Annotated in this window: 59 protein-coding genes (1 of these 59 running past the window's edge); 22 read left to right on the top strand and 37 right to left on the bottom strand. The window is 64.9% G+C overall.

Annotated features, from left to right (window positions below):
- The 13 genes from K940_RS0109580 to K940_RS0109515 all read right to left on the bottom strand — a co-directional run.
- Positions 1-40, bottom strand: partial view of a hypothetical protein gene (locus K940_RS0109580; protein WP_028477347.1) — the beginning only. It extends 410 nt beyond the left edge of the window; 40 of the gene's 450 nt are visible here — the first part of the coding sequence; its start codon is at positions 38-40; the stop codon falls past the left edge of the window.
- An 88-nt stretch (positions 41-128) separates the two neighbouring features.
- Positions 129-923 (bottom strand): DUF2637 domain-containing protein, encoded by a 795-nt coding sequence (locus tag K940_RS30710; RefSeq protein WP_051407049.1) that lies wholly within the window; start codon positions 921-923, stop codon positions 129-131.
- On the bottom strand, positions 920-1,327 hold the full coding sequence (locus tag K940_RS0109570; protein WP_196812153.1) for a hypothetical protein: 408 nt from the start codon (positions 1,325-1,327) through the stop codon (positions 920-922). The genes K940_RS30710 and K940_RS0109570 overlap by 4 nt, the downstream gene beginning before the upstream one ends.
- Before the next feature lie 11 nt (positions 1,328-1,338).
- Positions 1,339-2,127 (bottom strand): hypothetical protein, encoded by a 789-nt coding sequence (locus tag K940_RS0109565; RefSeq protein ID WP_028477345.1) that lies wholly within the window; start codon positions 2,125-2,127, stop codon positions 1,339-1,341.
- Positions 2,124-3,899 (bottom strand): hypothetical protein, encoded by a 1,776-nt coding sequence (locus K940_RS0109560; RefSeq protein ID WP_028477344.1) that lies wholly within the window; start codon positions 3,897-3,899, stop codon positions 2,124-2,126. The genes K940_RS0109565 and K940_RS0109560 overlap by 4 nt, the downstream gene beginning before the upstream one ends.
- A 19-nt stretch (positions 3,900-3,918) precedes the next feature.
- On the bottom strand, positions 3,919-4,443 hold the full coding sequence (locus K940_RS0109555) for a hypothetical protein (RefSeq protein ID WP_028477343.1): 525 nt from the start codon (positions 4,441-4,443) through the stop codon (positions 3,919-3,921).
- Between the two features lie 6 nt (positions 4,444-4,449).
- Positions 4,450-4,968 (bottom strand): hypothetical protein, encoded by a 519-nt coding sequence (locus K940_RS0109550; protein WP_155980801.1) that lies wholly within the window; start codon positions 4,966-4,968, stop codon positions 4,450-4,452.
- A gap of 43 nt (positions 4,969-5,011) precedes the next feature.
- Positions 5,012-7,120, bottom strand: a complete 2,109-nt coding sequence (locus K940_RS0109545) for a hypothetical protein (protein ID WP_028477341.1) — start codon at positions 7,118-7,120, stop codon at positions 5,012-5,014.
- A gap of 2 nt (positions 7,121-7,122) precedes the next feature.
- Complete coding sequence (locus K940_RS0109540; RefSeq protein WP_155980800.1) at positions 7,123-7,887, bottom strand: hypothetical protein; 765 nt, start codon at positions 7,885-7,887, stop codon at positions 7,123-7,125.
- Positions 7,884-8,330: an RRQRL motif-containing zinc-binding protein gene (locus K940_RS30705; RefSeq protein WP_051407048.1), complete on the bottom strand. Its 447-nt coding sequence runs from the start codon at positions 8,328-8,330 to the stop codon at positions 7,884-7,886. Before K940_RS30705 ends, K940_RS0109540 begins: the two co-directional genes overlap by 4 nt.
- The gene (locus K940_RS32905; RefSeq protein ID WP_196812152.1) at positions 8,327-8,581 is read right to left on the bottom strand and encodes a hypothetical protein; all 255 of its coding nucleotides are present in this window, start codon (positions 8,579-8,581) and stop codon (positions 8,327-8,329) included. Before K940_RS32905 ends, K940_RS30705 begins: the two co-directional genes overlap by 4 nt.
- A gap of 80 nt (positions 8,582-8,661) precedes the next feature.
- Positions 8,662-9,021: a hypothetical protein gene (locus K940_RS0109525; protein WP_028477338.1), complete on the bottom strand. Its 360-nt coding sequence runs from the start codon at positions 9,019-9,021 to the stop codon at positions 8,662-8,664.
- A gap of 145 nt (positions 9,022-9,166) precedes the next feature.
- Positions 9,167-9,382 carry a helix-turn-helix domain-containing protein gene (locus tag K940_RS0109515; RefSeq protein WP_036528137.1) on the bottom strand — a complete coding sequence of 72 codons (216 nt, stop codon included), beginning with the start codon at positions 9,380-9,382 and terminating at the stop codon, positions 9,167-9,169.
- 202 nt (positions 9,383-9,584) lie between these two features.
- Here K940_RS0109515 and K940_RS0109510 point away from each other — a divergent pair, with 202 nt between their 5' ends.
- Complete coding sequence (locus tag K940_RS0109510) at positions 9,585-10,412, top strand: GntR family transcriptional regulator (RefSeq protein WP_231390303.1); 828 nt, start codon at positions 9,585-9,587, stop codon at positions 10,410-10,412.
- A gap of 2 nt (positions 10,413-10,414) precedes the next feature.
- Positions 10,415-11,653, top strand: a complete 1,239-nt coding sequence (locus tag K940_RS30700) for a hypothetical protein (RefSeq protein ID WP_051407047.1) — start codon at positions 10,415-10,417, stop codon at positions 11,651-11,653.
- A 94-nt stretch (positions 11,654-11,747) separates the two neighbouring features.
- Here the strand turns inward: K940_RS30700 and K940_RS0109500 are convergent, their stop codons facing one another.
- Entirely contained in the window at positions 11,748-12,845 is a 1,098-nt protein-coding gene (locus K940_RS0109500) for a tyrosine-type recombinase/integrase (protein ID WP_028477335.1), read from the bottom strand.
- Between the two features lie 601 nt (positions 12,846-13,446).
- A complete protein-coding gene (locus K940_RS0109490) occupies positions 13,447-13,662 on the bottom strand; it encodes a hypothetical protein (protein WP_028477334.1) in 216 nt (71 codons plus the stop codon).
- Between the two features lie 120 nt (positions 13,663-13,782).
- Here K940_RS0109490 and K940_RS0109485 point away from each other — a divergent pair, with 120 nt between their 5' ends.
- On the top strand, positions 13,783-14,934 hold the full coding sequence (locus K940_RS0109485) for a helix-turn-helix domain-containing protein (RefSeq protein ID WP_028477333.1): 1,152 nt from the start codon (positions 13,783-13,785) through the stop codon (positions 14,932-14,934).
- 439 nt (positions 14,935-15,373) lie between these two features.
- On the opposite strand, the gene K940_RS0109480 is transcribed toward K940_RS0109485, so the two are convergent.
- From K940_RS0109480 to K940_RS27645, 3 genes are all read right to left on the bottom strand, one after another.
- Complete coding sequence (locus tag K940_RS0109480) at positions 15,374-15,670, bottom strand: Txe/YoeB family addiction module toxin (RefSeq protein ID WP_051407045.1); 297 nt, start codon at positions 15,668-15,670, stop codon at positions 15,374-15,376.
- The gene (locus K940_RS27650) at positions 15,636-16,001 is read right to left on the bottom strand and encodes a type II toxin-antitoxin system Phd/YefM family antitoxin (RefSeq protein ID WP_081706252.1); all 366 of its coding nucleotides are present in this window, start codon (positions 15,999-16,001) and stop codon (positions 15,636-15,638) included. The genes K940_RS0109480 and K940_RS27650 overlap by 35 nt, the downstream gene beginning before the upstream one ends.
- 134 nt (positions 16,002-16,135) lie before the next feature.
- Positions 16,136-16,804: a TetR/AcrR family transcriptional regulator gene (locus K940_RS27645; protein ID WP_231390301.1), complete on the bottom strand. Its 669-nt coding sequence runs from the start codon at positions 16,802-16,804 to the stop codon at positions 16,136-16,138.
- Between the two features lie 92 nt (positions 16,805-16,896).
- On the opposite strand from K940_RS27645, the gene K940_RS0109465 reads away from it, so the two are divergent.
- Complete coding sequence (locus tag K940_RS0109465) at positions 16,897-17,772, top strand: TauD/TfdA family dioxygenase (RefSeq protein WP_028477331.1); 876 nt, start codon at positions 16,897-16,899, stop codon at positions 17,770-17,772.
- Positions 17,773-17,807: 35 nt separating this feature from the next.
- A complete protein-coding gene (locus K940_RS0109460; protein WP_051407042.1) occupies positions 17,808-18,674 on the top strand; it encodes a methyltransferase domain-containing protein in 867 nt (288 codons plus the stop codon).
- Between the two features lies 1 nt (position 18,675).
- On the opposite strand, the gene K940_RS0109455 is transcribed toward K940_RS0109460, so the two are convergent.
- The 3 genes from K940_RS0109455 to K940_RS0109445 all read right to left on the bottom strand — a co-directional run bounded on the left by K940_RS0109455 (position 18,676) and on the right by K940_RS0109445 (position 23,203).
- Entirely contained in the window at positions 18,676-21,570 is a 2,895-nt protein-coding gene (locus K940_RS0109455) for a P-loop NTPase fold protein (protein WP_196812151.1), read from the bottom strand.
- A 171-nt stretch (positions 21,571-21,741) separates the two neighbouring features.
- Positions 21,742-22,275: a DUF3145 domain-containing protein gene (locus K940_RS0109450; RefSeq protein ID WP_028477328.1), complete on the bottom strand. Its 534-nt coding sequence runs from the start codon at positions 22,273-22,275 to the stop codon at positions 21,742-21,744.
- A 94-nt stretch (positions 22,276-22,369) separates the two neighbouring features.
- Positions 22,370-23,203, bottom strand: coding sequence for a serine hydrolase (locus tag K940_RS0109445; protein WP_028477327.1), 834 nt, complete (start codon positions 23,201-23,203; stop codon positions 22,370-22,372).
- A gap of 60 nt (positions 23,204-23,263) precedes the next feature.
- Here K940_RS0109445 and K940_RS0109440 point away from each other — a divergent pair, with 60 nt between their 5' ends.
- On the top strand, positions 23,264-24,457 hold the full coding sequence (locus K940_RS0109440; protein WP_028477326.1) for a serine hydrolase domain-containing protein: 1,194 nt from the start codon (positions 23,264-23,266) through the stop codon (positions 24,455-24,457).
- A 49-nt stretch (positions 24,458-24,506) separates the two neighbouring features.
- Here the strand turns inward: K940_RS0109440 and K940_RS0109435 are convergent, their stop codons facing one another.
- The 3 genes from K940_RS0109435 to K940_RS0109425 form a co-directional block, all read right to left on the bottom strand.
- A complete protein-coding gene (locus tag K940_RS0109435; protein ID WP_028477325.1) occupies positions 24,507-25,637 on the bottom strand; it encodes an NDMA-dependent alcohol dehydrogenase in 1,131 nt (376 codons plus the stop codon).
- Between the two features lie 183 nt (positions 25,638-25,820).
- Positions 25,821-26,351, bottom strand: coding sequence for a DinB family protein (locus K940_RS0109430; protein WP_028477324.1), 531 nt, complete (start codon positions 26,349-26,351; stop codon positions 25,821-25,823).
- Positions 26,352-26,423: 72 nt separating this feature from the next.
- Positions 26,424-27,479, bottom strand: a complete 1,056-nt coding sequence (locus K940_RS0109425) for a phosphotransferase family protein (protein ID WP_028477323.1) — start codon at positions 27,477-27,479, stop codon at positions 26,424-26,426.
- 88 nt (positions 27,480-27,567) lie between these two features.
- On the opposite strand from K940_RS0109425, the gene pabB reads away from it, so the two are divergent.
- Positions 27,568-29,739: an aminodeoxychorismate synthase component I gene (gene pabB / locus K940_RS0109420; protein WP_028477322.1), complete on the top strand. Its 2,172-nt coding sequence runs from the start codon at positions 27,568-27,570 to the stop codon at positions 29,737-29,739.
- 87 nt (positions 29,740-29,826) lie between these two features.
- Positions 29,827-31,614: a TerD family protein gene (locus tag K940_RS0109415; RefSeq protein WP_028477321.1), complete on the top strand. Its 1,788-nt coding sequence runs from the start codon at positions 29,827-29,829 to the stop codon at positions 31,612-31,614.
- Positions 31,615-31,642: 28 nt separating this feature from the next.
- On the opposite strand, the gene K940_RS0109410 is transcribed toward K940_RS0109415, so the two are convergent.
- The 3 genes from K940_RS0109410 to K940_RS0109395 all read right to left on the bottom strand — a co-directional run bounded on the left by K940_RS0109410 (position 31,643) and on the right by K940_RS0109395 (position 34,306).
- The gene (locus K940_RS0109410; protein ID WP_028477320.1) at positions 31,643-32,368 is read right to left on the bottom strand and encodes a TetR/AcrR family transcriptional regulator; all 726 of its coding nucleotides are present in this window, start codon (positions 32,366-32,368) and stop codon (positions 31,643-31,645) included.
- A gap of 8 nt (positions 32,369-32,376) precedes the next feature.
- Positions 32,377-33,612, bottom strand: coding sequence for a cytochrome P450 (locus K940_RS0109405; protein ID WP_028477319.1), 1,236 nt, complete (start codon positions 33,610-33,612; stop codon positions 32,377-32,379).
- Between the two features lie 400 nt (positions 33,613-34,012).
- The gene (locus K940_RS0109395) at positions 34,013-34,306 is read right to left on the bottom strand and encodes a hypothetical protein (RefSeq protein WP_028477317.1); all 294 of its coding nucleotides are present in this window, start codon (positions 34,304-34,306) and stop codon (positions 34,013-34,015) included.
- 378 nt (positions 34,307-34,684) lie between these two features.
- Here K940_RS0109395 and K940_RS0109390 point away from each other — a divergent pair, with 378 nt between their 5' ends.
- From K940_RS0109390 to K940_RS30695, 3 genes are all read left to right on the top strand, one after another.
- On the top strand, positions 34,685-34,960 hold the full coding sequence (locus tag K940_RS0109390) for a hypothetical protein (protein WP_028477316.1): 276 nt from the start codon (positions 34,685-34,687) through the stop codon (positions 34,958-34,960).
- 148 nt (positions 34,961-35,108) lie between these two features.
- Positions 35,109-36,227: an AI-2E family transporter gene (locus K940_RS27640; RefSeq protein WP_081706250.1), complete on the top strand. Its 1,119-nt coding sequence runs from the start codon at positions 35,109-35,111 to the stop codon at positions 36,225-36,227.
- A 333-nt stretch (positions 36,228-36,560) separates the two neighbouring features.
- The gene (locus K940_RS30695) at positions 36,561-37,343 is read left to right on the top strand and encodes a hypothetical protein (RefSeq protein WP_051407040.1); all 783 of its coding nucleotides are present in this window, start codon (positions 36,561-36,563) and stop codon (positions 37,341-37,343) included.
- A gap of 126 nt (positions 37,344-37,469) precedes the next feature.
- On the opposite strand, the gene K940_RS0109375 is transcribed toward K940_RS30695, so the two are convergent.
- Both K940_RS0109375 and K940_RS0109370 read right to left on the bottom strand, forming a co-directional pair.
- Complete coding sequence (locus tag K940_RS0109375; RefSeq protein ID WP_028477315.1) at positions 37,470-38,279, bottom strand: RNA polymerase sigma factor SigF; 810 nt, start codon at positions 38,277-38,279, stop codon at positions 37,470-37,472.
- Positions 38,272-38,703 carry an anti-sigma factor gene (locus K940_RS0109370; RefSeq protein WP_028477314.1) on the bottom strand — a complete coding sequence of 144 codons (432 nt, stop codon included), beginning with the start codon at positions 38,701-38,703 and terminating at the stop codon, positions 38,272-38,274. Before K940_RS0109370 ends, K940_RS0109375 begins: the two co-directional genes overlap by 8 nt.
- 328 nt (positions 38,704-39,031) lie before the next feature.
- On the opposite strand from K940_RS0109370, the gene K940_RS27630 reads away from it, so the two are divergent.
- Positions 39,032-40,105, top strand: a complete 1,074-nt coding sequence (locus tag K940_RS27630; protein WP_036528125.1) for a mechanosensitive ion channel family protein — start codon at positions 39,032-39,034, stop codon at positions 40,103-40,105.
- Between the two features lie 80 nt (positions 40,106-40,185).
- A complete protein-coding gene (locus K940_RS0109360; RefSeq protein ID WP_028477313.1) occupies positions 40,186-40,893 on the top strand; it encodes a DsbA family protein in 708 nt (235 codons plus the stop codon).
- 23 nt (positions 40,894-40,916) lie between these two features.
- Here the strand turns inward: K940_RS0109360 and K940_RS0109355 are convergent, their stop codons facing one another.
- Positions 40,917-41,285 (bottom strand): hypothetical protein, encoded by a 369-nt coding sequence (locus K940_RS0109355; RefSeq protein WP_028477312.1) that lies wholly within the window; start codon positions 41,283-41,285, stop codon positions 40,917-40,919.
- Positions 41,286-41,326: 41 nt separating this feature from the next.
- Between K940_RS0109355 and K940_RS27625 the strand changes: the two genes are divergently transcribed.
- Positions 41,327-42,109 (top strand): hypothetical protein, encoded by a 783-nt coding sequence (locus tag K940_RS27625; RefSeq protein WP_196812150.1) that lies wholly within the window; start codon positions 41,327-41,329, stop codon positions 42,107-42,109.
- Entirely contained in the window at positions 42,106-42,738 is a 633-nt protein-coding gene (locus K940_RS0109345; RefSeq protein WP_028477311.1) for a TetR/AcrR family transcriptional regulator, read from the top strand. Before K940_RS27625 ends, K940_RS0109345 begins: the two co-directional genes overlap by 4 nt.
- Here the strand turns inward: K940_RS0109345 and K940_RS0109340 are convergent.
- Positions 42,725-43,159, bottom strand: coding sequence for a nitroreductase family deazaflavin-dependent oxidoreductase (locus tag K940_RS0109340; RefSeq protein WP_028477310.1), 435 nt, complete (start codon positions 43,157-43,159; stop codon positions 42,725-42,727). The two genes, K940_RS0109345 and K940_RS0109340, sit on opposite strands and share 14 nt — an antisense overlap.
- Before the next feature lie 335 nt (positions 43,160-43,494).
- Between K940_RS0109340 and K940_RS34110 the strand changes: the two genes are divergently transcribed.
- A complete protein-coding gene (locus K940_RS34110; protein WP_036528099.1) occupies positions 43,495-44,436 on the top strand; it encodes a nitroreductase/quinone reductase family protein in 942 nt (313 codons plus the stop codon).
- A gap of 170 nt (positions 44,437-44,606) precedes the next feature.
- Here K940_RS34110 and K940_RS27620 read toward each other — a convergent pair whose 3' ends face one another.
- Positions 44,607-45,260 carry a TetR/AcrR family transcriptional regulator gene (locus K940_RS27620; protein WP_051407038.1) on the bottom strand — a complete coding sequence of 218 codons (654 nt, stop codon included), beginning with the start codon at positions 45,258-45,260 and terminating at the stop codon, positions 44,607-44,609.
- 114 nt (positions 45,261-45,374) lie between these two features.
- Between K940_RS27620 and K940_RS0109320 the strand changes: the two genes are divergently transcribed.
- Positions 45,375-46,988, top strand: coding sequence for an FAD-dependent monooxygenase (locus K940_RS0109320; RefSeq protein WP_028477308.1), 1,614 nt, complete (start codon positions 45,375-45,377; stop codon positions 46,986-46,988).
- Positions 46,985-47,665 (top strand): MBL fold metallo-hydrolase, encoded by a 681-nt coding sequence (locus K940_RS0109315; RefSeq protein WP_028477307.1) that lies wholly within the window; start codon positions 46,985-46,987, stop codon positions 47,663-47,665. The genes K940_RS0109320 and K940_RS0109315 overlap by 4 nt, the downstream gene beginning before the upstream one ends.
- A gap of 44 nt (positions 47,666-47,709) precedes the next feature.
- Here K940_RS0109315 and K940_RS0109310 read toward each other — a convergent pair whose 3' ends face one another.
- Positions 47,710-48,459, bottom strand: a complete 750-nt coding sequence (locus tag K940_RS0109310) for a 6-phosphogluconolactonase (protein ID WP_036528097.1) — start codon at positions 48,457-48,459, stop codon at positions 47,710-47,712.
- A gap of 482 nt (positions 48,460-48,941) precedes the next feature.
- Between K940_RS0109310 and K940_RS27615 the strand changes: the two genes are divergently transcribed.
- Together K940_RS27615 and K940_RS27610 are read left to right on the top strand one after the other, a co-directional pair.
- A complete protein-coding gene (locus tag K940_RS27615; protein ID WP_196812149.1) occupies positions 48,942-50,150 on the top strand; it encodes a serine hydrolase in 1,209 nt (402 codons plus the stop codon).
- Positions 50,151-50,373: 223 nt separating this feature from the next.
- Positions 50,374-51,564, top strand: a complete 1,191-nt coding sequence (locus K940_RS27610) for a serine hydrolase (RefSeq protein WP_051407037.1) — start codon at positions 50,374-50,376, stop codon at positions 51,562-51,564.
- A 26-nt stretch (positions 51,565-51,590) separates the two neighbouring features.
- On the opposite strand, the gene K940_RS0109290 is transcribed toward K940_RS27610, so the two are convergent.
- The 3 genes from K940_RS0109290 to K940_RS0109280 all read right to left on the bottom strand — a co-directional run bounded on the left by K940_RS0109290 (position 51,591) and on the right by K940_RS0109280 (position 53,928).
- Positions 51,591-53,087 (bottom strand): hypothetical protein, encoded by a 1,497-nt coding sequence (locus K940_RS0109290; RefSeq protein WP_028477304.1) that lies wholly within the window; start codon positions 53,085-53,087, stop codon positions 51,591-51,593.
- A 161-nt stretch (positions 53,088-53,248) separates the two neighbouring features.
- Positions 53,249-53,599, bottom strand: a complete 351-nt coding sequence (locus tag K940_RS0109285) for a hypothetical protein (RefSeq protein ID WP_028477303.1) — start codon at positions 53,597-53,599, stop codon at positions 53,249-53,251.
- Complete coding sequence (locus K940_RS0109280) at positions 53,596-53,928, bottom strand: hypothetical protein (protein ID WP_028477302.1); 333 nt, start codon at positions 53,926-53,928, stop codon at positions 53,596-53,598. Before K940_RS0109280 ends, K940_RS0109285 begins: the two co-directional genes overlap by 4 nt.
- Positions 53,929-54,199: 271 nt before the next feature.
- Here K940_RS0109280 and K940_RS0109275 point away from each other — a divergent pair, with 271 nt between their 5' ends.
- Together K940_RS0109275 and K940_RS0109270 are read left to right on the top strand one after the other, a co-directional pair.
- Positions 54,200-55,090, top strand: a complete 891-nt coding sequence (locus tag K940_RS0109275; protein WP_028477301.1) for a helix-turn-helix transcriptional regulator — start codon at positions 54,200-54,202, stop codon at positions 55,088-55,090.
- On the top strand, positions 55,080-55,283 hold the full coding sequence (locus K940_RS0109270) for a DUF397 domain-containing protein (protein ID WP_028477300.1): 204 nt from the start codon (positions 55,080-55,082) through the stop codon (positions 55,281-55,283). Before K940_RS0109275 ends, K940_RS0109270 begins: the two co-directional genes overlap by 11 nt.
- A gap of 533 nt (positions 55,284-55,816) precedes the next feature.
- Here the strand turns inward: K940_RS0109270 and K940_RS32900 are convergent.
- A partial coding sequence (locus tag K940_RS32900; protein WP_036528092.1) for a hypothetical protein occupies positions 55,817-56,306 on the bottom strand: 490 nt, incomplete at its 5' end.

The raw sequence follows: 56,306 nt of genomic DNA, 5'->3' as shown, positions 1-56,306 counted from the left end.
CGGCGTTGATCGCGTCCAGGTCGGTCAGTGTGGTGGTCATGATGCTGTCCTTCGTGTGATGGATGAATAGGTAGTTGAGAAGTGCGAGGGAAGGCGGGCAGGCTGGTTGCCTGCCCCGTAGTGAACGGTCAGCGAACCAGGCTCAACACCTCCCCCTGGTCGTCGCCGGACTTGGCAGCGTCGATGATCTGGGCGACACGGGCATGCGACAGGCCGACCGCGACACCGATCTTGCGGGTCGATTCCCCGGCCGCCGAGCGGCGCAGGATCTCCGCGTCGCGGTCGGCGAGCGGGTCGCTGTCCACCTCCTCACCGGCCCCTGTCAAGGAGGTGTCAAGCGCTGGACAGTCGCTGTCTACTCCTGGACGGGCGGTGTCAAGTCGTGTCGAGTCGGCGTAAACCGGCGTCAACTCCGACTCCACCGGTGTCAACTCCGGTTCCGGGGCCGGTTCGGGGTTACGGGGAACCTCGATCAGCGCGGTCAGACCATGCGTGGCAGCCAAACCGAACAGCGGCGCCGCCCCCGCGACGCACGCCGCGATCGTCGCTGGCAAGATCCGCTGCCCGGATTCCGCAGCGTGTAGGCCGTTTCCGATCACGGAAATCAGCTCAGCGGCGAACAACTCACCCCAGAAGAACCGGCGAGTAGCGGTCGGGATCGACACGTCCTGGCGGGCTCGGCGCTGCAACGACACCAGGGCGACAGCGGACTGGACGATCGCGCCGTCCACAAAAATCGGCCCGGCCCACGCTAGACGCGGAGTGATGCCGGCCATCACCGCCAGCTCGGTCAAGGCTGCGAACGACCACGCGAACGCGCCGGCGCCGATGACGATCGTCATCGCCAGCGCGGTCAGCTCCGCGAGGTCCAGACGCCCAGTTGACGCCCGGTTGACAGGGTTGACAGTGATTGTCTTGCTCATCGGTCGAGCCCTTCTCGATCACTGCACGCCGACCAGGGACTCCACACCGGGGTCCGGATCAGGCGTTCCTGTTCGGCGTGCAGGGCATGCCCGGCCAGTTGATCCAGGGCGTTGTCCAGATCGCTGGCTAGCTCCTGGTTACGGTGTTCCAGCTGGGCGGCGTGGTGCTCGGCGGCGTCGCGGGCCGCCACGACCGCGGCCAACTGCTCCTCCAATTCCGCGGCACGCTGATTCGCCGCGATCAACCGAGACTGAAGATCACTGCCGCCCACCCCTTCTGGCGACATCCATGCCGTGGTCTCGGAGACCGGTGCCGCAGTGCATACCGGCGCCCGTAGCGATAGCGGTCGCGTCACTGTTTGGCCGAGTTCGGCCAGGGCCTGGTTGGGCATGGTTGTTTGCATGGCCTGGGTATTCACCACTGAAACCCGTCGCGGTCGGTGCCGTGGTCAAGGGCGCTCCCTGGCTGGTAGTCGGCCAGCGGCGATGGTGCCGCCGAACCGACTGCACGCTCCTCAACGCGGGTCACATGGTGGGAGGTCAGCAGCCCAGAGGCGTCGCGGGCGATGCCGTGTTCGGCGATGTATCGGGCCTGATCCTCACCGCGACGCTGCATCGGCGACAATTCCTCGGTGGCGGACTCGTTCGACTCGGTGTCGTGTTCGGGGTGGGTAGTGTTGTTCATTGGTTCGGCTCCTTCTCGATTGGATGTTGTGGTGGTGTCGGGCCATCGGCCGTGGCCAGTCATGTCGCGTGCCTGCAACTGACTGCGCCGTGTGGTCGGGGCCATGCCGGGCGGTGCCTCGCTCGGCATGGTCGGCTCCCAGGCGCCGTGGCCAGCCATCTCCCGCGCTTGTTGCTGGCTGCGCCAGTTGATATCGGCGAGAGCGTGCACCCCCTGCGCCTTGTCGCAGAAACTGCGCATATAGCCCGGTTCGGACAACCAGTCGTGCAACGCGTGATCCAAGTAGCACCAGGCTTCACCGAGGTCGTCTTCTCGACCCGACCACCGTTCGTTGGTCTCTCGGGCCTGCCTCAACAGCAGATACCGTCGTTCCTCGTTGTGGTCCGCCCACGCGGTTCGCCGCAGCTGTTCGGCGCGGGCGAAGTCCGCGCGCATCAACACCTCCTGCGGGTCGGTGACCTTGGCGGCGTAGTGGACGATGAACGGATCATCCACGTCATCGGTGTTCGCGCTGGTCATCGCTCGACCTCGGTCCGATCAGCCCCGGTCTGGGCGAGGGCATCGGCCAGGCTGTTGCCCGGCTGGTAGTCCGCCAACGCGGACCGCCCAGCCATCGCCGCGGGTTTGGCTTGCTCGGCTTGACGTTCCGGGCTGCCGTAGCGGCGATGCGCTGGTGTGCGGGCGGCGAGCTTCTGTACCGCCTCATCCCGTTCACCACGGAATTTGTCGCGCTCGCCTGTCACCTGCTCCAACTGCCGGGTCAACTCCGTGATCGTCGTGTCCCGCTGGTCATGCCCTTCGACGACCTGCCGCGGCGTGGCGGTCACCGGCTGCTGGTCGCGGTCGATCTCGGCGAGCCGCCGATCCACGTCACCCGGATGGTCGGTGACCCATCGAACGTCATCCCAGTTCAAACCCGTCTTCCTCAGGTCATCACCCGCCGCGCGGCATGCCTCACCCAGCTGCATCCGACGATCAACAGAAGCTGTCAGTGCGTGCTCGTTCCACTGGCGCTGCGCCTCGCGCAGCACATGCGCGGCCGCGGCGCGCTCAGGTGTCAACTGCTCAACCCACGCGGGCCGCTGCTCTGTTTCGCCCCGATCACGCTGCACAGATCCCCGGTCGACACCTTCGCGCCACTGGGTCACCTCATCAGCGACCATCTGCGGGCCTCCCTCGGCACGGAACACCGGATCGTGGTCGCCATCAGCGGTGTGCTGGTAGGCGGCGACGTGCACGGTGGTGCCGGCCGCGGGCTGGATCACGCCCAGCTGTCGGGCGGTCCAGGCCGCGGACTCGGATTCGCTGGCGTGGCTTCCGGTCTCATACACGACCTGGTTGGCGTTATCCGGCAGGTAGGTGACGGTGGCGCCGAACCGCTGCTGATCGTGGTGGACCTGCCCACGCAGAGTGCGTTCACGCAGTATCGCTTCGCGCTGCGCGAGCTGACGGGCCACGATCTCCGGACGGCCCTGATCTGCGTGTTGCGTCGCACCGTTGATGGTGTCGATGGTGCGGACCTGCAGGCTCGTTCCGTCCGACCACATCGTGTGGTCGACATTGCGCTTCGCCCAGGCCGTCGCGGTGTGTTCGGTAGCGAAGGCACGTGTCTCGCTTAGCACACCGCCATCCGGGTCGGTCCATGTCATCTGTGCGGTGTAGCGGTGGCGGTGGGCCTGCGCCGCGTCGATACGGGCGAGTATCGATGCTTCGGCGTTGGCGCGGCGTGCGGCATCAAGCCCTTTCTCCCATTCCGCCTGCTCCCGTTCCGCGTGCTGACGGGCGCCGACCGTTTCACGAGCGACCCGTGCCCGGTAGTGCAGCGCCTCTATGCCTTTGACCTTGTGTGCGCGGGAGAACAGGTTGCCGGGACGGTATTCCGGGAACACGGTCGCGGCGTCCAACCCGTCCAGGGCTATACCCTGCTCGGTACGTGTCAAATGCTCATCCTCGATGAATTGCCCAGCCAGCGTGTCGCGATGCTCGGCCAAGGCGCGGGCATCGTGCGCCCGGCGGTAATGATCCACACTCGGATCGCCCGCTCGCGCCGCGACAGCTACCGCGTGCATGCGGTATCGGTCGACCGCCTGATTGGTCCAGGCCAGGTGGTTGGTACGGGCTCGGTCCTGCTCATGGCGTTCCTGGCGGATCAGACGCGAGATATCCTTCCGGGCTCGGCGGCGTTCCATCCAGCCCCTGGACTGGGCGTGCCGCTGTATTGCCGCCTGCATGGCAGCGCTGAACCGGCTTACCTCGCCGGTGATTTCGTCCACAGTGCTGTGTTCAGACATCGGTCGGTTCTCCTTCGTGTTACTCGCACGCCCGTGCGGCGCGGAGTGATCGGACGATGGTGGCGACAAGCTGGCGGGCGCGGCCTTCGACAGCCCACGCCCTCACGATCGGCACCGGGACGCCGAGGACTTCAGCCATCCGCGACCAGGACTCGCCTCCCTGCCGGAGGTCAGCGATATCGGCACCGAGCGTGGCCACAGCCTCGGTGGCGGTGAGCGAGCAACGACCCCACCGCAGCGCGGCCCTGGGTAGACGGGAAGCGAAAAGGTGCCCGCGTGCGGCCTGTGTGGCTTCGGCATGCCAGCGGGCGGCGTCTTCCTCCTCGGCGGCGTGGATGTCACCGGCGAAGTAGCTGCGGAAGTCGTCCCAGCCCTGCGGCCATGACCGCAGCGTGGCGTCGATGACTTGTTCGTCGGTCAAGGCATCGATGCGCCTGCTGTGGGAAGGTTCCCAGTTCGGGTTCCACTCGACACAAGCCCGCAGGTAGCCGCGAGCGGCATCTACCTCGGCTTTCGTCGCGAATGGTGAAGGGTTGGATTCCATGACTGTTCAGTTCTCCTTCTCGGTGGTGGTGCGACGGGTTTCGTAGCGGGCGCGACGGTGCGCCAACTGCTCGATCTGCCGGCGGGCGCGGGCGCCGGTGTCAGCGAGGGCGTAGCCACCCATGCGAACGGACTCGATGGGGCCGGGGCGGCCGGCGCAGTGCCACCACGCGAACGCGGCCAGCGCCAGCACGTACAGCGCTAGTGGGCCAGGCAACGGCAGAATTGATACCGCGACGAGCGCGCCGGTCGTGGTCGCGATCCCCGGACCCCAGATCAGCAGGTGGTCACGGGTTTTCGTGATCCGGGATACATGTGGGGTGATGCTGCGGCCGATCGTGCCGCCGTCCGGGGTATGCGGCACGAACAGCTGGGTAGCCAACTTTTCCGCGGTGCTGCCGTGCATATCGGCGGTGAGGGCGTCGAGTACCTGCTGCTCGTGTGCGTGCTCGGCGGCGCTGCGCCCACCGAGTTCCACGCCGTGATCTTCGGGTTCCACAGGTTCTATCGGGTTTGGAACAGACATCTGCTGTGCTCCTTTCTGGTTTCGTGGATTGGATGACCTGGGGTCAGGCGTGACGCCGGTTGGTCAGATCGATCACCGCAGCCAAGGTGTCGGCGTCATCGTCGACGTCGGCCTCGGGTGAGCGCGCGGGCTTGTTGAGCCCTGGTAGTGGGCGCAGGCGTTTGAGTTCGGTGTCATCCAGTGGTGAGACCCGGCCCCAGCGGGCGCGGCCGCCGGCCACGTGCACGATGTCGCCTTTGGCCATGGCGCGCAGCCGGTTCGGCGGCACCAGGAACTGGTCCGAGGACTGGACGTTGCCCTCGTCGCCGGTGGCGTTGCCGCTGATCAGCTTGCGTGACAGCTCGAATTTGGGGCGAGTGCCATACACCTTGGCCAGAGTCTCCGGGTCAGTGGAGCGCCCCAGCAACGAACCACCCGACGCTGCCGATACCAGAGCCGCGCGATTGTCGTCGTCGTGGCCCAAGCCCTGCCAGGACTGCGCGATCCACCACGAACCGATCCCGGCTTTGCGTAGCCGCTCGACCCATTTCACCGCACGGGTCTTGCCATCCGACACCGCGGAGAACTCGTCGACCACCATCAGGGAGGTGCGGCCGTGCTGCTTGTCAGCCAGCTGTTCGAACATCGTGCCCAACGCACCGAACTGAGCGCGGGCCCGATCCGGGGTCTTCACTCCTTCCAGCACGATGTAGATCAAGTCGAAGTCGGTCAGCTGCTTGTCACCATCGAATGCTTCGCCGAGTGACCGGTAGAGGTTGGCGAATTCGGCGCGGGCGGAGGGCAAAACCGGTTGTTTGCCGTTGATGGTGGAGGCGATCTCCATGTCCACGCCGATCACCCCTGCCCACGGCGTCACCCCAGCTTGGCCGCCCCATAGCCGCGACAGCTTCTCCACGTCGAACCGTGACAGGAACTCCATCCACGATCGTGGCGGGTTTTCCCCGATCGGGGTCGGTACGCCGTCGATTAGCTCGACTCGTGCCGGGGCGTCCACGATCAGGTGGATCAGGTTCTCGCGGATCTCGTGGAAGTACTTCTCGGTGTCGGTGGTCGGGGTGCTGCCACCGGACACCATCGCCGACAGGATCGAGCGAAGGTCATCCACCGCCGCGCCCCACATATCCAAAGACACATCGTGAGGGAAAACCCCGATCCGCTCGGGCCGAACACCCAACGCACCGAACCATGTCCGCATCCCGGCGGCGACCTTGCGGGATTCCGGACCACCATTGCAATCCACCACAATCGCCAGCGGGCGACCGGGCCGGTCGTAGCGCCACCACTGCCGATGCCGAGCCCAGGTCGTCACGAACCATGACACCAGCACCCGCCGCATCAGCGTGGTCTTGCCCGACCCGCTGGAGGCGGTCGAGGTCATGTGCTCGGCGACGTTGATCCACGGCAGGATCAACCGAGTCTCGGTACGACCCACCAACGCCCGCAGCATGCTCACTGGTGGGGCCTGGTCGGTCTCCAACGCCAGCCGCCCGAGCACCAGCTGCGGGTTCAGCCCACCAGTCGTGTACGGCAACCGGCGCCGCGACAAACGGGCCGCGGCGCGCTGCTCACGCTGCGCCTGCACCCACAATGCCCGCTCGGTACGCGCCGGGCTCTCCAAACCCACCGTCGCCACCCGCACCCGACGGCTGGTGTAGGCGATGGTCGCGGTCAACCACGCCAACGGCACCAACACCACCGTCATCCCCAGCAAACCCGGCATGTACTGGCCATCGATGAACCGACCGCCGGCGTCGGTGGCTATGCGGGCTGGTGCGAACACGTCCCACGCCCACAACGCGGTCGCACCCGGCATCACCAACACGCTGCCGATCAGCCAGTTGCGCAACCGAGTCGGCTTCCACGCCAACGCCGTCGCCGGAATCAGGATCATCACGACCATCACTAGGATCGCGACCACACACGCGGCGATCAGCAACCCACCATCGGCCACACCCTCCAGAGACCAGCCACTGAAATCGGGTAGCCACCCCAACGGGTCATGCTCCACACCAACCGGCGGCATCGTCGGCTCGACATCGATCCCCGGCGCCTCGACCACAGTCGGGGTCGGGATCGACTGGGTGGACACCACCGGCGCTGGCACGGACTCAGTGCAATCGGCCGGGGTGATCATCGGAGTGCACTCGGTCATGATCAGACCGCCCTTCCATCATTCGGGTCTGCGACCTGAGGGGTTTCGTTGCCCGCGGCGCCGCCCGCGATCACCCGCAACCCGGGACGCGAAGCGGGCGAGCGATTCTGGGTGTTCTTGGCAAGCAGCACATCCAGATCGGCCAGCCGAAGCTTCACCGAATCCGACAGATCCAAACCGGCCGCAGCCGCGTTCACGGTGTTCTTCACCGCTTCACCACGGCAGTAGTAGGTCAAGCCGGCACAATCAGCCCGCCGGGCGACCTGCAGTGCCGCTGCCACCGACGCCCGCGCCGCCGCGGCGCTTTTCGCGGTCAGCTCTACCTCGACCGCCCACACATCACCGGCGGTTGTGATGTAGCGGCCGTCGTGGATGTGCGGGCGAGGCTCCCCCGCTTTGACCACACCGACCTCGGCGCGCATGGACCGCTCGGAGATCCATCGGTCCAGATCCAGGCCGGTCAACGCCAACCGCAGCTCCAACACCGCACGGGTATGAGCGGCCATCTTCGGTGTGGGCACCCAGTAACGCACCGCCCGACCCAGCAAGGCCTCACACGCCGACCGAGTCGGATACACCCACACCGATCCAGGTACTGGCCGTACACGGTTGGCGCTGATCATGTGGGCCGCTTCCCACCGCGCCGTGATCCGGTACGTCCGTGACCGGCTGACGCCCAGCATGTACGCCACCACATCGCGCGGCGCACCATACATTTCGGCCAAAACTGTCAGCACGAGCATGTCTCGGGGTCCGAGATGCCTCACCGGTCCACCCCCTCCCAGTCGGCACCCCACGAGAAGGCGTCGGCCAGGCTGCTGTCTGGCCGGTAGTCCGCGAGAGCGCTGATCGGCGTGGTCCGCTGCGGCTCCTGGTCCTCGGTCTGCGACCGGTCGACCTCGAATTCGGACCGGTCGACACCATGACGCTCCGCAGCACGCATCTGCCGCTCACGCGTCGCCTTCGCCAACGCCGCCAACTGCGCGGGCGTCGCGGGCCGCTTCGGCGCAGCCAGGGCGATGTCATAGAGATACGCCGTCAACGGCTCACGCCCGCCCCGTCGCCGCCGCTGTACCTTGCCCGCGATGTCCTGGCCATTAGGGCGTAAACCCTCCTTCGCCAGCTGGCGCCGCGTCCGCAGATGCGATGGCGCGAAACGCCAGGCATACACCGGGATTCCGCCCTCGACGCGTGGCTCGTTCCTACTCATCGTTGCCACCCCGCCGATTGCTGTGGAACACACGAGCCCGACGGCTCCGCCGGCACCCCGGCATCGTGCGGGCGGCAGATGTTCGGCGACGGCGTGTACGACTGGTAGTCGACCCACGCCACTGTGCAGCCACCCACCGCAACCAGCAGCAACACCCCAACAGCCGCCAACCGCGCCATCGGCGGCAGCAACCCCAACGGGGCATACACCGCGGACGGGCTGGAAAACTCCGGACCAGCCATCGAATGCAACGGGTTATGCGAACCACGGCCGCGATCGAAATGCGTGACCGTGTAACCCCGAACCGGCGGACCCTGCCGCCACGGCGCGCTCACAGCGACCGCCCCCCACCCTCGTCACAGGCAGCCTGCTCCGGCTCCGGGCGAGGGTACTCGCGGATCTGTACCGCCAGCCCCCGCGCCGCCGCCAACCACTCGACCGAATACCGCATGTAGTCAACGGCCGCCCCCAACCTGTCGACCGTCGCCTCGACATTGAGGCTGCCGAACACATCACGCCACCCGTACTCGTCGAGCCGGTCGAACAACCCAGCCTCGGCGTGCGGCCCCAACGCCCGGTAGCAGGCCAGCAACGCAGACACACGCTGCCGCAACAACTCCTGCGCACGAACGATCGAGTCCAATTCATCCAACAACTCGACCGGATCATGGAATGGCTCATGGAGGCTCATCGCCGAACCCCCCACCGCCGCGATGCCAGCCAGAACGCGACCGCGCCCAGCAGCATCACCGTGAACCCAACAACCTCCGGTGCCGTCAACACCAGGTAACCGATCGCAACTGCAGCGACAGCCAACCCGAACGTCCGACCGCGCATCATGCAACACCGCTTTGGTTCAGTGGGCGGACCAAAGCAAGGACCTGATCCCGATCGACTTTGATCAGTCGCGGACCGACCTGGAACCCGTCCAAAAGACCGTCCTCGACCCAACGACGGACCGTCCGGGGATGGACCCCACCCGCCAATTCGGCTGCGTCACGGAGGCTGATCAACGTCTTCCGCACACCGACCGCACCGCTTCGTCTACTCATGAATGCCACTCCTTAACGACAATTCCAGACATCAGATTCTCTATCTGATGTCTCTGATATTAGTTCTGATGTCTTCTGATGTCTAGACATTGGCGCACTTTCGTCGCCGATGAGCAAGGAGTGCGGAGTCCTTCCACCCACACGGGGTTGTGTGGGTATCAACTGATAGGTTTGGTGAACCATGACGGGCGGAGGAGGCTGCGTGGACGCCACCACAGGAGAAGCGCGGCATCGTCAGATCGCGCGCGAGATCCGCAACGAGATCGAAGCTGGTCGACTCCGGCCAGGGCAGAAGCTGCCAAGCACGCGGACCCTTGCCAAGCAATTCGACGTCTCCGTCGCGCCTGTCAACGACGCGATGGCCATCCTCGAAGAGGAAGGCTTGGTTGTCAGTCGACCGCGTTCCGGGCGGATGGTGAGCGAAACAGCAACTCCAGGAGCGCCACGCCCGCGGCGAGGTCGACCCCAGGTGATCTATATCGGCGGCTACGCGGGTAGCGGAAAGACCGAGTTCGGGCGCATCCTGGCGAGACTGACCGGGTGGGCAATGCTCGACAAGGACACCATCACCAGAACAGTGGTCGACACCGCCCTTGTGCAGCTGGGTAGCAGCGTCGCGGACCGCGAATCCCCGATCTACCTGGATCTTGTGCGGCCTGCCGAATACGAGTGCCTTGCCGCGGCGGTTCGAGAGAACGTTAGCTGCGGAGTATCCGTGATTGCGACCGCACCATTCGTCAAAGAATTCGGGTCAGAAGCATGGTTTCGCCGAACAGCTGTCGAACTGGACACGATGGGCGCCGATATGGAGGTGGTATGGATCCAGTGTCAGCCGGATTCGATGCACTCGTACCTCACCCGGCGTGGCGCCGCTCGAGACTCCTGGAAGCTCGCCAACTGGGACGACTACGTAGACGGCATCGACACGACGTTCGAACCGCCCTGGCAGCACACCATCATCACGAATGATCTCGACTCGCCGCCACTGCGTGAGCAAGCACAAGCACTAATCAAATCGCTGATGGACTGAACATGGACACCGCGATCGTGATGTATGGACCTCCCGCAGCGGGCAAAGATACCGTGACGGCCGAGCTCGCCAAGCTCGGCAACGAGTTCCGCCACTACCAGCGCATGAAAGTTGGCGCCGGACGCACGACCGGGTACCGGATGGCCACCACCACCGACACCGAGCATCTGGCTGCCGCCGACCAAATCATCTACTCGAACAGCAAGTATGGCTCGACCTACATCATCGATCGACCTGAGCTGACCAGAATCATCGCCGCTGGCGAGATCCCGGTTCTACATGTCGGACAGCCAGAGGCGATAGACGCTTTACTCGCCGCGGCCCCGGCAATTCGATGGGTCATAGTCGAACTATGGTGTCCACGTAACGTCGCTGCGGCGCGCGCCGCCGCCCGAGGTACCGGCGACACCGCCGAGCGCCTGGCAGCGTGGGACACAACCCCCCGCCTCGCCACCGCCGACATCCGGATCGACACGGCGGCAGTTGATCCGTCTGGCGCTGCTCACCAGATCGTGGAAGCGGTCCACGCTGCTCGGTGCGCCATCGTCGTACCCACGATGCACCTCGTACATCCAGACGGCACACTCGACCTGGCCGCTACACGTCGCCACGTAACTGAGGCGGCTGCCGGATGGCCCGACTTCTTCCTGATCAATGGGTCAACCACGGCGGGCGACAAGCTGACTAGTGACGAGCGCGCTGCCATCTTCGATATCTGGTTGGAGGTCGTCGACGGCAGTCGGCTACTTGCTTGCGCTTGGTCCCCCGATGACCTTGTGACCGCGGCCGACCGTCACGTAACGCCGATGGCTGTACTACGGGCTGATACCCGAGGCGACGCCCAACAGTTTCTTCGAACTCTACCGAGCGGCGCCACGATCTATAGCCACCCGATGTTCGGCTACGCATTCAATGCCGAGTTGGCGGAATGGGCCAAAAGCGCTGGCCATCTCCCGGCCGGCGGTAAGCTCGCCAAGATTCAGTTGACCGATATCTCCGAGATCCGAAGTGCCGCACCCGAGTTCACTATATGGGACGGTTCGTCGCGACGAATGAGAGAGTCTATAGGTGCTGGTGCGGCTGGCGTCGTTGCCACCCCCCTCGCCGCGTTACTCACCCGCCTGCCACCGCGCAGCACTGCGCTGATTCAGTCGGCCATCGACGCTGTACAAGCCAAGCTCGATCTGCTCCCGGATCGGTCAGCGAAACGCGATTGGCTGCTCGATCAGATCAAGCACTGATCCTGTCGCATCTCTGGCAGGTGTCAACTCAACTCACTCGACTCGGTAGATGAAGCTGCTAGTTGTTCCAAACTCATGTCCTGAGACACCACAGCTAGCCGAGCACGCCGCGGACGCTTTCCCATTGGCTGTCTGCCAGGCTCGCGTAACGCTGGGTCGTCCGTAGAGATGCATGGCCGAGAAGCTTCTGGACTTGCTGGATAGGCACCCCCGCGCGAACGAGTCGGCCGGCATAGGTGTGCCGCAGATCGTGCGGTCGGACCTTTCCGAGTCGCCGACGCTCGTCACCCTCACCCACCCATGCCACGCGGGCTGCGGCCTGAAATCGCTTGCCGAAGTTGTCGGCATCGAATGGCCGGCCGTCGACGTGCGCGAGGAGTAGACCGCTGCGAACTGACCGACCAGCCACGTACGGAACTGGCGCCGATTCGCCGAGCCCGCTCTTCTTGAGGATTGGAACCAGAGTCTTCGTCAACGTTTCGCCGATCGGGATCACCCGCTTTTCGTGGTCCTTCGGCGGCTTCATCCGACGTGCGGCTTTGTCCCAAGCCCACTCGATCGAGATCGTCTTTCGTTTTAGGTCGATGTGCTCTTTGTGCAACCCTTGCGCCTCCCCCATCCTCATTCCGGTCCCGATCAGAACATCGATGATCAACTGATCCGCTTCTTCCAGCGGCTCATGAAGCGCCGCATACTCCTCGATCTCAAGGAATCGCTCAGGAGACGGACCAGCCTTGGGCAGGTCGATGTCGTGGCACGGGTTGTCCGGAATGAGTTTCGCTTTGCGAGCCGCCTTGAGCGATCCGCTCAGTAGGTGGTAGCACTTCGCGACGCTGGTCGGAGCCATAATTGCGCGCAGCCCGGCGACCCACTCCTGTACGTCGTGCTGCTCGATGTCCTTCAGCAGGACTCGGCCCCAGCGGGGCGTGAGGTGCTTGCCGATTCGCTGATCATCGATCGCCTGAGTGCCTTCTTCGACAGTTCGGAGAGCCCTCCACTTCGGTAGCCACTCGCCCCAGGTCATCGCCGGCGCCGGGCGCGTCGGGTTTTCGCGTTGTTCGTCTTCCTTCGCCGTAGCTTTGCGCTTCGCGACGTCCCCTCTAGTGAAGATGCCGGCACTCTTCTTCTTTCCATACGCATCCCGGTAGAGTCCGCGATACCGCCCGCTCGGAAGCTTCTCAGCCCATCCCATACATTGCCTCCCACGATGGATGCTCGCCTAAGCACAGTGGTTACCAAACACTGACATGAGCAACAGTACGTGGGGCATGGACCCAGCGGGAGTGTGGCAAATCATGGGGCAGACAGGTGTTTTCTTGTGTCGCATAGTGTCTTCGTATGTCACTGCGCTGCGAACTGGAAACGCCCTGAACTGCATGGACTAATCCCGTCAATAGCGCAGGCCGCGCCGCTGTACGGACCGAGGCGCACGTACTGGTTTTACACACCAGCGGTCGGGGGTTCGATCCCCTCTGCGCCCACCATCTCGAGGCCGAGGTCGGAGCTGGATTCGATCACTTGGCTGAGTCTTCGCCGAGGGGCGCCGCGGGAGGCGGGGGCAGGCTGCGAAGTGACCGGTAGAAATTCGGTCGCCCTCTTCCACGTTCTTGCCCACCGACACCGGCCCTCGACGGATGTGCACGGCGACGAGTGGTCTTTGCTCGCCGCGCGGTCGGCGGTCCGGCCCGCGCTCGGAGGAGTCTCGGCCTCACACGATGGGCGTTCCCGCCACCAGATGGCTGCGACGATCACGCCCAGCAGCAAGCCGACTACGAACACCCACCCGAGCACGATCACCGTTTCGCCCTGTCGTTGCACCCGATCGATAGCAGGCCACGCCGGACCGCGATCAGTAAGCGCTCGTCTACCGGCGTTTCGTCCACAGCCGCGAGGGCAACCACCGCCACGGCGTGGATATCCACGAAATCGGCCAGCGGGACGGGCCATCCGTCGTCGCCGACCACCTCCCAGGTTCCATCGCTGTGTTGAAGGTACCGCCCACCGTTCATGTCGTCCCCTGCTCGTCCGTTGGCTGAAATGGACGCTAGGCGTGCGTTGTTCGACCCGTACCCGCCTTGCTGTCCACAACCGTCTACAGCCGAAGACACAGCACGGTTACCGTGGGACTCATGGACTCAGGCGGGGAGAAGATCACAGGTGAGCGACTGCGCGCCGCGAGGGAGGCGGCCAGGCTGAGCCTGTCCGCAATGGCGGCGCGGACGCACTACAGCAAGCCGCTGCTCGGGATGCTGGAGACCGGGCAGCGCCAGATCGGACCCGAGCACGTACGCGCCTACGCCGATGCGCTGGGGGTCGGGTCCGCACTGTTCATCGAACCAGACGACGGGGAACGGGCGGCGGCCGAATGGCTTTCGCGGGCGGCGTCATCCGACATCGGCAGGGACACCCTGGACCGGTTGGAATCGGCCGTGGACGACCTGGCGGCGAGCTACCCGACAACACCGCCGGGCGAACTGCTCGTGGACATCCGTCGGCATCTCGGCTACGCCGGGCGGCTCATGGACTCCCGCAAGACGCTGGCCCAACACCGCCGTCTCCTGGTCACGGTCGGCTGGCTCTCGCTGCTGGCGAGCACATGCCACATCGACCTGGGCGAGACCTCCGCCGCAGCCGCACGCGGACACCTGGCGTGGAAGCTTGCCGACGAAGCGGAGCACCGGGAGATCCAGGCGTGGTGCCTGGAGACACGGGCCTGGCAGCGACTCACCGCGGGCGCGTTCACCGAAGCGGCCGAACTCTCCCGCGCGGCTCAGACCATCGCGCCCGAAGACAGTTCGGCGTTCATCCAAGCCACTGCCCAAGAGGGCCGCGCACTGGCCCGGCTCGGGGACGGCAAGGGAACCTATGGTGCGCTGCGCGCAGTCGCGCGCCTCGTCTCCGGGCTGAGAGCCCCCGACCGGCCGGAGCACCATTTCCGCTACGACCCGGCCAAGTCGGACGCCTACGTGGCCACGACGTTGTCCTGGCTCGGTGACCCAGCGGCGGAGTCCTACGCCCGCCACGTGCTGTCGGACCTGAAACGCTCCCCGACCGTCCGGCCGCGCCGCATCGCATCGGCGAACCTGGACCTCGGCCTGGCCCTGGTCGCGGCCGGCAAGACGGAAGAGGCGGCGCACGTAACGCTGAGGGCGGTGGAATCCGGCCGCCTGGTCCCGTCGAACTACTGGCGCGTGTCCGAAGTGGTCACCGGGATAGCGGGCCGGGGCGCGCCGGACGCGGCCGTGGTGCGCGCAGCGTTCCGCGACACCTACCGGATGTGACGGCCGGACCGCAGATGTAGCACGAAACAGCCTCTGACCTGGGTACCGAGGTAGCTGCCACAGAGGCAGCTACGCCGTGCCGGCCGGCGGGAAGCGCGCTGATATCGGCATCTTCCATGTAGGAATAGCAATACGACAGGCGGACGCGCCACACCAGCCCGCGCCGCTGGTGGCATTTCCAACTCAGCGGCCTGCGTACGATCAGGGCGCAGGGCTACTCCCCCGTCCTCAGCACCGATATTTCATCGTCATGGCATGGATTGCGCATACCGTGCAGTGGCCGTTGTATCGGTTCTGGGACTTCGACCGTCGCCGGTTCACCCTGCGACGCGGGGCTGCCCGCGAATTCCCCCTCGCCCCGGCCCGGGTTCGTCGTTTCCGCCGTGCTCTCGACCGCGAGCAGAGCCGGGTGCTCGATAGCGACGCCGGTTGGCCGAGGTCAGTCGTCGTAGTGTCCACCGACCTGCACGATTGCTATTTCCGTGTCGGTGACGTAATAGATCAGTCGATGTTCTTGGCTGATCCGCCGCGACCAATGCCCCGCTAGGTGGTGCCGCAATGGCTCTGGTTTGCCGATCCCAGCGAATGGGTCGCCCAGCGCGGCGTTGATCATCTTGTTCGCCGCCTTCAGCACCGCACGATCTCGTGCCATCCATGCCGAATAGCTGCGCCACCCCTGGGCCGTGAATGTCAGTTTTCGGTCAGGCACGTCGTTGCGGCTCCCCTGACTGCACATGTCTTACCGATGACAGTCCTGACAGTTCATCGCGCTGCATGTCCTCTTCCGTAGAGCGCGTCATCTCGATCGACTCCGCGTCGGGATCGAAGAGGGTGTGGGGATCTGTGCAGCCTCGCCGGGCGTCCTGCGCTGATTTCAGCAGGTGTACACCTCCGTGAGTCTGGAGCACATACAGCGTTTCCATCAGGGAGTTCCAGTCGGACTCGGCTACCAGCACAGCGTTCTCACCCGACTTGGTGACCACGGTCAACGGATCATGGTCGTCGTTGACCTGCTGCACCAGCCCGAACAGGTTTTGGCGCACGGTCGAAATCGGTAGCGCGGGCATCAGCGTCTCACCTTCTTCCCAAGGTTGTACAACTTATCGTACAACTAGTGTCGTTCGGTGAGGAATCTTCGGCCCAGAACACCGGGAGCGCCACCCTTACCCAGATCGAAGCCGACCTACCCCGCGGCCACCGTTCACCCGGACTCACCAATACCGGTTCGAGCGGCAGTGTCGAGAACGTTGGTGGCCGCGGCGGCGATCGCGTGCCGGATCAAGGGTTCAGGGATTTCGTCCATGGCGGCCGCCGAATGCAGGAACGGTCCGAACATGTGCCAGCCCAGTACCAGTGCAACCACATTGGCCGCGGCTAGACGGGCTTGGGTGTCGTCCTCGAGGCGTGCGCGGGTTGCATCGATCAACTCGCTCATGCCGGGGAACTGATGCTGCAGTCGACCGACGGGGTATCCGTCCAGCAGCGCTCGGGCCAAGACCTGCCAATGTCTGCGATCGGCTGTCCGAGTGACCGCCGTGTCGACCGGATCTCCGGGTAGCAGCACCCCAGCGATGGCATCTGTGATGCCCGGTTCCGTGGTGTCGACGCCCGCCGCGTGGCGTGCGGCGGCCGCTTTGGCGGCAAGATCATCCAGTACCGCGCCGACGAGTTGTTCTTTGTTGCCGAAGTGCCGAAAGATCAACGCTTGGTTGATGCCGGCCCGCGCGGCGATATCGCGGGTCGAGGTCGCCGCTGGGCCACGCTCGGCGAACAAGTCGGCCGCGTGCTCGAGCATCGCGGCAACGACTTGCTCGCGACCGATCGGTTTGTCGTTTTTGCGTGTTCCGACCATGAACTCACCAACTCTCATCGTTCTCTCATGCACCGAGTGTAATCGAGCGATTACACTCGGTGCAGACAGGTTGTAAGCAACTGATTACATCAGATGGAGGGATCGGAATCATGACTGCACTGACCGTGCACAGACTGGGCGTGCACATCGGAGCGCGGATAGACGGCGTGCGCCTCGGTGGCACATTGGACCCGGCGGTGGTCGAGCAGATCCATCGGGCGCTGCTCGCCCACAAGGTGATCTTCTTCCGTGGCCAACATCACCTCGACGACGCCACGCAGTACGCGTTCGCCGAACTGCTGGGCACCCCGGTAGCGCATCATGCCAGCGCCGGCGACCCGATCACCGCAATCGACTCCGAATACGCCAAGGCCACACGGTGGCACACCGATATGACATTCATGCCGAACTTCCCCAAGGCATCGGTCCTACGCGCGGTCATCGTGCCCGCTTTCGGCGGCACCACGCTGTGGTCATCCACTGCCGCCGCCTACGCCGCGCTGCCCGAACCGCTCCAACGCCTCGCCGAATCACTGTGGGCGATGCACAGCAACCGCTTCGACTACGCCGGCCTGGCCCCTACCGCAGGACCCAAAGCCCAAGCCGTGGCCGACCTGTTCACCGCCCCCGACATCCGCACCAACCACCCGGTCGTACGGGTGCACCCCGAATCCGGCGAGCGAGTGCTGCTGCTGGGACAATTCGCACAACACCTGGTCGGCATGGACAGCTACGAATCCCAGGTGGTGATCCGTCTGCTCCAGGATCGGGTCACTCGACCCGAGCACACCATTCGCTGGAACTGGGAACCGGGCGATGTCGCCATCTGGGACAACCGTGCCACCCAACACCGTGCGGTCGACGACTACGGCGACCAACGCCGCCTCATGCACCGAGTGACCCTCACCGGCGATGTACCCGTCGACATCCACGGACGACCCAGCCAACCCATCAGTGGCGCCGAGGTCTATGCGACGACGAACTGACCAGCACCGCAGCATGGTGAGCCTACTGTTGGGGTATGCCGAGTGAGCCGTCACGCCGCGGCCTGTCGTTCCACATCGACGCCATTCCCGGCGAACTCTCCGCTGGGACGACCGACGATGCGAATGCGGCCGACTCGACGGCCCTGCTGGTCGAGCTGCTCGATCTGCAGGCAGGGCTACCCGGCGTTCGACATCTGCGTGGCTGGGGGCGTGATGCTCTCGCTGCCCGACCAGGAGAACGCGTGCTGGACATCGGCGCCGGGACGGGGACCGAAGTGCTCGCATTCGCCGACCAGGTCGGCCCCGAGGGCGACGCGGTCGGCGTCGATCCGAACCCGGCGATGCTCGATGTCGCTCGCGCGCGAGCCGCCGCCGCCGGCTCGCGCGCCCGGTTCGTCCAGGGCACTGCCTACCAACTGCCGTTCCCGGACGATTCGTTGGACGCGGTCCGATGCGAGCGCGTCTACCAACATCTCGACGATCCGATGGCCGCCACCATCGAGATGGCGCGAGTGTTGCGACCCGGCGGGCGGGCGCTGCTGGTCGACAGCGATTGGCAGACTGCCATAGCCCATCCCGGCGATCCCGAGATGACCGGCCGCATGACAGCTGCGATACTCGCTGACGTTCCGAATCCCAGATCGGGCCGACGGTTGCGTGGCCTGCTCACGTCCGCCGGGTTTGCGATCGACGAGGTGAAATCGGAGGCGGCGATCTGGGACCCGGAAACGATCCGCCCGATGTTCGCCCACCTGACCTCCGACGCCCTCGCCACCGGCGCGTTCACCGAACACGAAATGCTCGAGCTCGTCTCGAGCATGGAGGCCGGTATCGCGCGTGGCGACTTCCACTTCTCGGTCACCATGTTCGCCGTTCTGGGCCACCGAACGTCACCCGAATGAATCATCCCCCACCCACCGGGACCGGCCGACGCGGCTGGTCATCGAGGTCGCCGGTCATGTCGGCACGTACCCGCCAGGTCCGGCTCTCCGCACGCCGGACAGCCGCAAGAGCATAGGAGAAGCGGCGAATGCGCGGCATCCAGGTATGCAGGTCCGATAGATCGAGCACGTCGGCAACCGTCGATGCGGCCACGAGGCCGCGGTGCAGATGAACCCAGGACGGCAGGTGGGTCTGCGGCATCGGTCCGACGATCCGGTTGGCCCATCCGCCGGGCTCCGCCCGAGGTTCGACATCATCGACGAAGCTCGACCACGCCTGGTAGGACGGCCGATGCGCCAAACCACCACCGACTCCACGGTCGGGAGCCGGCCGAGCGTCCAAGACGCTGCTGATCAACTGAGCGGGTGCGGTGAGCACTCCGAGCAAGATCACCACGGCTTGGTACTCCCCTGGCCTCCCGTCGACGCCCAGGAAGCGAGAGGCCTCGGACAGATCGCGAGTCGCGCGCACCATGCGATAGAGGTTGATGAGGCGCTTGGCTTGGCGGGGTGTATCGACGAAGACATCCAGTGCGGCCAACAGAGTGATCTCCGGCTCCGTCAGAGACCGAGGCCGCAGAACCGAGCGTGCCGGCAACTGCTGAACGTCGATCTCGGATCCGGGCTCGACGGTGATGGCCGCGGTATCGGTCGTTTCGCCGTTCACCGGGTCCGGCACACCGCGCGACTCCCGACCGGCGCGCACGGCTGGCGTATCCTCTGCTACACCTTCGTCACGACCCCGATCGATCGCGCGGAGAAGGCGCTCGAGGCTGCCCGACGGCATGCTCGGTACTACCAAAGGGATGTTCAGGATCTTTTCCAAGTAGTCTTCCGCGGTGTGCCGCTCATCGAGGCGATCGTCGAAGACGTGGTCGTGCAGCAGTTCGCTGTAGGAACTGCGCAGCGAACGCAACAACCATTGCGGATCCACTCCGACAACGACGACGAACAGTTCGAACGCCAACAGCAGGTGCACAGCTTGCAACACGTCGACGACCTGGTCGGGGCGGCAACGATCGAGATCGTCGATGTAGAGCACGATCCGATCGACTGGTCGCCGGGTCTCCCATTCCTCCGGGTGTGCCTGCCAATCGGCCATGAGCTGGATCAGTTGCTCGAAGTCTTTCCGGATGGTCGAGACGAGCCCGAGGCGTCCGGCATAGGACGCATTGTCGGCGCGCTCGGCGAGGAATGTATAGAGTCGCCGCCCCGGTGCCAGCTCCGACAGTTGCCTGCCGAGTTCTCCGACGTGCGCGACGACGTCATCGAGTTGAGCTTGGGCAACCCGTTGGTCGGCTTCGGCGGCGCGTAGCTTGGTCAACGTGCCGGCGACCTCCTCGTGCACTGCCGCGACCGCCGTTCGACTCATCTCGGAGCGCAGATCATCGGTCATCTCCCGGAGTGTGCGCAGCCCGTCCCGCGCGCGCTTCACCAAAGTGAATCCCATGCCCCCTGTACAGGCGCTCACGATGCCGATCACGGCAACGACCATGTCCCGTATCGCGGGCGCCGCGACGGCAACCAGCGCACCCACACCGAGCAAGCCGATCGCCACTGTCACCGCGATGCGTCCATAGCGCGCGGCCGAGGCGCGGCGCAGGGCATCGGCCTCGGTCAGCGTGCCGCGCATCTGCGCGGCGAACAGCTTCGCCTGCTCGATTCCATCGGTGATTCCGAGTCGTTTCCACAGACGATCGACCCGCCCCTGGAACGAGCTCGAATTTCGGAGCGCGGCGAGCAGATCCTCGGCGGTGGAATCGCGCTGTGCCACCGCCCGTTCCACATCTGCCTGCAAGGCCGCGGCCACAGCACGTGCCTCGCGAGTCGCGTCTTCCAACTGGTGGCGTTGTTCCAGCCGATCGGCGAGGTCGGCGCGAATACTTTCCGCGCGCTGCTGCGAGGACGGGTCCGCGCCCGCGAGTTGGCCGAAGATCTCGTCGGCGAGACTGGCCCACAGGTTGGTGTCCGCGTAATGCCAGGCATTGAATCCGATCTGGACGATCTCATCGCAATAGCGGCTGTCCTGCGACTGTGCCAGGACCTGGATTCGATCGCGCAGCATGGCCATGAAGTAGCTCTTGCCCGAACCCCATTCACCGAAGACGCCGACCGACAGTGGCAGCGGCGTCGTTCGCTCGGCGACCACGGTCGCCAGCATCGACACATACGGGGCGAAGCCGAGCTGATCGTCGGTGAGCGGAATACCGATCGTAGGGTCTACCAGGTCGCGGGCCACGCCTCCGGACAACTCCCTGGTGTCCTCCCGAGCGATTGTGCCGAATTCCCGTCGGATCGCGACTTCGGTCATTGCGTCCTGACACAGGAAAACGAGGCGCTCGAGGCGCGCGCCGGACAAGGTCTCGACCGCGGCGACCACGGCCGGCACGACAGCGGCCGCGACCCGATCCACTGGTTGCGCGAGCGCTCCGGTACCCAGCAGCGGAATTGCCAGCGCCTTCGCGCCGTCGGCGACAGCGGCCGTGATCGCGCTGGTGGCTGCCAGACCCAACGAGGTATCCGTGATGTTCCCGACATCGTCGGGGACATCACGGGGAGTGACCAGGATCGCGCGGCGCAACCGCGCATCGGCAGGCCGTCCCTCCGACAGGTCCAGGACGGCTGGTCGATCGGCCTGGACTTCCGCGAACCGCACGGAATTCCATGGCGCGCGCGGATAGTGTTGCCGCAGTGCCACACCCAGCCAGCCGAGGCTGGATCCCACCGACACCACGATGGAGTCGACGTCCAGCTCCCACGGCCGACTGGTCTTCTCCACCGAGTAAGAGACTTCCCCGACAGCCTCCAAAACAACGCCGTCCGGCACGAAATACCCCCCTTCCGAAGCCCATTGCATGGGCCGAGCGAACCGAGGGCAGTCTAGAGCACAGCGACTGTGCGAGTGTCCGACCACTGCCCGAGCACACGGCAAAGCGCAATGGCAACAGGCGTATTCGCGCATTTGCCGCGGGCGGGTCGAGACTGCTCGCCGCCCGGCCGCTGTGGTCCGGGTCGGTTCGTGCGCCGCCTAGCCCACGTCGCGGCGCAGCCAGGTGACCTCTGCGCCCGACTCCGTGCCGTACCGGTACATTTCCAGATCCTCGTCCCAGGCGGTGCCCAGGGCGTGTTCGATCTCGGCAGCCAGGTCGAATGCAGAGTGCTTGCCTCGCTCGCGAGTCGCCTGCAGCATGGCGCGCAGGCGCATCTCACCCAGCGTGATGTCACCGTTGGCGCTCGTCGAGCCGTGCCACAATCCCAGGCCGGGCACGAAGCTGTAGCGCTCGCCGTCTACACCGTCGCTGGGGTCCTCGGTCACTTCGAAGCGCAATACCGGCCAAGAGCGCAATGTCGACGCTATCCGCGAGGCCGTGCCGACCGGACCGATCCAGTCACTGGTCGCACGCAGATTGCCATCGGCTGGTTGCGCGGTCCAGCGTAGTTTCGCCGGGGCATCGAGAGCCGAAGTCAGTGCCCACTCGACATGTGGGCACAGCGCGGCAGGCGACGAGTGGATGTAGACCACACCCGCCGTCGCATCCGCGAACTGACTCGATGCGCGCACCACCAACACCTCCGGCTTCGACGAGGAACGTCTTCCCCAACGACTCGTCGAACTGCGTTGCCCGAGTGTACTGGAGTGTTCGAAGTGACACGTGTTACCTGGCAAGTGTGTCGCGCGTGGCGGCCGCCTCGGCGAGGACCGCGTCACTGAGCGGCGGCCAAGCCGCTCGCGCCCAGTCCCCGAAATTCTCATCGCTCAAAGCGAGACACGCCACTCCTGCGCGCGGGTCGACCCACACAAAGGTCCCGGATTGGCCGAAATGGCCATAGGTCTGTGGCGAGTTCGTGGACCCGGTCCAGTGCGGCTGCTTGCGGCCACGGATCTCGAAGCCGAGTCCCCAGTCGTTCGGCCGCTGCGGGCCATAGCCCGGCAGCACCCCGTTCAACCCTGGGAACTGAACCGAGGTGGCCTCGGCATATGTCTGCGCAGAGACCAATCGGGGGTGGAGCAATTCGGCGGCGAATCGAGTCAGGTCCGCCACGGTGGATCGTCCTGCGTGCCCGGCCGAACCGACCAACGTCGAGGCCGTCATACCCAGCGGCCGGAACACCGCGTCACGGAGGTATTCGTCGAAGGCGATCTTGCTCTGTTCGGCAACGAATGCGGCGAGTACCTCGAAACCCGCACTCGAGTAGATCCGGCGAGCGCCGGGTTGCGCCTGCACCTGCGCGGTACCGAAGGCGAGTCCGGACGCGTGCGCCAGCAGGTGACGCACCGTGGCGCCGGGCGGCCCAGCAGGCTGATCGAGGTCGATCGCGCCCTCTTCCACCGCGACCAGCACTGCGTAGGCCACCAACGGCTTGGTCACCGATGCGAGCGGAAACACCCGCTCGGTATCGCCCTCGTATGCAATGCCACCGCCACGGGTGAGCACTGCGGCAGCCGCATGCGGTACCGGCCAATGCCGAATCTGTTCGAGTGAACCCACCCTGTGAGCCTACGAGAACCGCGGAACCGAGATGTATCGCGCGGGTACGATCGACCTACTATGACTGACGGGCCCACCATCCACGGCGAGGTCGCGTCCGGCTTCGAACCTGTTGCCGACGCATTCCGCCGCAACTTCACCCACCACGGCGAAATCGGCGCGGCTGTCGCGATCTATGCAGGCGAGCGCCCGATCGTGGATTTGTGGGCGGGCTTTCGGGATCGGCGCCGTACGGTGCCATGGGAACGAGACACCATCGTGCCGGTGTTCTCCTCGACGAAGGGGATGGCCGCATTCACCCTGGCCGCCGCGGTCACCGAGGGACTGCTGGACTACGAACGGCCAGTAGCGCAGTACTGGCCGGAATTCGCCGCGCACGGCAAAGACGCGGTCACCGTCCGCCAACTGATCGACCACCAGGCCGGACTGTCCGGCTTGAGCGAAATAGTTCGCCTACCCCAGATCGCCGACCTCGACGGCCTCGCGACCGTGCTGGCGGCGCAGAAGCCGGCGTGGCAACCCGGCACCCGACACGGCTACCATGCGATCACTCTCGGCCTGTACCAGGGTGAACTTCTTCGCCGGGTCGACCCGCAGAGTCGCACGCTGGGGAAAATCTTCTCCGACGATATCGCCGTACCGCTGGACCTGGACTTCTTCATCGGCCTGCCGGCCGAGCAGTCGATGGACCGGATCGCCACCCTGACCGCCACCCGAGGACTGGACATCGTGCGGTACGAGCGCAATATCCCGTTGCGGATGGGCGTCGAGATGTACACCAAACGCGGCTTCTCCCATGCCGCGCTGAACAACCCGCGCTGTGGAGCCCCGGCGAGGGCGTCTCGCCGGGAGTTCCTCGAAGTGGAGATGCCGGGCTCGAATGGAGTAGGTAACGCCCGCGCACTGGCCAAGGTCTACGGCGCTGCCGCAGGCCGTACCGGCGCATTACCGCTCGACGATGGCATGTTGGACCGGCTGGCAGCGGCCGACACCGCCGACGACGTGCCGGCCGACGACCTGGTGTTGCACACCAAAAGTCGCTACCATCTCGGCTTCCGCAAGTCCCGAGGAACATTCCGGTTCGGCTCGGACAAACGGGCCTACGGCACCACGGGACTCGGCGGCTCGTTCGGATTCGCCGATCCCGCCACAGGTCTCGGTTTCGGGTACACGATGAACCGGCTCGGTCTCGCCGTCCTCGACGACGTACGCAGCCGCAACCTGCGCGAAGCGCTTTTGCGCTGCCAGATCTGAGCGCTTTTTGGCTACCATCCGATATTCGCCGAACCGGTGATCAACGGGCCTACCAGTCGGCTTCGGTGTATTTGATGATGCCGCGAATGTTCTTGCTGTCCAGCATGTCCTGGTAGCCCTGGTTGATCTCTTCCAACGAGTAGCTGCGGGTGACCATGTCGTCCAGGTTGAGCTGGCCGGACTTGTACAGCTCGAGCAACATCGGCGCGTCCTGACGGGCGTTGCCACCGCCGAAGATGCATCCTTTGACCGTCTTCTGCAGCATGCACATCAGGAAGCTGTTGAGCTTGACGTCGTTCGCGTCCATCCGGCCCATCGAAGTGACCACGAGAGTTCCGGTCTTGGCGGTGAGGATCAAGCCCTCTTCGATGTAGTCGCCATGCATTTCGCCCATGGTGAGGATGACCTTCTGGGCCATCCGGCCTTCGGTGGCGTCGATCAGTGGCGCCACCGCGGCTTCCATGCTCTCGTAGGCGTGCGTGGCGCCGAATTTCTGGGCCTGCTCACGCTTCCACGGATTCGGGTCGATGGCGACGACTTTCGATGCGCCGGACAAGACCGCGCCTTGCAGCGCACTCATGCCCACCCCGCCGATACCGGCGATCACCACGGTTTCGCCCGGCGACACCTGAGCGACGTGCGTGGCCGAGCCGAATCCGGTCGGTACACCGCAGCCGACCAGGCAAGCCACTTCGAAGGGAATGCTCGGATCGATCTTCACCACGGAAGTGTGGTGCACCGTGATGTAGGGCGCGAAGGTCCCCAGCAGGCAGATCGGGATGACGTTCTGCCCACGCGCCTGGATCCGGTAGGTGCCGTCACTGATCGACTGGCCCAGCAGCAACCCCATCCCCAAGTCGCACAGCGCCATGTGGCCGGCAACGCATGCCGGACACCGTCCACAAGCCGGGATGAACGACAGGATCACGTGATCACCGACCTGGAGGTCGGGCGGACAGTTCGGCCCGAGTTCGGTGATCACGCCGGCGCCCTCGTGTCCACCCATCACGGGGAAGGCTGGCATCGGGGTCGCTCCGGTCACGATGTGGTGGTCGGAATGGCACATCCCGGCGGTCTCCAGCCGGATCTTCACTTCCCCGGCAACCGGGTCGCCGATCTCGATCTCTTCCACCGACCACGGCTGGTCGATCCCCCACAGGACCGCGCCCTTCGTCTTCATACCTGTCGACCCTCTCGCATGCAATCGCCCATATGTGACTGCACCCACAGTACGAGAAGAATGCAACACGTTCTAGAGTGGAAGCGAAATTTCCTCGATATCGCAAAACCGATACCAAGAACACGTTACAGTCTGCTCAGCTGACGAGCAGACTGTAGCCTCAACCCCGGACGCCATAGGCATTCAACCCCGGACGTCGTAGACGTGGTGTACCAGATCATGGACGACATAGCGAGTGAACGACTCCACGGTGAATACCGCTCCGTCGGTGCGCACGCCCGATAGTCCGCGCTGAGCAGGGGGCACGGTTTCGAACGACCGCGCGGCGCGTTCGGCGGCCTCGACCAATTCGACAGCCACCCGGGCCGGGTCCTGGTCGGCGTAGCGGTCGGCAATCGCGGCCGCGTCCTGGTCCCAGTTCACGATGCGCGGGATTCCGCCATCGGGGTCGCCGGCCAGCATCACTGCCGACCGGGTGTGGTAGAGCCGGCAGATGTCGCGCATGTGAGCGCCGTACTCCAGCACAGACCAGGTCGATGCGTTCGGCCGGATTCGGCAATCCGGCCGCTGCAGCACCTGCGCGAACCGCGCGGCCGACTCGCGGAGCAATTCCGGCAGTGCCTCGTGGCCGACGTGCGCGGCATCGAAACCACATTCGGGACAGGCGCGTTCGAGCACCCAGGTCCAATCTTTGACATCGGGAACGATCGACATGTCCCCAACCTAGATTTGGCAGGATGCCGCTGGCCACCAATATTCAGCCGATCAACGGCAACATGCCGACAGTTATTCCATCAACCGCCGCGCCCGCTCGAACAGTTCCAGGGTGACCGCATGCAGAAAGTCACCGACCTGCTTGGATGCCTTGCCGGCGAATGCACGAGCGTGCGTACCCTCCACGACGATGCCCAGCTTGAAGCAGGCCAACACCGTGTACCACGGCACGGCATCGAGATCACGCTCGGAGTACTGCCCGTAATGAGCGACCATCTCCTCCGGCGTCGGCAATCCGCCGACCTGGCCGAGCGCACCGAGCAATGCCGCACTGACCGTACCGGGCTCGGGCCGGGTCGCGATTTGCCAACCGAGGTCCAACAATGGGTCACCGATGGTCGACATCTCCCAGTCGACCATTGCCGCAACCTGCGGACTGTCATAGGAGAACAGCATGTTCGCCAGATGGCAGTCGCCGTGCAAGATGCCGGGAGTCCACTGCGCGGGGCGGTTGCGGTCCAACCATTCGCCGACCAGCTCCACCCCCGGAATGTCGGGTCCGGGGTAGCCTTCGTTCATCGAATAGGACTCCAACTCACCGAGCCACCGCGGCACCTGACGTTCGAGGAAGCCTTCCGGCTTGCCGTAATCGGACAAGCCCAACGCCTGGTAGTCCAGTGCGCCCAGCCGCGCGATCGCCTCGACGGCGGACAGACCCATGCGGCGACGGACCTCTGGATCGCCCGCATACAGATCGGGCAGATCGTTCTGTGGATTGAAACCGTCGACCGGCTCCATCAGATAGAAGACCGCACCCAGCACCGATTCGTCGGGGCAGGCCGCGATCACCCGGGGTGCGCGCACGTCGGCCCCGCCGAGGGCGGTGAGCAGACGGGCCTCGCGCCGAATCACCTCGTTGCTCTTGGACCGCAGGTGCTTCGGCCCACGGCGCAGGACGTATTCCCGCGCGCCCCGCCGGAAATGGAGCATGATGTTCTGCGTTCCGCCCCCTAGGGCGGTCACGTTCTCGAATTCACCTGCAGGCAAACCCTGTTCATCCATCCATGTTCCGACGACGGCGAAGTCGACGGCCGCTGGATCCACGTCGGCCGGCTGGACAACAGACATCCCCACATTGTGCATCACCGCGCGACCACGACCGAATTCCGAGCACGGCGGTGTGCTCCGACCAGCGCGGCGTAGGGTTTCCAGCACCATGCACACGCTGTTGATCGACAACTACGACTCGTTCACCTACAACCTGTATCAGCTGATCAGCGAGGTGAACGGCGTCGAGCCAACGGTCGTGCGCAATGGCGATGCCCATTCGGTGGCCGACCTCGATCTGGGACGCTTCGACAATGTGGTGATCTCCCCCGGACCGGGGCGTCCAGACGCGGCACGCGATATGGGAATTGCCGCGGCGGTGATCGGTGAGACCGATCTGCCGCTGCTCGGAGTATGTCTCGGACATCAGGGCATCGTGGTCGCGGCCGGTGGCGTGGTCACCGAGGCCCCCACGGCCAGGCACGGCTACCTCGACCACATCGAGCACGACGGTCGAGATCTGTTCGCCGGCATCCCGCAGCATTTCACGGCGGTGCGATATCACTCCCTGTGCGCCGTGCGCCCACTCCCGGACGAGCTGGACATCACGGCGGTGACCGCTGATGGCGTCGTTATGGGTGTGCGGCATCGCACACGACCACAGTGGGGGGTGCAATTCCACCCGGAATCCATCGTCAGCGAGTTCGGCGCGACCTTGCTGCGCAACTTCGCCCGCCTCACCCACGAGCGCCGTCGCGACATGGCCGGACCTCCCCACCGTTCGGGCGAACCTGAGCAGGCGCTGCCGACACCATCGATCGCCGCCGACTGCTCGTCGCCGCCGACGACGCTCGCCGGGCGAGCACCGCTGCGATCTGCGCAGCCGCCAGCCGCAGCCCCGCCACAACCGCGGCCCCTTCGTCTGCAGCACAGGGTGATCGACCGGGCGATCGACACCGACACCGCATTCGTTCGCCTGTACGGTGATTCGCCCACCGCGTTCTGGCTGGACAGCGAATTCATCGAGCCCGGGGTCGATCGGTTCTCCTTCCTGGGTGACGCGAGCGGTCCATTGGCGCAGGTGGTGCGCTATCGGGTGGGCGATGATCACGTGACGGTGACCTCGTCGGATGGGCGACGGCGCACCGTCGCCGGCGGAATCTTCGACTTCCTCGCCGCCGAACTGCGCGCACGCCCACTCGAACTGCCCGATCTGCCCTTCGATTTCGTCGGAGGATACGTCGGCTACCTCGGCTACGAGGTCAAAGCCGACTGTGGCGGGCGTGCGGTTCATCGAGCACCCACTCCTGACGCGCAGTGGATCTTCGCCGACCGGATCGTGGTGGTCGACCATGTCGGCGGCCGAACACATCTACTCGCATTGAGCGACACACCGGACAGGGACCGGGCCGGCGCCGACTGGCTTCGCGCTACCATCGCGCGCCTGGAAACTGTTGCAACCTGGACGAATCCACAGCCGGTCGAAGCCATGCTGCATGACGACGCGGTCGTGTCACTGTCTCGCGGCCGCGAGCGCTACCTCGCGGATATCGCCGTATGCCAGCAACGCCTGCATGCCGGCGAGTCGTACGAGATCTGCCTGACCGATACCACGACGATTCCAGCTCACCCGGACGACGGCCTCGATTTCTACCGCACGCTGCGCCGGTACAACCCCGCTCCGTATGCGGCCTACTTGCGATTCGACGACCTGGACATCGCGTGTTCCTCGCCGGAGCGCTTTCTCAAGATCGACCGCCACTCGGTCGTGGAGAGCAAGCCGATCAAAGGTACCGCGCCACGCGGCGCCACACCCGAACAGGACGAGCGACTGCGCCGCGACCTGGCCGACAATCCGAAGACCAGGGCGGAAAACCTGATGATCGTCGACCTATTGCGCAACGATCTCGGCCGGGTGTGCGAGATCGGCAGCGTCCACGTGCCCACGTTGATGGTCACCGAACAGTACGCGACCGTGCACCAATTGGTGTCCACGGTGCGCGGCAGGCTGCGGCCGGACGTCGACGCGGTCGACTGCGTGCGTGCCTGTTTCCCTGGCGGCTCGATGACCGGCGCTCCGAAGTTGCGCACCCTGGAGATCATCGACGAGCTGGAAACTTCCGCGCGCGGGGTCTATTCGGGAACCATCGGCTTCCTCGGACTCGGCGGCACCGCGGACCTGAACATCGTGATCCGCACCGCCGTGCGCCACGACGGCCACTGGCGAATCGGAGCGGGCGGCGCCATTGTGTTGGATTCCGACCCTGAAGACGAGTACCGCGAGGTCCAACTCAAGGCCGCCGCTACCTTGCGCGCTGCCCCCGACCACGCACACCGGTGAGCCTGCCCGCCGGCGCACGGTCGCCCCGCCGAAGAACGTCCCTCGCGAGTTCGGCGTGTCGGATGGACGTGGCATAGTTCGATCACGATGAAACTCAGCAAGGGCGCAAACATAGTAGTACCGACATCCCTTCTAGCCGTGGTCGTTTCATGGCAGTCGGACAATGCGGTGGACGCGCACGCCTTGCTGTTGGACTCCTCGGGCACCGTCCGTTCCGACCGGGACATGGTGTTCTACAACGCGCCGCGGCATGTTTCCCAGGCGGTGACTCTCGACCAAGAACCTCGAGCACGCACCGCGCGGCTGAGCGTGTCACTACCACGCACTGAACCGGATATCGAACGCATCGTCGTCTCCGGCTCGGTCGATGCGGGCACCTTCGCCGACATCCGCGCGATGACCGTCGCCGTGCACGCCGTCGACGGGGTAGTGGCGACATTCGAGATCGACGACGCGGCCGCGGTGTCGGCGCTGATGTTCGGTGAGTTCTATCGCCGGGAGGCTCGCTGGCGGTTCCGCGCACTCGGTCAAGGGTGGTCGCGCGGGCTCGCTGGCCTGGTCACCGAGTTCGGAGTACAGGTCGACGACCCTTCCGAGCCCAGCCGGACCAGGCATCCGAGGAACCCGTTTCGTCCCCACCGCTCTTCGGACGCCTCGGCGAGCACGCCACGGCCGGCCACTACCCCCCGTCCGCATACCTCGGACACCCCGGCCCAAGCGCCCGACCACGCCCACGCTGCCATGCCTGTAGCGCGGACCGGCCGTGCGGTCGACCTCGACCGCCACCGGCCAGTCGCTCCACCGCCGCCGCCACGACCCGAACGGGCCGACTGGCACCCGGACCCCGAAGACCCCCAGCACATGCGCTGGTGGGACGGCACGTCGTGGACCACCGACCGCTACCTGCGCCAGCCGGCCGACGGACAACGCTGCAACCGCTGCGCGGCGCCGCTACGTCGCAAATTGTTCGGCGGGCTCGTGCCATGCGAGCGGTGTGCACGCGAGGTCGACCAGTACCTCGTCCACTGGCACAACCGAGCACAACGCGTCCTGGCCAACCATGGGCCGCGCGGGTCCGAGTGGGCAGCGTTGTGGGCGTCGCTGCGCTATCAGCGCATTCAGCCCGAGTCGGGCCGCCACGCACTGCGCGATGCGGCGCTGAGCTACGTGGAGCGGCTGGCCACCTTCACCTTCGCCGATGGCGAGGTTCGCACCGAGGAGCTGGAGTCCTTCGAGCAGGCGGTCGCCGAACTCTCGCTCGAAGGACCACTGATCGAGGAGCTCCAACGCCGCATGCAGCGGGAGAACCTCCTGTTCCGACTACGCACGGGCGATCTTCCGGTGGTGCGCACGCCGGGGCTGCATCTGGGCCCCGATGAGCAGGTGCACATCGATCTACCGGCGACCCATGTACGACAGCTGGCCCGCGGGCCGCGGCTCACCGACGGCAGGCTGATCGCCAGTAACAAGAAGCTCCGCTTCGTGGGATCCGGCACCGGAACCGAAATGCCATGGTCACGCGTTGTTTCCGTCCATGCGGACGGGGACACGGTGGTGATCGCAGCCACCTCCGCTCGAGGAAGCGCGAGATTCGCCGTCGCAGATCCCGTCTATGTCGCCGCCGCAGTGGAGGGCGCGCTACGAGTAGCCAAACGCCTGGTCCTGGCTCCCGGCCGGCGCGACACGCGCAGTATCCCGCAGGAGGTGAAAGCCGAAGTGTGGCAGCGCGACGGCGGTAGATGTGTGGAATGCGGCGAGGGACACTACCTCGAGTTCGATCACATCATCCCGCTCAGCCGCGGCGGTGCGACCAGCGCCGCCAACCTTCAGGTGTTGTGTCGCACGTGCAACCGAGTCAAAGGCGCACGCATCTAGCGCGCCGACGCCCGCAATGCACCGCGGATCAGTCGACCAGCAAGCCCATCGCCCGCCCCAGATCGGTGAGCATGGCCTCGAACAGGATCTCCGGATTGTCCAGCGGAATCGGGTAGTTGCCGAAAACCTCGAGCGTGACATGCCCGTAGAGCCGCGCCCAGATCTGGATCATCAGATAGGTCACTCCGAGATCCAGCTTCTCGGCGGGGAATTTTTGGCCCGATTCCGCGAGGGCCGCCAACAGTTCGGTCTGGAAGTGCACGAGATCCTCGCGCAGTTCCGGCGGGATGGCGTCGGTGGACGGGGTCACGATGTCGTAGTTCGCCAGCACCGTGCCCGCAGCTGCGAGGAAGATCCGGCCGAACGGCTCGTCGAAGCGCCGCCCCGCCCGCCGATCCCCGGCCCCGGGCGAGGCGAAGACCAAGGTGAACTCTCTGGAATGGGTCAGCGCCCAGCGTCGGAAGCCTCGGCAGATGGCGAAGAGCTGCACGACGCCGTCGTCGGGCACGGTGGCGAGCTCGGCGGTCAACTGTTCGGCGAAGTGGGCGCAGAAGTCCTCCCGTAGGCGCTCCAGCAGGGATTCCAACGAGTCGTAGTAGCGATACAGCGCGGGAGCGGTAACATTCAGCTCCCGCGCGATGGCACGCAAGGTGACCGCGTCGGACCCCCGCTCGATCAACAAGGTTGCCGCGACTCGTCGGATTGCGGCGTCGGTGACGACCGGCGCACGACCCCGTGGTTTCGACTGTTGCACGAAGTGATTCAATCGTATTCGACTTCCCAACGCTTGATTCCGTTCAGCCAGCCCGAGCGCAGCCGCACCGGCTCGGATACCTGCCGCAGATTGGGCATCACGTCGGCAATGGCGTTGAACATCAGGTCGATCTGTAGCCGGGCCAAGTTGGCGCCGACACAGTAGTGGGTGCCGGTACCGCCGAAACCGACATGCGGGTTCGGATCGCGCAACACATCGAAGGTGAACGGGTCGTGGAATGCGTCTTCGTCGAAGTTGGCGGAGCTGTAGAACAGCCCGACGCGCTGGCCCTGCCGAATCGTTTGGCCACCCAGGATCGTGTCGCTGGTGGCGGTGCGCTGGAACGCCGACACCGGGGTCGCCCATCGCACGATCTCGTCGGGCGCGGTGCGCGGGCGTTGTTGCCGGTAGATCTCCCATTGCTCGGGATTGTCGATGAACGCTTTCATGCCGTGTGTGATCGAGTTGCGGGTGGTCTCGTTGCCCGCCACAGCCAGCAAGATGACGAAGAACCCGAACTCGTCGGATCCGAGGCTCTCGCCGTCGACATCGGCATTGACCAACTGCGTGACGATGTCGTTGGCCGGGCACGTACGCCGCTGTTCGGCCATGTTCCACGCGTAGCCCATCACTTCGGCGGTCGCGGTGTATTGGTTGCCCTCGAATTCCGGGTCGTCGTAGGAGATCAACTGGTTGGACCAGTCGAAGATCTTCTTCCGGTCCTCCTGTGGTACGCCGAGCAGTTCGGCGATGGCCTGGAGTGGCAGCTCACAGGCCACTTGCTGGACGAAATCACCGCCGCCGGACTTTTTGGCCTCGTGCACGATCCGTGCGGCGCGTTCGGTGAGTGCGGCCCGCAAGCTTTCGATGGCGCGCGGGGTGAAGCCCTTGGAGATGATATGGCGGATCTTGGTGTGTTTGGGCGGGTCGAGGTTGATCAGCAGCATGTCGCCGACCATGTCTATCTGTTCGCGGGTGGTGTCGTCGCTGTAGCGAATGATCGCCGTGTTCTCGTGCGAGGAGAACAGCCCGGGATTCTTGGAGATCTCCTTGATGTCGTCGAGCTTGGACACGACCCAGTAGCCGCCGTCCTCGAAGCCACCGGCCCGTCCGGGCCGAGCACACCACCAGACCGGGGCAGTGCGCCGCAGCGTGGCGAACTCCTCGATGGGCAGACGAGCGGCAAGCAGGTCGGGGTCGGTGAAGTCGAATCCTGTCGGGATCGAGGGCTTGGTAACGGTCACGGCTCACTCCTACCGGTTCGGTTCAGCGTCGCCCGCATGAGGTGCGAGAACACGCTCGATACCGATGGAACCACAGAAAGAGCATTTGTAAACCCCTTTTAGTAAAAGTTGTTTACTCATATGCCGGATACCGGACGGAACCGGACTGCGTCCGACTCGAAGGCCGGAATCGGACCACGATCGCCGCCGACCCGGAGGTCGTCACTCCAGTCCGACCATCGCCGCGACGAGCCGGGTGGTAGGTGCTGTCCACACCCAGCCCAGTGGCGTCACCGACGGATGTGCGACGGCTGGAGCACGACGACGATGCAAACGCGAGCACAGCCGCCGTACGGCGGTCGAAGTGCGGCAACAGCCGCCCTACGGCGGTCGAAGTGCCGCAACAGCCGCCACGCGGCGGTCAGAGTGCCAGGACAGTGTTCATGATCGTGCCGGCGCTGGTGGCCACGACCCCGCCGATCATGGCTCCCGCCACCATCTTCGGCGACTGCAACCCACCACCGGTCCACTTCTCCCAGGCGAATCGGCCACCCGCGTAGATGATGCTGATGATGCCCGACAGCAACGCGAACCACGTTGCATAGCGGACGAACTGGAGGAGCTTGTCCGCCAACGGCGGCGGCTCCGGGGTCGGGTCGTCGATCTGCGCCAGGATCGCGAACGTATCGCCGACCGACGCCAGAATGCTGCTCACCGTCTACTCCCACTACTCGAAAACAATTCTACCCGCCTGAGTTGCTTCGTGAAAACCGCTCGACCATCGAGGAATCGGCCACTGACGAGGATACGGTCCGGGACACACCTGTGGCGGGCGCATGCTGGAGAACCGTGCACCGAAACGGAAACCGACTCTGCCCCAGTTGTCGTCGTCACTCGACGACCGATTCGTGGTTGTGGCAGTCGAATTCGACCGTCACCAATGCCTATCGACCAGACAGCTGCCCGCAGCGGCAAGCCGACGACCGCGAATTTCACTGTGCTGCATCGACGCGACCACGCGAGCGCGAGCGAACGGATACGATCGGTGCAGCGCACGACTGCCCTGTCCCGAACCCGGAATGAGCGAACGACAATGATCCTGGCCGCCGCTTACGACACCCTGGCGCAGATCGGCAACCCAACTCCGGAGGCACCGCCGATCTCCGACAAGTTCCTTCAGCTGATCCGCTACCTGACCTGGTTCGTCCTGCTTTCGGGCATCACGGGCATCATCTACGCAGGTGGCCGCTTCGCCTGGGAGAAGTGGACCGGCGGCGGACTCGAATCGCCGAAGATGGTGGCGGGAGCCATGATCGGCGGGGTCGTGGCCACCAGCGCCGGCACGATCATGAACGCCGTGATCGGCTGAGCGGCGTTCGGTTCGGACAGTCAGGGATCGCCGAACCGGTGTCGCCGGTTGCCGCGGTTGTGTCATCACATGCCAGACTTGGCCCGTGAGCGAACCTGGCGAAGACCACGGATCGGACAATCGCGCGCTGCGAGACCGCGCCGACGTCATGGGCGCGGGCGTGCTGTGGATGGCCAAGTGGGCGCTGTCGATCGTCGCGATCGCGGCCGGAACCTGGGTAATCGGGTTCCTGGTCGCAAAGTTGTGGGTGGTCATCCTTCCCGTAGCGTTGGCGACCGTGGTGGCCACCGTGTTGTGGCCTCCGGTGCGGTGGCTGATAGCGCACCGCCTGCCACCCGCGGCGGCGGCATTGACGGCGGTTGTCGGTTTCCTCGGAGTCCTCAGTGGGGTCATTGCCCTGATCGTGCCCTCAGTGGTGGACCAAGCGCCGGAACTCGCCGACAAGGCCAGTACCGGAATCAACCAGGTGCGCGATTGGCTGCAAGGACCGCCGCTCAGAATCCGTGAAGAACAACTGGATTCGGCGGTCGATTCCATCATTTCCCGGCTGCAATCCAGTTCCGAGCAGATCGCGACCGGCGTCTTCAGCGGCGTGAGCACCGCGACCTCGATGCTGGTCACCGCGTCACTGGTGCTGGTGCTCACGTTCTTCTTCCTCAAAGACGGTGCGCGCTTTCTGCCATGGATCCACGATGTCGTGGGACCACGGGGCGGCACACACCTGGAAGAAGTGCTCCGCCGCGTCTGGGTGGTTCTCGGTGGGTTCATCCGAACCCAAGCGCTGGTCAGCTTGATCGACGCGGTACTCATCGGCGCGGGACTGGTGATCCTCGGAGTTCCGCTGGCGCTGGTACTCGCGGTCATCACCTTCCTGGGTGGCTTCGTCCCGATGGTCGGCGCCTTCGTCGCCGGAGCGCTCGCGGTGCTGGTCGCGCTGGTGGGTAATGGCTTCGTCACGGCGCTGATCGTGCTCGGCGTCATCGTCGCGGTACAGCAATTGGAGGGCAACGTGCTGCAGCCGGTACTGCAGAGCCGCAGTATGAAGCTGCACGCTGCTATCGTGCTGCTGGCGGTTATCGCGGGCGGCTCACTGTATGGAATAGTCGGCGCTTTCTTGGCCGTCCCGGTCGTCGCGATGGCCGCGGTCGTGCTGCGCTATATCGGTGAACAAGTCGACGCGGCGACCACCGCGCCGCCGAAACAGCCGGACCGACCAGCACCGCCGGGAACAATCGAGCCGCACGAAACCGCCGAGCCCCAGGAATAGCCACCCGTCGCGCGCCACAGGATCACCAGCGACACCGGGGAATTGCGCCGTGTTGGATTGCCGATACGGGCCGGGGCGGGAGTGGCACCCGTTTCGGATCTCCTTTCATCATGCCGGTCGACAAAACCTCGGCGAAAATAGATCCCGCCCCCCATACCGCGGAATTACCGCTTTTCATGCATGCTGCCGGGGCATGATCACCATATGCATAGGCATGTCCGTCGACGGAACAGACCGGACGAATAGAAATCAGAATTTCGCGCATCCGAATGACGCGCGGGATCGAACTAGAAAGGTAGGTATATGTCCTCTTCGGAATGAGGTGGTAGGTCCATGGACATAGAAAAACCCGCGACTTCAGCACACCTATTCGTGCGCCGCGCCGCCACCCTGCTGGTCGCGAGCGCGATCCCGCTCTCGCTGGTCGGCGCGGCGACCGCCGCCGCCAACCCCCTGGTACCCGAGATCACCATCGAGCTTCCCGTCGTACCGGTGCCCACAATCGGGATCGTCACCCCGGTCGCCGACCCCCCTGCGCCACCGGTCTCGGCCGGCCGCAACGATTTGCGCGTCAATCGGCCGATTCCGGATCCGAATGTGCTCGCTCCCGTCATTCCAGAACGTTTACGCTTGCCCGACCCCACCGCGCCCGCACCGCCGGTCGCGCCGATCGAGGCGCCTCCGGGCACCCTGCGGGTCGGTTCCGTTGTGGTTCCTCGCCCGGATTTCCTACCTCCCGACATAGCCGAGCAGATCAACGATGCGATCGCCGGTGCGGAAGCAGGTCTCGCCCAGACGTTCGATTCCGCCGGCTTCGAGCCCTCGCGCTCCGACCGGATGGCGTCAGATGTCGTCGGTTCCGCCGCCATCGGGGCATCGGTAGGCAGTTTGGTGGCTTCCCCCATCGCATCGGTGGGCTTGATCATCGGCGGAATCTCCGGCGCCATCGCCGGTATCCCGATGTTCCCCGCCGGCATGATCGCCACCATCGCCCTCGGTGCGGCCATCGGCTATGCGTTCGTCGCGGCACCAGCCATTGCAGCGGGCGCGGTCGTCGGTGCAGGGGTGGGCCTTGCCACAGGTCTGCTGACACCGCCGACAGTCCCGGCTGGATAGGCTCACCTACCAGGAAGACCTGGTTTCGGCCGGGTCTTCCTGCCTGCGGCGGGCAGACGGTCGAGCGTAGGCCTCCACGCCTGCGCACACCGCGGATTCCGCACTGTGTCGGTCGCTCGCAGGCGGTCAGTCGCGCAAAGCCTGCTCGCGCAACGACTTCAGTGTCTTGGCAAGAATTCGCGAGACCTGCATCTGCGAGCAGCCGATCTGCCGGGCAATCTGCTCCTGGGACATGGAGTCGAAAAAACGCATGGCCAGCACCTGTTTTTCGCGGTCCGGCAATGCGGCCAACAGTGGCGTGACCGCCAGGCAATTGTCCACGATGCCGAAATCCGGGTCCTCCGCCCCGAGTGAGTCCAGCACCGAAAAGCCAGGAGAGTCCGACTCTCCGATATCGGAAACAGCGTCGATCGAGGAGGTCTTGTACGCATTGCGCGCGATGAGCGCCTGCGTCACTTCGTTCAGATCGACGCCCAATTCCTCGGCGATTTCCCGCGCTCGTGGCACCCGGCCCAACCGCTGCGACAGCGTCTCCACCGTAGGGCCGAGCATCGATTGAATCTCCTTGATTCGCCGTGGCACCCGCACCGACCATGCGTAGTCCCGAAAGTGCCGGCGCACCTCCCCGACGATCGTCGGTACCGCGAACGACAGGAAGGTCGCCCCGCGGGTCGGGTCGAATCGATCGACCGCGGCGAGCATGCCCACTCGGGCGATCTGCACCAGATCCTCGAAATTCTCCCCGCGGCCGGAAAACTTGCGCGCGATATGGTCGGCCAGCGGAAGGCAGCGGCCGATGACTTCTGTGCGCACCGCCTCGCGCCGTGGATCGTCCAGCGACAATGCGGCCAACTCCACGAACAGCGGCTCGATATTGTCGTAGCTGTCCGGCTTCGAGGCGCGCTTGGCTGCGCCCCGATTCGACGTGCTACTCATTCGAGCCACCGCGCACCCAACGAAAATCGACGACAGTCGGGTAGCCCGCGACAGCGGCGTCGAACACCTCCTGCGAGGCGCTGACCGAGTCGGTCAGCGTGGCAACGACGTGCCAGCCGAAGCCGGCCCGATCCGGGCTGGCGTCCGACGCAGTGACCGCACGCACCCGCACGTCCACCGTCGGCCCGTCGAAGCCGAACACGCAGTCGAGTTCCGACCCGTCCACCGCATCGAGTACCAACGCACTGGCGACCTCGTCGAGGGCCAGCCGAATATCGGTCACCTCGTCGATGCCGAAGTCGGCCATGAGCAGAACGGTCTCGGCGATGGCACGCAACATCGCCAGCTGATCCGACGCCGCCGGCACCCGGACACCGACCGTGCCGGTCCGTGTCGCGGGCGGAGTCCCCTCGCTGTTGCTCATGCGCCACTCCCAGAAGTCGCGTGCTCCGTCGGAGCGACCAGTCGGTGCCCTGGCCGCTGGCGGTACTCGATGTGTGTACCGGGCGAAGCCAGCGTACTGGCCCTGCGAGTTCATCAGTCCCGAATTCATCACCCGACATTCCGGCGCCGGCCGAACTCGCACCGTTGCAGGCCGTGCCGCAACCGGCCGACGCCGCCGCACGCACCACGTGTGTCGCAGCGAACTCCCCCGGGGACCGTGTGCCCAAGTGCATTCGTGCACCCCCCGTTATCGAAATGTAACGTGGCGAGATAGCCCTCTCGACACCCATCACAAGGAGTTGGAAACCGTGCAGGAGGTACTCCAGCCGCTGCTCGTCCTCGGCGGCACGCTCGTAGCCACCGTGGCGACCGGCCTGCTGATCGACCGCCTGCTGCGGTACACCGCGAAGCGACATCCGACCACCCGGTTGGCGAGTCTGCTGCGCCGCGTACAACTGCCGCTGCAAGCTTTGCTGGCGACCGCCGGATTGCACTTCACGTATCCGGCTGCACAGCTGGAATCACGCCATGACGAGGTGATTCTCAACGTGCTCGCCACCATGGCGATCTTGGCCGCCGTCTGGCTCACCGTTCGTGCGGCCGACGCTGTCGCGAAGAACACGCTCGACCAGTACGCCAGCCGGACGGCCGACACCGCCCGGGTGCGGCGACTGCACACTCAGCTCACGTTGGTGCGCCGGATCATCACGACGGTGCTGGCCGTGACGACCACCGCGGTCGCGATGCTGGTGCTCTTTCCCGACCTGCGCACCCTGGGGACCTCGTTGCTGGCCTCCGCCGGTGTGATCGGCATCATCGCCGGCGTGGCAGCGCAGTCCACACTCGGCAATCTCATGGCCGGGCTGCAGATCGCGTTCGGCGATTCGGTGAAGATCGGTGACACCGTAGTGGTGGAGGGAGAGTGGGGCACCGTCGAGGAGATCACCCTCACCTTCCTCACGGTACGAGTCTGGGACGACCGTCGGTTGACGATGCCGGTGTCCTATTTCAACAGCAAACCCTATGAGAACTGGTCCAAGGGCGGGCCGCAGATCACCGGTACCGTCTTTCTCTATCTGGATCACAGCACCCCGGTAGCTCAGTTGCGCGCGCATCTGCACACGTACCTGCGCACCCGCGCGGACTGGGATGGGCGCGCGTGGAATCTGCTGGTCACCGACAGCACACCCACCGGCATCGTGGTGCGCGCATCGATGTCGGCCCGCAATGCCGACGAGGTCTGGACCCTGCGGTGCGCGGTCCGCGAGGAGCTGCTCGGCTGGCTGGCTCGCGATCATGCCTACGCGCTGCCGAAGATCCCCACCACCGCCGCGGCGGCAGCGCCGGCCACCGCGACTCCTGCCACAGCCGTCGCACGGTGAACCGCCACGATAGGAGCTATAGCGCGGTGTGCACGAAGTGAACTATGGCACAGCTGCCGCAGTGACGATACCGTTGGTCTATGACTGTGCCCGATTCGGTCGAATTTCATTTCGACCCCATGTGCCCGTGGGCCTACCAGACATCGTTGTGGATACGCGAGGTCCGGAGCGTGACCGGATTGCGGATCGAGTGGCGATTCTTCAGCCTCGAGGAGATCAATCGAGTCGAGGGCAAGAAGCATCCGTGGGAGCGCCCGTGGTCCTACGGGTGGTCGCTCATGCGGATCGGCGCACTGTTGCGCCGCGGGGGTCAGGATGCGCTGGATCGGTGGTATGCCGCAATCGGGCGCGAGCTACACGAGCTCGGCGGCAAACCACACGACCCGGACATCGCGCGCCAACTGCTCGAACGACTGGGCTTCTCCGCCTCGGTGCTCGATGAGGCGATGGCGGACGAGTCCACACACGCGGACGTGCGCGCCGACCACGACCGAGTGACAGCGGCAGGCGGTTTCGGTGTCCCCACCCTGTTCTTCCCCGATGGATCCCCGCTGTTCGGGCCGGTCTTGATCGATCCACCGACCGGCGATCGCGCGGTGCGCCTGTGGAATTGGGTCACAGGCATGCTCGAGTTCCCGCACCTCTACGAAATTCAGCGGCCCAAGAGCGTGGCCGATGCCGAGCGCATCGGCGCAGCACTGAAGCCCTATTTGCGCGGCCGTGACTGGGTGTCGGTCGATCGGGGCAAGGTCATCGACATGTCGGCATTCGAGGAATCGGCGCGCTGATCCAGTGACAACCGCCTACCCGCTCAGGAGAATGCCGCAGCGGTCAGTCCAACGCTCGTTGCGAGAAACGAACCGACACTGACGCTCCGGTAGACCACGGTGTCCGCCCACTGCTCACGAAAAGCCAAGGGGAGAAACAAGAGCGGATTGAGCAACGTACCGACGACGATCGTCGCCGCGATCCAGGTCGGCAGATCGGGTACGGCGAGGCCGACCGCGATCAGGATGACCCCCATGATCACGAAGTCGAGGTGAGTCTGCAGCAACCTGCGCGGACTACGAACTCCCAGCCGCTGCAGAAGCTGTGGTGCGGCCACACCGGCGGCGACCGGCCACCCCATCAGTGCGCCGAATGCCAACTCCAACAAACCGATTCGAACCAGAGTGCTCATCGTGTCACCCCACGAGGGAGCACGGTTGCTGCAGTCGACATGTGTCGAACGCTACTACACCTGGCGGCGACGTCGCCGACCGTGACCGGCGGTCACCCAGGACGGTGTTGCTGTCGTCGGCATGGATGGGCGGCACGACGAGCCTGGTCGTGGCACACCTCGCGGCCGACCTCGGTGGCGCCGACCAGGTCGATGTCGCGATCCGTTGGGATGACCGGGACCGAGCGGGCGCCGACTCGGTCGAATTCATGGATCGGCTGGGGTACGACGTCGAAGTCGTCGAACACGGCGTACGCCGCACCGTCGACCCGCTCAGCGCGAGCGCTCGCGTGCGCATCGGTGACAGCGAAACCTCTGTCGCGCGCATCGACACCCCGGAGCAATTCACACTGCCGCTGACTCTCGGTACGACCACCGCCACCACGCGCATCGGATTCAGCTCTGCTGCAACAACCTCCGCCCTCATGGCGGTCAAGCGGCTCGGCTTCTTCCGTTGGGGGCGCGGCGACCGGTTCACCCGAATCCGTCGCGCCCTGCTCTACGCTCCCGGAGCAGGAGGAGTCGCGCAGGTGCGCATCGATGTGCGACACGGGGCCGAGACCCGGACCGCTCTGCTCACCGACCCGGCCGGACAAGCGCACCTGACTGCGGTCGGCGCCGTTCTGGGCGTGCAGCGGGCACTCGGCGTGGACGGTGCCCCCGCCCACCGGGGCCTGAGTTTCCCCGAGAACACGCCGATCCCGAAGGCGGTCGGGGCGATGCTGGCCGCGCATGGTGTCGAATTGACCGACGAGCCCGGCTCGACGCGGATGCCGTCCGCATGACCGAGCCGGACACACAGGCAGCGGTGCGTGGCGCCACGGCCAAAGGTGCGCGCCGACGCGCTGCGCTACTGGACGTCGCTGAAGACATCCTCTTCGAATCGGGGCACGAGGCGCTCACTCTGCGAGCCGTGGCGGCGCGCGCGGGCATTCGACTCGGGCACGTGCAGTACTACTTCGCGACGCGGGCCGACATTGTCGGGGCGGTGTTGGATCGCACACTGTCCCGTTCGCTGGACCGGCTCGCACCCTTGCTGGAAGACGTGACGGGACCGGCGGCGAATGTGATTCGGCGACTGCTCGCCGAGCAAGACGACCCACACGTGGTTCGAATCTACGCCGAACTGTGGGCGCTGGCCGGACGCGACGATCAGGTCACCACGGCAGTCCGCCGCTTCTACGATTCCTACCAACAGCAGGTGACGACGGTGATCACCGAGCGTAATCCGGTCGCGCCCCGGGATCTTTGCCGCCGCAGGGCGCAAGTTCTGACCATTCTCCTGGAAGGGGCTTCGCTATTTCGCTCCGGAATCGCCGACCGGATCGATGCGCGCACCGAGGACCTGCTGATCGCCACCGCCGCCGCACTGCTGGACGAAGGCCCGAATGAGTGGGCGCCTACCGCGGGGTGAGGATGAAAACGGGGATCTGGCGCTCGGTCCTGGCTTGAAACTCCGTTGCCTGAGGAAATATCTCGACCGCACGCGCCCACCAGGCCGCTTTCTCCTCGCCGAAGACCTCACGTGCGACGTAGTCCTTGGTGACCGCACCATCGCGCAGTTCCACATGCGGGTCGGCCTTGACGTTGTAGTACCACGCCGGGTGCCTCTCGGCGCCACCGTCGGAGGCAGCCGCGGCGTACTCGCCGTTGTGCTCGATACGAATCAACGGGGTCTTGCGTAGTTTGCCGGTCTTCGCTCCCCTGCTGGTCAGCACGACGATGGGTACGCCGAGCAAGGTCGCGGCCTTCGTGCCGCTGGAGTTTTCGTATTCCTCGGCCTGCTCGCGGGACACATCGTTCGTACTCGGCTCGTATTCACCTGTCAGTGGCATACTCACCCGAACATCCCGCTAGGGGGATGTATTCCCGCCGCCACCGGCCGGATCGACGAAAACGTTTGGACATCAACATCTTCCATGGAAGATTGCGCATCGGCTATGGCTGGTGCTAGCCTTCCGTCGAGCCCCGGATGGGCCGAACGACGGAGGTATGCGGCTACTTCAGCCACCGCAAGAGATCGATACTCTTCTGCGATTCTTGTTGTCCCTGCCCACCCTGGGAAGGAGACACACCTCCGGTTCGGCGCCGATCTATCGGAATCCTGTGCGTATCAGGTCACTTGTGGCATCCAATCCTCCGACCGAAGCAATCGTCGGAAAGGATCGACATGAGCGAACACATCGAGAACGCAACAACCGATTTCGACTTTCACGCATTCCAACGGCAGATCATTGCCGAATTCCGAAACAACGAAGGCCGAGTCGGCGGGATGTTCGAAGGGGCCACTCTGGTTCTGCTCACCACCATCGGCGCCCGGACCGGCCGGCAGCACACCTGTCCGCTGGCCTATCTGGAGGTCGACGAGCAAGCCATTGTCGTCGCGTCGGCCAACGGCGCGCCCACCCATCCCGCGTGGTATCACAATATCCGGGCAAATCCTATGGTCACCGTCGAGCTCGGCGCAGAGACGTTTCCAGCCATCGCCGCTATTGCGCCGACACCCGAGCGAGACCGGCTGTTCGAGCGAATCGTGGACATGGAACCGGGTTTCGGCGACTATCAAGCCGAAACCACCCGAGTAATCCCGGTCGTCACCTTGCATCGAGTGAACCCCGCCGAAGGCGCGGCGGGGATCCGTGGGCTCGGCGACTTTCTTGTCGAAAGCCACGACTGGCTGCGCGGTGAACTCGCCGAACTGCAACAGCAGGTAGCCGAGCTCGTCACCGCTGATGCGCATGAGCCCGCAGCGCTGCCGCCGTGCCCGAGCCTCACCCACGGCATTCGTGCGCACTGTTCGGAGTTCTGTAGCGCACTGTGGCACCATCACACCGGCGAAACCACGGGAGCCTTTCCGCTGCTGGCAGAGCGTTTTCCCGGACTCGATCGGGTACTGAGGCAACTCGCCGACGAGCACCGGATCGTAGCGCGTATCCAAGGAGACATCGCACAACTGGTCGAGAACTATCGGCCGGGTACGGGCGACCCGGCGACACTCGCGGCGCATCTACATTCCCTCGCACAGGAACTCGAAAACCACTTCGCCTACGAGGAGCAGTCGATCGTCGCCGCGCTGAACGCACTCGGTCCGGCTCCGACCGACATCCCCTAGCATCAGGGCCACGCACGACGACATCATCTGGCCGTTGCCGCGCCGGCGGAAACCGCTCTCAGCGGCCACGGTCTGGTCGATCGACCTCATGCTGTCGACCAGCCGCGATGTCGCACGCACCGTGTCCGAGGACATTCGCGGCATGATCGGCTACAGCATGTATGAACCGGTCATCGGGGTAGTCGATGGTCTGCATCCCGCACGCTTGCTCGAGGAAGGCCGACCGCCGACGATCCCAGCAACCCGCCGACCACATCGCGTGCCGCCTTGCCGTAGCCCTCGGCGGAGACCGAAGGGTCCCATGCATGTTGCAGGATGAACCCTTGGACCACCGCCAACAGGACACCAGCGCACGCGTCCGGGTCGAGCTGCGCGGGGATTTCGCCGTCGCGTTGTCCCGCCGCAATACGGTCGCGCAACGCGGTACGCAGACCGGTCACGCCCGCCGTCATCGCCTCGGACAGCGCCGGATTCCGTAGCACCTCGCCCCATGCCTGTACGGCCAGCCGAGTCCGGGCATCCGCCTCGTCGAGCGCGGCCAGCGCCCTGGGCAATCCCGCCATCAGTTCCGGAATCGGCTGGTGGGTACGCAGCGCGTCGAGCACCAGTTCCTCCACCACGCCGATGGCGTCGAGACAGATCGCCCGAATCATCTCGTCCTTGCTGCGGAAGTACCGGTAGAAGCCGCCGGGTGACACCCCGGCAGCTGCGATGACGTCCTGCATCGACGTGCGATGAAAGCCGTCGGCGGCGAAGCACCTGGCTGCCGCAGCCAAAATCTGATCCCGACGGGTGAGGCGATAGTCCGTGTCGGCCTTGGGCACACCGCAACTGTAGAACGAATATTCGTTCTTGACAATGGGTTTCGAACGGGCGCACCGTGGTTGTGAACGAACATTCGCTCTAAATCGGTTCACCCCAATGTCAAGGAGACGCAGATGCGGCACACCCCCGTGCTGATCGTCGGAGCGGGCCCTACCGGCTTGGTCCTGGCCGCGCAACTACAGCGGTTCGGCATCACGTTCCGCCTGATCGACAAGCACCACGATGTTCTGGAACTGACCAAAGCCGCTGCCCTGCACGCGAGAACCCTGGAGCACTTTCGCGATCTCGGCATCGTCGACCGCATTCTGCACGAGGGACAGCGCGTCGATATCCTGCGACTGCGTACCGGATACCGCGACCGCATCGGCATCGACTTCCGGGAGCTGACCGATGTGGCCTATCCCTTCATGATCGACATACCACAAGCATCGACCGAACGCATCCTCATCGAACACCTGACCGCGCGCGGCGTGCCCGTGGAACGAGACGTCACCTGTACCGCGATCGAGCAGACCGCGGACGGCGTGCTCGCCACGGTCACCTTGCCCGACGGCACCAGGGAAACCCTCTCGACCGACTGGCTGGTCGGCTGCGACGGTGCCCACAGTACGGTCCGTTCGGCGATCGGTGTCGACTTCCCCGGCGATGCCTACCCCGACGATTGGGTGTTGTGTGATGCAGAACTCGAGTGGCCGCTTCCACGCAACGAGATGACCTTCTGCGGCGACCGGCAGGGGATCTGCGGTGTGTTCCCATTACCCGGCGCCCACCGCTATCGCCTGGCGTATACGCAGAATCACACGGCCTCTGGTGAACTCGTCGAGCCAGACCTCGCCGACGCCCAATACGCCCTGTCTCGTACCGGAATCGAAGGCCGGATTCGATCGGTCGATCAATTCTGGACGTTCGATCTGTCGCACCGGCACGCCGCGCGCTACCGCTACGGCCGAGTGTTCCTCGCCGGCGATGCCGGGCATGTGCACACACCGTTCGGCGGGCAGGGACTCAATCTGGGTGTCGCGGATGCCATCGACGTGGGCTGGAAGCTCGCGGCCGTGCTGACCGGCCGCGCGCCGGCGGCTCTGCTGGACACCTACCCGACAGAACGGCATGGCGTCGCGACCGAGGTGGTGCGCTTCACCCATCTCGGCGCGCAAGCGATGCTCCTGCGCGACGATCCTCGGCGGCACTTGCGCGATGGGCTCCTGACCGCATTGCAAGCCAGCCCGGCCGTGCGGAGGCGAATCGGCGTGCGACTGTCGCAACTCGGGCACAGCTACCGAACACCGCGGCGGCCCTGGACTCGTGACTCGCTGCGATCCGGTGACCGGATCCCCGATCCCGAACTGTTCGATGGACTCGCCGATCGCCGCGTCCGCCTGCACGATCTACTGTCCAGCGCTGGCTTCACCGCGGTCGTGACCGGGCACGAGAGCGATTCTGCGTGGCGGCCGGCCCTCGGCGTGGTCGACACGCTGCGGCGGCGCCACGGTGTCGCCGGCCTGATCCTGACCACCGGCTGGAATATCGCCCGCGACGCCGTCGCACACCGGGCGCCCACCGTCCTCGACCGCGGTCGGGACGCTCGTGCGTTGTATGGCCGTCACCCGCGGCTGTATCTCGTGCGACCCGACCGGCACATCGGATTCGCCGGTCCACCGGACTCGGCGGACCTCGAAGGCTACCTGACCGACATGTTCACCGACGCCCCGATCGGTGCACGATGAGCACCCGTCGGCCGCGCGCGGTCACCCGAATCGACCTGCTGCAATCCACCGTCTACGCGGTCACCGATCGGCGGACCGTGCTGGTCGACGCCGGCCCGGCCGGGCACGAGACACGATTGCTGAACAAGTTGGCGCGGGCAGGAATCCACACCCGCGATGTCGCGGCCATCGTGCTCACACACTGTCATCCCGACCATGCCGGCGGCGCCGCATTCCTGCAGCGCTATCTCGGCGTCCCGGTCGGCACGCACGTCGCCGAGACCGGATGGGCCCGTACCGGCAGCAGCGACTTCTTCGACGTCGTCCGACCATTCGGCCACCTCCTGCGCCGCACCATGGCGCCGACGTTCCCTCCGTTCGTTCCCGACCTCACGCTCGACACCGGCGCCTCGATGTCCGAGTTGGGCGCCGACCTGACTGTGGTGCACACTCCTGGACATACTCCCGGCTCGATCACCCTGCTGCACCAACCGACCGGAGATGCCCTCGTCGGGGACCTACTCAGCGGCGGCCTGCTGCAGGACAACCGCCCGAATCGTCCGTTCTTCGCGGAGAACACCGAGCAATTACGGCACAGCGTGCGCCGCGTGCTCGATCATCGACCACGTCGCCTACTGTTCGGCCACGGGCGACCCGCCTCGGCGACGTCGGTCGCCAACTATCTGCACCGGCTCTGACCGCTACCGTCGCTGGCTCGGTCCACCCACGAGCCGCCCATGGATCAGATCCGACCGAGCGGGCTTTCCAGTGTTGCCTCGTCGATCCAGAGCTCCGCATTGGCACACTCGGCGATGATCGAGGCCGGCCACCATTCGTCGTAGCACTGTGCTTCGACGAGATGCTCGACCGTCGTCGCCTTCTGTGTGCCGTGTGCGATCATGACCGCGCTGCGGGAGTGTCGGCGGATCGTGTCGATACCGACCGTGACGCCGTGGCGCGGAACGTCGTCCAAGCGACGCAGCGCTGGGAAGGTCGACATATTGTCGCGCCGAGTGGTCTCGGCCAACTCGACCACTCGTGTGATCGAGTCCGCCGGGGTTCCCGGTGGGTTGAACGCGACGTGGCCATCGGTGGCGCCCGACGCCAACAGAAATAGGTCGATGCCGCCGACCGCAGCGATCCGGTCGTCGTAGGCCGCAGGAGCGGCCGGATCGGGCAACCACACACGCTCGTCGGGGATCCCCAACGGACCGGCGATCACTTCGCGGGCGTACCGCAGACAACTGTGCGACATGTGGGGGTCGATTTCCCGACCGCCGACGACGAACTCGTCCATCATCACGATCACCACGTGTTCGACGTACGGTCGGCGGGCCGCCAGTGCCGCGTACGTCGACGCGGGTGACCGACCGGTAGGACACCCGAGCACATACGGCCGGTCGGATGATCGCGCAGTCGCCACCTCGGCGGTGATCCGGGCAGCAAGCGCCGCACCGAGCTGGTTCGGATCCGCAAAGACGGTTGGTCGCACAGTTACCTCACAGGTCCGGCCGGACAACGGAGTGATCCGAGCATAATCCGGCTGCGCATGCACGACCGGGAAAGAAACAGAACTCGCAGGTGTCGCGGCAATGTGGAACCTCGACCGAACCAACTCGATCGAGGCTGGAATGTGTAAGGTCTTTCAGCATCGCGCCTACCACGTCTGCATACTGGTCGAATTGTTGTTCGACCCCGTGATGTTGCGCTGGGCGTCGAACCGCTCTGACGATACGCGAGGACAATTCGTCCCAATCGCGAAGCATCACAAGAATCCTTACAGAAAATGTGCACGCCGTCACATATCGGTGGCGAATCGCATGAACAGGCAATTGCGCTGATCGAAGATATTCACACCGCCGTAACCACAACGCGGCAAAGATGCTTCGGAACCGCAGATTCCAGCAAACGGCCGATCATCCGACGGGTATGGTTGGTCAGAACAGTCGAATCGACGATCTGGGAGATTCTGCCATGCGGTTGCGGCGGTTGGGAATTGCGGTCCTCTCGGCGATGGTGCTGGCTGCCGGGTCGGCGAGTTCGGGTGTGGCGGTTGCTTCCCCGGATCCCGCTGGGGACTACGCCGAGGTACGGCAAGCCATGGACGAGTTGATCGCCGACGGCGCAGCCGGGGTGCTGGTGCGGGTGCGCGACGGGCAGCAGGTGTGGACCCACTCGGCCGGAGTCGCCGAGGTGGGTCGACCGGATCCGGTGCCGCTGGATGGTCGATTCCGGATCGGTAGTATCACCAAGACATTCGTGGCTACGGTCGTGTTGCAACTGGTCGACGAGGGTCGAGTCGGGCTCGAGGATTCGGTCGCCGCATTCTTGCCGCAGTATGGGCTGGACCCGCGCATCACGGTACGCATGATCCTGCAACACACCAGCGGCCTGTTCAACTACACCGGAGAATTCGGGCCGGACGGGGTCGAGCCCGGCATTCTGCCGATCACCGGCCCCGAAGCGCTCGAGGCAGTCAACCACCCCTTCCATCCCGATGAGCTGGTGCAGTTCGCACTGAGCAAACCAGCGCGGTTCGCCCCAGGAACGAACTGGTCGTATTCCAACACCAACTACATTCTGGCCGGGCTGCTGATCGAAAAGCTCACCGGACTGCCGTATGCCGTGCAGATCTACACCCGCATCGTCGTTCCACTGGGGCTGTGGAGCACATTCGTGCCGGGCACCTTCCGCAAGATTCCCGGCCCGCACGCCCACGGATACGCCGACTATCTCGGCACCGGCGACCCGAAATCCGCTGATGTCACAGAGCTGCCCGTGACGTGGGCAGGCGCCGCCGGCGAAATCGTCTCCTCCGCTGCGGATCTCGACACCTTCCTGGCGGCCCTACTCGAAGGCAGGCTGTTGCCGCCGCCATTGCTCGCCGAAATGCGCACGCCACACTCGTTCGCCTCGCAGGGGGCAACCTATGGGCTCGGCCTGCTGTATCGAGACGTCGCACCCGGCTGCACGAGCGTCGGTCACGATGGCGGCGTCCCCGGGTACACCACCGAATTGGCCGGGACAGACGACGGCCGCAGGACTGTCGTGGTGTCGGTGACGAGCGGTCCGACACTGTCTCCCGAAAATCTCGAGGCTGCCGCCGAGTGGGATGCGGCTGTATCCAAGATCATCGTCGAAATCGTGGGCGCGGCCCTATGCGATACCACGACCACCCGCTGAACCGAACACCTCACCCATCGTGGATTCGGATCGGCGAGCGGCCCTGACGAGCACGGTATCCCTTGGACCGAGGCCGTTCGCGCAGGTTTGGCCCCCTGACGGGGTGAACCCTGATCTTTCCCCGATTTCGTGTCGCATCGGCTGACCTTCGTCGGATCGAGTGCCATGCTCGAAGGCGCACAATCCTCGGGAGGTACGACATGGTGAAGAAGGAAGCCACTCTATGGTGTTGCAACGGTTGAGAATTGCGGCCGTCGCGGCGATGGTCGTCTTGGCCGGGTCGATGGGATCCCCTGGCATCGCGGTAGCGGCACCGGATCACTCCGCGCTGCAGCAGGCGATGGACGAGTTGGTGGCCGCAGGCATGGCAGGGGTTCAGGTGCGGGTGCGTGACGGGCAGGAGGTGTGGACCGGTTCGGCGGGGGTCGCCGAGGTGGGTCGAGCGGATCCGGTGCCGGTGAATGGGCGTTTTCGGGCCGGGAGCATCACCAAAACGTTCGTGGCCACGGTGGTGCTGCAGTTGGTGGACGAGGGTCGCGTGCAACTGGATGATTCGGTCGCCGCCCACTTGCCACAGTTCGGGCTGGACCCGCGCATCACGGTACGCATGATCCTGCAACACACCAGCGGCCTGTTCAACTACACCGGCGAGTTCGACTCGGACGGATCGGCCGAACTCGGCATTCTGCCGATGTCCGGCCCAGAAGCTGCCGCGGCGCTCAACCGCACCTACCATCCCGATGAGCTGGTACGGTTCGCGCTGAGCAAACCAGCGCGGTTCGCGCCTGGTGAGAGTTGGTCGTATTCCAACACCAACTACATTCTGGCCGGGCTGCTGATCGAAAAGCTCACCGGCTTGCCCTATGCCATTCAAGTCTATACCCGCATCATCGTGCCACTGGGACTGCGGAGCACCCATGTTCCGGGAACCACCTCGATGATTCCTGGGCCGCACGCCCACGGATACGCCGATTTCGCCGGCACTGGTGACCCGAAATCCGCTGACGTCACCAATTTCCCAGCCACCTCGAGTTGGGCTGCCGGTGAAATCATCTCCACCACCGAAGACCTCGACACCTTCCTGACCGCCCTGCTCACCGGCCGACTCCTGCCACCGCCACTGCTCACCGAAATGCGCAGGGGGCATTCGTTCGGATCAGCAGGTGCCGATTACGGGCTCGGCCTGCTGTATCGAGAACTCGCGCCCGGCTGCACGAGCATCGGCCACGACGGCGGTGTCGCCGGCTACTCAACAGTACTCGCCAGCACCGTCGATGGCTCCAGATCCGTGGTCGTTTCCCTCACCACCGGACCGAGTCTTGCTCGCGATGATCTCGAGGGCCTCGAACGTATGGCAACCACCGTGCGCGAGATAGTCACCGCCAGTCTGTGCGGCGTCACCGCTGGATCGTGACCCGAACTCTCCGGCGCCCTCTGGATTCAACTACCGTCGCGCAACGACAACAACCCGCCGGTCGTGCCGAGATATGCGGCTCCGTCGGGCCCGAGCACGATGCCGGTGTAGTGGTTGCCGAACGCGGGGCCGGTGCCAGCCAACTGCTTCCACACGGTCTCACCGGTGCGATAGTCGAGGGCGGTCCAGTACCAGGGGCCGCTGATCTGGGTGCCTTTGGTGTAGGTGTAGATCAGCCCTGTGGCCAACGACAGTTTCGACACCACACTCGGAGCGCCCTCCACCGAGTTGGTCCACACCAGATGGCATCCGTTGCCGTCGTCGTCGATATCGACGCGAGCGAAGCCCGGAGCGCTGGGTGCGCCGAGCAGGGCATCGCGCGGGACGTAGCCATAGTTGTTCTCCACGATGATCGAGCGTCCCGCGCCGATCAGCGAGTTCTCGGTGCCGCTGCGGCCGGGCTCGAACACCGGCACCGAGCACACCTGCCGCTCGGCGGCATCGGGTGCAGTGCGGTAGACGACGACGTTCATCGGGTCGGCATTGTCGGTGATGGCGACATAGCCGTTGGGCAGGATGGTGGGTGTGGTGCCGGTGCCATCGTTGATTTGGCCGGGCTTGTGCTGGCCGCTGTTGGCGTAGGTGGCTTGCCACGTGATCTGCGGCTCACCCTCGGGACCGGCATCGAACCGGACCAACTGCCGGTTGGTGGCGATGTAGACGTCGCCGTCCGCACCGACCGCGAACGAGTTCGCTATCTCGTTCTCCGCACCCTCGCCCAACCGAGTGGCCTGCACCGCACCGGTATCCGGATCGAGGGTGCCCACCAAGCCGTTGGTCTCGCCGACGAACCAGATGCGGCCGTTGGAGTCCGGCAGCGCGGAGTTCAATGCCTCTTCCGGACGCAGCACGCCGCTCAGGTCGTAGTCGCGCTCGAGCACGAATCCGTCGGCAGCGGCGGTTTGCGCGAACACTTGGATATGGCCGGTGTTGGTGCCCACCACTGCGCGATCCTCGTTGTCGAGGTAGAAGTACACACCGCCGCCGGTGTCCAGAGCGGCGCCGGGCTGCAGCACATCGCTCGCGCTCCTACCCTCCAGCGGGTGTTTGCCCAGAACGGTCATGGTCGCCGGGTCGATGAGATATAGACTCGGATCGAGCCCGAGGCAACTGGCAACGATACGACCAGCGCGATCGAACGCTGCCGAGATACACAGGTTTCCCAGCAACACCGAATTGGTTTGCGGTGTATGCCCCAGCGGTCCGGGGCGGGTGTAGGTATCGCTCATCCACCCGTCGTTGTGCACGCCGGAGTCACCGTTCGGAGCCAGGTACGGGTGCTGGGGGATCGGTGGGATGCCCGTGATCGGGTTGGCGGTCGCAGGTGCACCGACGAACTCCGGAACTTCCGACCCGTGTGGAATCTCGGGAACTGGGACCGCCTGAGCAGAGGTCGCGGACGCGGCCAGAGCTGCTGCCAGTAGCGACAATCGGATCACCCGGGAACGGAGGAAACACCACATAGCGGGCAGGCTAACCAGTTGTCGCACACTATGAATCCCCCAGACGAGTGATTGCAAATGCCTTTGCGTTTATCCACTATGGCAATTGAAGCTATGCCTATGGGTCGAAGTGCAGCGCCGCGTTACGCGAGAAGGAGCCAGCCCGATGGCCGACTCCATCCTCATGCCATGTACTCACCATCGTCGCTGTCGTCCGACGTGACCGGGACCACCTGCCGTGCGTAGGTGGTCTCTGGGTGCACGGTGATCACGTCGGCGAGCTTCACCAACTCGACCGGGAGATGGGAGTCGAAGTGCCAGAGGCTGGGCACGATCACCGCGGCGGCGTCGGCCGCCCAGACGGCGTTCATCAATCGAGTGATCGGGGAATCGGTACGTGGCCCGAAGGCGATTGTCTTGGCCAGATTGTAGCCGAGTCGAGCTGCGAGGCTCCGAATCTGAATTTCATGCCATCCCTGGGAAATGCCGGACACATCCCGACGCAGGTAGCCGAGGGCTTTCGGCTTCGTCATGGTCGCCCGCCCAGTGTGGTGGTGTCGGTGGACGGGCTCCGTGACCGGTCGTCACTGCCGATGAGCCCTGCTTCGATCAAAGCTTCGAGAACACCACCGATGTCCTCACCGCTGACGGCGAGCATTTGCGCCCAGGAGAACTCGGGGCCGACCAGACCATCGGCAAACACTGGGCTCCATGTGCCGTCCTCGCGGAGCAACCAACGAACGGGTTCATCGGGAGTAGACCGTCCGTAGTCGATGGGCATGTGCCGTAGTGCAGAAGCCAGCCGGGTCAGAACCTGTGGATAGTTCGTCACCGGCAGAGCGCGAAATGCTTCGTTTCCCATAAGATACCTTTGCTCGAATTGGATTGGTAAGAAAGCGAACCCGGCCCGGTGTCGACCCTTTCTTGGTACCGGACGTTGGAGCGAATCATGTGGAGGGGGTGAACGCTCCGCTCCCCTGCCGGGTACCCGTACAGGGGACACCAAAAGGACCGAACTCGGGAGACCAAATCCGGTCTCCAGTCGAGTTACATCAAATCCCCTGGTTCGGTAACATGTTGACCAGCAACCATTTCCCAGGATGGGAAGGTAGGGGATGTCGGGGTGGAAAACTATGTCGATTAGTGGGAGCAGTACATTGCCACGCCGCCAACTGGGGCGGTATCTCCGTGAGGGACGAGACAGCCTCGGTATGACGCTCGAGGAAGTAGCGAGCCTGATGCAATGGGGCAAGAGCACGCTGCACCGGCTCGAGCGTGGGCAAGCCGACCGAGTCCGAGAACTCGATGTCCGCGAGCTATGCCGGATATACGGGCTATCGGCCGACCGTACCGCCGCTCTCATCGGGCTCGCCAAACAAGCCGCGGTCAAGTCGTGGTGGCACGAGTTCGGGGATGTGATTCCAGCGAACTTCAGCGTCTACATGGGGCTGGAGTCATCGGCCCGTAGCCTGAGGAGCTACCAGCCCGATCTCGTGCCCGGACTGCTTCAAACCGAGGACTACACGCGGGTCCTTGCCCACTCTGCCAATCCGAGTGCTAGCCCGTCAGAGATCGACCCTAGCGTGCGGATCAAGATGCAAAGGCAGGCTCTGCTGACCCGAACCTACAACCCAGTCGACATGGCCGTTATCCTGCACGAAGGCGCACTGCGCCGGATCATTGGCAGTCACCGAGTCATGTCGAACCAACTCAGGCATCTTGCCAACGAAAGCAGCCGACGGAACATCACCATTCGTGTGCTGCGTTTCGCGGCCGGTATGCCCACCGGTGAACAGATCGGCCCTTTCGTGATCCTCGATTTCGGAGTTGACGGCCATGGAAAATCGGTCGAGCCGACCATCGTGTACGCCGAGGGCTACACCGGAGACATGTACTCGGAGAAGGAAGGGGTTGTGCGACGGTACGCAGACGCTTACGAGACGATTCAGCGGAACGCGCTGGATGAAGTCAGCAGCCGAACCCTGCTGAGAGCTATAGCAAAGGAGTACGAGCGTGAGCGCTGATATGTCGGGAGCCAAATGGTTCAAGAGCAGCCGCAGCGGCCCCAGCAAGGAATGCGTAGAAGTCGCGTTCCATGAAGGCGTGGTCGGTGTGCGTGACTCCAAGAACCCGAGCGGCCCTGCGCTGGTGTTCACTCCCAGCGAGTGGGATTCGTTCACCGCCGGTGTCACCGACGGGGAGCTCGACCGACCCTGATTGCTCCTGATGCAGTGACGGCCCGCCAGAGCTCCTCTGGCGGGCCGCTTCTCGAAGAATATCCCTTGGTCACTATGAGTAGATCTCGACCACGGAACAGAACCATCGCCACGGCGAGCCATTTTCGATCTGTTATCGAAGACGTTGTGGCAGTGGGTGTTTGATGCGGCGACGTCGGGCTCTCCACTTCCTCGTGCGGCTGACTGCTCACCCCGTACAACGGAGGCGGCAACCGGGATCGCAGAACAACGCCAACCCCACACACGGCTACGAGGCCACGGCGAACGCGACAACGCACAACTGAAGAACTGGAAGGTCCTGCACAACTATGCTGGTGCCTGCGCAAGGCCAGTCCCTGACCACGGCCGTCTATAGCCTGCAGGACAGCGAGTTTCAGTCCGCGAGGTTGAAACGGGCTCACAGTTGAGAAAGCCCGAGCTGCGCTCCAATACGGCCAGCGGCGAGGGTGTGTCGGTCGCTGTCGGCATGGTCCTGGTCCTGGTCCTGGGGATAGTTTGGCCGCCGTGGATGAGCTATTCGGTTGTGGTCTGTTCTTTTTCGCGTGCGCGTCGCCATTCTTCGAAGGCTGCGAGTTCTGTGTCGTAGCGTTGACGTACCGGCCCGTTGTTCGGCACTCGGTAGTACCACCAGTTCTGGCCTCGGTGCGGTTTGCGTATCTGTCGTGCCAGCCACGCGAGTTGGTCGTCGATGGTGATGCAGCGGTAGCGGTGATCATAGCTGGACAGCCACTCTGTGACCGGTGCGCGTACTGTCGGGTCCAGGTGCTCGATCGTGGTTTCGATGAGATCCCGGAACCGGAACCCCTCGCTGAAGCCGGCGGCGTCCCAGATATCCCATGGCAGGGCCGTGGACGACTGGTCCTGCTCGATTTTCAGCACCGTGGTTGCCCATCCGACCAGCAGCCAGTCGAGTGCAATGACTTCCGGCCCGTCGGTGTCGCAGGTGATGCCGGCCAAGTGCTGGAACCCGTCTGCGCCGAGGGGTTGGAGTAGATGCCAGTCG

Source organism: Nocardia sp. CNY236, from assembly GCF_000482385.1.
Classification (GTDB): Bacteria; Actinomycetota; Actinomycetes; order Mycobacteriales; family Mycobacteriaceae; genus Nocardia.
Note: the sequence above shows the minus strand (reverse complement) of the source record. Positions and strands in the feature narration are given on the sequence as shown.

What these genes read in the sequence shown, in the direction of transcription:
- K940_RS30710 (WP_051407049.1), bottom strand. Translation starts at nt 923, where the DNA reads ATGAGCAAGACAATCACTGTCAACCCTGTCAACCGGGCGTCAACTGGG.
- K940_RS0109570 (WP_196812153.1), bottom strand. Translation starts at nt 1,327, where the DNA reads ATGCAAACAACCATGCCCAACCAGGCCCTGGCCGAACTCGGCCAAACA.
- K940_RS0109565 (WP_028477345.1), bottom strand. Translation starts at nt 2,127, where the DNA reads ATGACCAGCGCGAACACCGATGACGTGGATGATCCGTTCATCGTCCAC.
- K940_RS0109560 (WP_028477344.1), bottom strand. Translation starts at nt 3,899, where the DNA reads ATGTCTGAACACAGCACTGTGGACGAAATCACCGGCGAGGTAAGCCGG.
- K940_RS0109555 (WP_028477343.1), bottom strand. Translation starts at nt 4,443, where the DNA reads ATGGAATCCAACCCTTCACCATTCGCGACGAAAGCCGAGGTAGATGCC.
- K940_RS0109550 (WP_155980801.1), bottom strand. Translation starts at nt 4,968, where the DNA reads ATGTCTGTTCCAAACCCGATAGAACCTGTGGAACCCGAAGATCACGGC.
- K940_RS0109545 (WP_028477341.1), bottom strand. Translation starts at nt 7,120, where the DNA reads ATGACCGAGTGCACTCCGATGATCACCCCGGCCGATTGCACTGAGTCC.
- K940_RS30705 (WP_051407048.1), bottom strand. Translation starts at nt 8,330, where the DNA reads ATGAGTAGGAACGAGCCACGCGTCGAGGGCGGAATCCCGGTGTATGCC.
- K940_RS0109525 (WP_028477338.1), bottom strand. Translation starts at nt 9,021, where the DNA reads ATGAGCCTCCATGAGCCATTCCATGATCCGGTCGAGTTGTTGGATGAA.
- K940_RS0109515 (WP_036528137.1), bottom strand. Translation starts at nt 9,382, where the DNA reads ATGAGTAGACGAAGCGGTGCGGTCGGTGTGCGGAAGACGTTGATCAGC.
- K940_RS30700 (WP_051407047.1), top strand. Translation starts at nt 10,415, where the DNA reads ATGGACACCGCGATCGTGATGTATGGACCTCCCGCAGCGGGCAAAGAT.
- K940_RS0109500 (WP_028477335.1), bottom strand. Translation starts at nt 12,845, where the DNA reads ATGGGATGGGCTGAGAAGCTTCCGAGCGGGCGGTATCGCGGACTCTAC.
- K940_RS0109490 (WP_028477334.1), bottom strand. Translation starts at nt 13,662, where the DNA reads ATGAACGGTGGGCGGTACCTTCAACACAGCGATGGAACCTGGGAGGTG.
- K940_RS0109485 (WP_028477333.1), top strand. Translation starts at nt 13,783, where the DNA reads ATGGACTCAGGCGGGGAGAAGATCACAGGTGAGCGACTGCGCGCCGCG.
- K940_RS0109480 (WP_051407045.1), bottom strand. Translation starts at nt 15,670, where the DNA reads ATGTGCAGTCAGGGGAGCCGCAACGACGTGCCTGACCGAAAACTGACA.
- K940_RS27650 (WP_081706252.1), bottom strand. Translation starts at nt 16,001, where the DNA reads ATGCCCGCGCTACCGATTTCGACCGTGCGCCAAAACCTGTTCGGGCTG.
- K940_RS27645 (WP_231390301.1), bottom strand. Translation starts at nt 16,804, where the DNA reads ATGAGAGTTGGTGAGTTCATGGTCGGAACACGCAAAAACGACAAACCG.
- K940_RS0109465 (WP_028477331.1), top strand. Translation starts at nt 16,897, where the DNA reads ATGACTGCACTGACCGTGCACAGACTGGGCGTGCACATCGGAGCGCGG.
- K940_RS0109460 (WP_051407042.1), top strand. Translation starts at nt 17,808, where the DNA reads ATGCCGAGTGAGCCGTCACGCCGCGGCCTGTCGTTCCACATCGACGCC.
- K940_RS0109455 (WP_196812151.1), bottom strand. Translation starts at nt 21,570, where the DNA reads ATGCAATGGGCTTCGGAAGGGGGGTATTTCGTGCCGGACGGCGTTGTT.
- K940_RS0109440 (WP_028477326.1), top strand. Translation starts at nt 23,264, where the DNA reads ATGACTGACGGGCCCACCATCCACGGCGAGGTCGCGTCCGGCTTCGAA.
- K940_RS0109435 (WP_028477325.1), bottom strand. Translation starts at nt 25,637, where the DNA reads ATGAAGACGAAGGGCGCGGTCCTGTGGGGGATCGACCAGCCGTGGTCG.
- K940_RS0109430 (WP_028477324.1), bottom strand. Translation starts at nt 26,351, where the DNA reads ATGTCGATCGTTCCCGATGTCAAAGATTGGACCTGGGTGCTCGAACGC.
- K940_RS0109425 (WP_028477323.1), bottom strand. Translation starts at nt 27,479, where the DNA reads ATGTCTGTTGTCCAGCCGGCCGACGTGGATCCAGCGGCCGTCGACTTC.
- pabB (WP_028477322.1), top strand. Translation starts at nt 27,568, where the DNA reads ATGCACACGCTGTTGATCGACAACTACGACTCGTTCACCTACAACCTG.
- K940_RS0109415 (WP_028477321.1), top strand. Translation starts at nt 29,827, where the DNA reads ATGAAACTCAGCAAGGGCGCAAACATAGTAGTACCGACATCCCTTCTA.
- K940_RS0109390 (WP_028477316.1), top strand. Translation starts at nt 34,685, where the DNA reads ATGATCCTGGCCGCCGCTTACGACACCCTGGCGCAGATCGGCAACCCA.
- K940_RS27640 (WP_081706250.1), top strand. Translation starts at nt 35,109, where the DNA reads ATGGGCGCGGGCGTGCTGTGGATGGCCAAGTGGGCGCTGTCGATCGTC.
- K940_RS30695 (WP_051407040.1), top strand. Translation starts at nt 36,561, where the DNA reads ATGGACATAGAAAAACCCGCGACTTCAGCACACCTATTCGTGCGCCGC.
- K940_RS0109375 (WP_028477315.1), bottom strand. Translation starts at nt 38,279, where the DNA reads ATGAGTAGCACGTCGAATCGGGGCGCAGCCAAGCGCGCCTCGAAGCCG.
- K940_RS0109370 (WP_028477314.1), bottom strand. Translation starts at nt 38,703, where the DNA reads ATGAGCAACAGCGAGGGGACTCCGCCCGCGACACGGACCGGCACGGTC.
- K940_RS0109360 (WP_028477313.1), top strand. Translation starts at nt 40,186, where the DNA reads ATGACTGTGCCCGATTCGGTCGAATTTCATTTCGACCCCATGTGCCCG.
- K940_RS0109355 (WP_028477312.1), bottom strand. Translation starts at nt 41,285, where the DNA reads ATGAGCACTCTGGTTCGAATCGGTTTGTTGGAGTTGGCATTCGGCGCA.
- K940_RS0109345 (WP_028477311.1), top strand. Translation starts at nt 42,106, where the DNA reads ATGACCGAGCCGGACACACAGGCAGCGGTGCGTGGCGCCACGGCCAAA.
- K940_RS0109340 (WP_028477310.1), bottom strand. Translation starts at nt 43,159, where the DNA reads ATGCCACTGACAGGTGAATACGAGCCGAGTACGAACGATGTGTCCCGC.
- K940_RS34110 (WP_036528099.1), top strand. Translation starts at nt 43,495, where the DNA reads ATGAGCGAACACATCGAGAACGCAACAACCGATTTCGACTTTCACGCA.
- K940_RS0109320 (WP_028477308.1), top strand. Translation starts at nt 45,375, where the DNA reads ATGCGGCACACCCCCGTGCTGATCGTCGGAGCGGGCCCTACCGGCTTG.
- K940_RS0109315 (WP_028477307.1), top strand. Translation starts at nt 46,985, where the DNA reads ATGAGCACCCGTCGGCCGCGCGCGGTCACCCGAATCGACCTGCTGCAA.
- K940_RS27615 (WP_196812149.1), top strand. Translation starts at nt 48,942, where the DNA reads ATGCGGTTGCGGCGGTTGGGAATTGCGGTCCTCTCGGCGATGGTGCTG.
- K940_RS27610 (WP_051407037.1), top strand. Translation starts at nt 50,374, where the DNA reads ATGGTGTTGCAACGGTTGAGAATTGCGGCCGTCGCGGCGATGGTCGTC.
- K940_RS0109290 (WP_028477304.1), bottom strand. Translation starts at nt 53,087, where the DNA reads ATGTGGTGTTTCCTCCGTTCCCGGGTGATCCGATTGTCGCTACTGGCA.
- K940_RS0109285 (WP_028477303.1), bottom strand. Translation starts at nt 53,599, where the DNA reads ATGACGAAGCCGAAAGCCCTCGGCTACCTGCGTCGGGATGTGTCCGGC.
- K940_RS0109280 (WP_028477302.1), bottom strand. Translation starts at nt 53,928, where the DNA reads ATGGGAAACGAAGCATTTCGCGCTCTGCCGGTGACGAACTATCCACAG.
- K940_RS0109275 (WP_028477301.1), top strand. Translation starts at nt 54,200, where the DNA reads ATGTCGATTAGTGGGAGCAGTACATTGCCACGCCGCCAACTGGGGCGG.